This window comes from Streptomyces sp. Ag82_O1-12 (assembly GCF_900182715.1).
Classification (GTDB): Bacteria; Actinomycetota; Actinomycetes; order Streptomycetales; family Streptomycetaceae; genus Streptomyces; species Streptomyces massasporeus.
In genome coordinates, this window is the sequence record NZ_FXUW01000001.1 from 7,377,364 (window position 1) to 7,434,478 (window position 57,115).

General features: G+C 71.4%; 48 protein-coding genes (1 of these 48 cut by a window edge). 21 read left to right on the forward strand and 27 right to left on the reverse strand.

What is annotated here, in order from left to right:
• The 3 genes from QOL88_RS33585 to QOL88_RS33595 form a co-directional block, all read right to left on the reverse strand.
• On the reverse strand, positions 1-610 hold the 5' portion of the coding sequence (locus QOL88_RS33585) for a carbohydrate ABC transporter permease (protein WP_097221996.1). The gene continues 350 nt to the left of window position 1, outside the view; 610 of the gene's 960 nt are visible here — the first part of the coding sequence; its start codon is at positions 608-610; its stop codon lies beyond the left edge, outside the window.
• A 10-nt stretch (positions 611-620) separates the two neighbouring features.
• The gene (locus tag QOL88_RS33590) at positions 621-1,874 is read right to left on the reverse strand and encodes a sugar ABC transporter substrate-binding protein (RefSeq protein ID WP_097221997.1); all 1,254 of its coding nucleotides are present in this window, start codon (positions 1,872-1,874) and stop codon (positions 621-623) included.
• An 89-nt stretch (positions 1,875-1,963) separates the two neighbouring features.
• Positions 1,964-3,025 (reverse strand): LacI family DNA-binding transcriptional regulator, encoded by a 1,062-nt coding sequence (locus QOL88_RS33595; RefSeq protein WP_097221998.1) that lies wholly within the window; start codon positions 3,023-3,025, stop codon positions 1,964-1,966.
• Positions 3,026-3,256: 231 nt separating this feature from the next.
• Between QOL88_RS33595 and QOL88_RS33600 the strand changes: the two genes are divergently transcribed.
• Both QOL88_RS33600 and QOL88_RS33605 read left to right on the forward strand, forming a co-directional pair.
• Complete coding sequence (locus QOL88_RS33600) at positions 3,257-4,090, forward strand: SAM-dependent methyltransferase (RefSeq protein ID WP_097221999.1); 834 nt, start codon at positions 3,257-3,259, stop codon at positions 4,088-4,090.
• Positions 4,087-4,545: a hypothetical protein gene (locus tag QOL88_RS33605; protein ID WP_143668909.1), complete on the forward strand. Its 459-nt coding sequence runs from the start codon at positions 4,087-4,089 to the stop codon at positions 4,543-4,545. The genes QOL88_RS33600 and QOL88_RS33605 overlap by 4 nt, the downstream gene beginning before the upstream one ends.
• Positions 4,546-4,593: 48 nt before the next feature.
• On the opposite strand, the gene QOL88_RS33610 is transcribed toward QOL88_RS33605, so the two are convergent.
• Positions 4,594-5,658, reverse strand: a complete 1,065-nt coding sequence (locus tag QOL88_RS33610; RefSeq protein WP_097222001.1) for an ATP-dependent DNA ligase — start codon at positions 5,656-5,658, stop codon at positions 4,594-4,596.
• 74 nt (positions 5,659-5,732) lie between these two features.
• On the opposite strand from QOL88_RS33610, the gene ligD reads away from it, so the two are divergent.
• Entirely contained in the window at positions 5,733-6,764 is a 1,032-nt protein-coding gene (gene ligD / locus QOL88_RS33615; RefSeq protein WP_097222002.1) for a non-homologous end-joining DNA ligase, read from the forward strand.
• Here the strand turns inward: ligD and QOL88_RS33620 are convergent.
• On the reverse strand, positions 6,751-8,895 hold the full coding sequence (locus tag QOL88_RS33620; protein WP_097223300.1) for an OmpL47-type beta-barrel domain-containing protein: 2,145 nt from the start codon (positions 8,893-8,895) through the stop codon (positions 6,751-6,753). The two genes, ligD and QOL88_RS33620, sit on opposite strands and share 14 nt — an antisense overlap.
• A gap of 44 nt (positions 8,896-8,939) precedes the next feature.
• Positions 8,940-11,420, reverse strand: coding sequence for a ThuA domain-containing protein (locus QOL88_RS33625; protein ID WP_179879027.1), 2,481 nt, complete (start codon positions 11,418-11,420; stop codon positions 8,940-8,942).
• Positions 11,421-11,609: 189 nt separating this feature from the next.
• Here QOL88_RS33625 and QOL88_RS33630 point away from each other — a divergent pair, with 189 nt between their 5' ends.
• Positions 11,610-12,620, forward strand: a complete 1,011-nt coding sequence (locus QOL88_RS33630) for a multicopper oxidase domain-containing protein (protein WP_097222004.1) — start codon at positions 11,610-11,612, stop codon at positions 12,618-12,620.
• 107 nt (positions 12,621-12,727) lie between these two features.
• Positions 12,728-13,765: a LacI family DNA-binding transcriptional regulator gene (locus QOL88_RS33635; protein WP_097222005.1), complete on the forward strand. Its 1,038-nt coding sequence runs from the start codon at positions 12,728-12,730 to the stop codon at positions 13,763-13,765.
• 263 nt (positions 13,766-14,028) lie between these two features.
• Here QOL88_RS33635 and QOL88_RS33640 read toward each other — a convergent pair whose 3' ends face one another.
• Positions 14,029-14,814 (reverse strand): VOC family protein, encoded by a 786-nt coding sequence (locus tag QOL88_RS33640; protein WP_097222006.1) that lies wholly within the window; start codon positions 14,812-14,814, stop codon positions 14,029-14,031.
• A gap of 226 nt (positions 14,815-15,040) precedes the next feature.
• Here QOL88_RS33640 and QOL88_RS33645 point away from each other — a divergent pair, with 226 nt between their 5' ends.
• Positions 15,041-15,286: a WhiB family transcriptional regulator gene (locus QOL88_RS33645; protein ID WP_179879028.1), complete on the forward strand. Its 246-nt coding sequence runs from the start codon at positions 15,041-15,043 to the stop codon at positions 15,284-15,286.
• A gap of 191 nt (positions 15,287-15,477) precedes the next feature.
• Here QOL88_RS33645 and QOL88_RS33650 read toward each other — a convergent pair whose 3' ends face one another.
• From QOL88_RS33650 to QOL88_RS33670, 5 genes are all read right to left on the reverse strand, one after another.
• Positions 15,478-16,455: an acyl-ACP desaturase gene (locus QOL88_RS33650; RefSeq protein ID WP_097222007.1), complete on the reverse strand. Its 978-nt coding sequence runs from the start codon at positions 16,453-16,455 to the stop codon at positions 15,478-15,480.
• Positions 16,456-16,647: 192 nt separating this feature from the next.
• On the reverse strand, positions 16,648-17,424 hold the full coding sequence (ddaH, locus tag QOL88_RS33655; protein WP_097222008.1) for a dimethylargininase: 777 nt from the start codon (positions 17,422-17,424) through the stop codon (positions 16,648-16,650).
• A 579-nt stretch (positions 17,425-18,003) separates the two neighbouring features.
• Positions 18,004-20,385: an Orn/Lys/Arg family decarboxylase gene (locus QOL88_RS33660; protein WP_097223302.1), complete on the reverse strand. Its 2,382-nt coding sequence runs from the start codon at positions 20,383-20,385 to the stop codon at positions 18,004-18,006.
• Positions 20,386-20,519: 134 nt separating this feature from the next.
• The gene (locus QOL88_RS33665; protein WP_097222009.1) at positions 20,520-22,796 is read right to left on the reverse strand and encodes an ATP-binding cassette domain-containing protein; all 2,277 of its coding nucleotides are present in this window, start codon (positions 22,794-22,796) and stop codon (positions 20,520-20,522) included.
• Positions 22,797-22,806: 10 nt separating this feature from the next.
• On the reverse strand, positions 22,807-24,432 hold the full coding sequence (locus tag QOL88_RS33670; RefSeq protein ID WP_097222010.1) for an ABC-F family ATP-binding cassette domain-containing protein: 1,626 nt from the start codon (positions 24,430-24,432) through the stop codon (positions 22,807-22,809).
• Positions 24,433-24,742: 310 nt separating this feature from the next.
• On the opposite strand from QOL88_RS33670, the gene QOL88_RS33675 reads away from it, so the two are divergent.
• Entirely contained in the window at positions 24,743-25,387 is a 645-nt protein-coding gene (locus tag QOL88_RS33675) for a GOLPH3/VPS74 family protein (RefSeq protein WP_097222011.1), read from the forward strand.
• 97 nt (positions 25,388-25,484) lie between these two features.
• Here the strand turns inward: QOL88_RS33675 and ssgD are convergent, their stop codons facing one another.
• Positions 25,485-25,901, reverse strand: coding sequence for a spore wall synthesis regulator SsgD (gene ssgD, locus QOL88_RS33680; protein ID WP_097222012.1), 417 nt, complete (start codon positions 25,899-25,901; stop codon positions 25,485-25,487).
• Positions 25,902-26,158: 257 nt separating this feature from the next.
• Between ssgD and QOL88_RS33685 the strand changes: the two genes are divergently transcribed.
• Entirely contained in the window at positions 26,159-27,253 is a 1,095-nt protein-coding gene (locus QOL88_RS33685; protein ID WP_097222013.1) for a WD40/YVTN/BNR-like repeat-containing protein, read from the forward strand.
• Positions 27,254-27,323: 70 nt separating this feature from the next.
• A complete protein-coding gene (locus tag QOL88_RS33690; RefSeq protein WP_097222014.1) occupies positions 27,324-27,647 on the forward strand; it encodes a plasmid stabilization protein in 324 nt (107 codons plus the stop codon).
• Positions 27,648-27,657: 10 nt separating this feature from the next.
• Here QOL88_RS33690 and QOL88_RS33695 read toward each other — a convergent pair whose 3' ends face one another.
• Entirely contained in the window at positions 27,658-27,951 is a 294-nt protein-coding gene (locus QOL88_RS33695; RefSeq protein ID WP_097222015.1) for a YciI family protein, read from the reverse strand.
• Positions 27,952-28,014: 63 nt separating this feature from the next.
• Between QOL88_RS33695 and QOL88_RS33700 the strand changes: the two genes are divergently transcribed.
• Entirely contained in the window at positions 28,015-28,707 is a 693-nt protein-coding gene (locus QOL88_RS33700) for an endonuclease V (protein WP_097222016.1), read from the forward strand.
• Here QOL88_RS33700 and QOL88_RS33705 read toward each other — a convergent pair.
• Entirely contained in the window at positions 28,695-28,889 is a 195-nt protein-coding gene (locus QOL88_RS33705) for a hypothetical protein (protein WP_097222017.1), read from the reverse strand. The genes QOL88_RS33700 and QOL88_RS33705 overlap by 13 nt on opposite strands.
• Before the next feature lie 179 nt (positions 28,890-29,068).
• On the opposite strand from QOL88_RS33705, the gene mmpA reads away from it, so the two are divergent.
• Positions 29,069-29,215 (forward strand): morphogenic membrane protein MmpA, encoded by a 147-nt coding sequence (gene mmpA, locus QOL88_RS33710; RefSeq protein ID WP_097223303.1) that lies wholly within the window; start codon positions 29,069-29,071, stop codon positions 29,213-29,215.
• Between the two features lie 5 nt (positions 29,216-29,220).
• Here mmpA and QOL88_RS33715 read toward each other — a convergent pair whose 3' ends face one another.
• Positions 29,221-30,399 carry a saccharopine dehydrogenase family protein gene (locus QOL88_RS33715; RefSeq protein WP_097222018.1) on the reverse strand — a complete coding sequence of 393 codons (1,179 nt, stop codon included), beginning with the start codon at positions 30,397-30,399 and terminating at the stop codon, positions 29,221-29,223.
• A 91-nt stretch (positions 30,400-30,490) separates the two neighbouring features.
• Here QOL88_RS33715 and QOL88_RS33720 point away from each other — a divergent pair, with 91 nt between their 5' ends.
• From QOL88_RS33720 to QOL88_RS33735, 4 genes are all read left to right on the forward strand, one after another.
• A complete protein-coding gene (locus QOL88_RS33720) occupies positions 30,491-30,871 on the forward strand; it encodes an MmcQ/YjbR family DNA-binding protein (RefSeq protein ID WP_097222019.1) in 381 nt (126 codons plus the stop codon).
• Positions 30,872-30,980: 109 nt separating this feature from the next.
• A complete protein-coding gene (locus QOL88_RS33725) occupies positions 30,981-32,126 on the forward strand; it encodes a CaiB/BaiF CoA transferase family protein (RefSeq protein ID WP_097222020.1) in 1,146 nt (381 codons plus the stop codon).
• Positions 32,127-32,137: 11 nt separating this feature from the next.
• On the forward strand, positions 32,138-33,352 hold the full coding sequence (locus tag QOL88_RS33730; RefSeq protein ID WP_097222021.1) for an acetyl-CoA C-acetyltransferase: 1,215 nt from the start codon (positions 32,138-32,140) through the stop codon (positions 33,350-33,352).
• 34 nt (positions 33,353-33,386) lie between these two features.
• Positions 33,387-35,573: a 3-hydroxyacyl-CoA dehydrogenase NAD-binding domain-containing protein gene (locus tag QOL88_RS33735; protein ID WP_097222022.1), complete on the forward strand. Its 2,187-nt coding sequence runs from the start codon at positions 33,387-33,389 to the stop codon at positions 35,571-35,573.
• On the opposite strand, the gene QOL88_RS33740 is transcribed toward QOL88_RS33735, so the two are convergent.
• On the reverse strand, positions 35,559-36,281 hold the full coding sequence (locus QOL88_RS33740) for a MerR family transcriptional regulator (RefSeq protein WP_179879029.1): 723 nt from the start codon (positions 36,279-36,281) through the stop codon (positions 35,559-35,561). The genes QOL88_RS33735 and QOL88_RS33740 overlap by 15 nt on opposite strands.
• A gap of 219 nt (positions 36,282-36,500) precedes the next feature.
• Between QOL88_RS33740 and QOL88_RS33745 the strand changes: the two genes are divergently transcribed.
• A complete protein-coding gene (locus QOL88_RS33745) occupies positions 36,501-37,967 on the forward strand; it encodes an amino acid permease (RefSeq protein ID WP_097222024.1) in 1,467 nt (488 codons plus the stop codon).
• Between the two features lie 58 nt (positions 37,968-38,025).
• Here the strand turns inward: QOL88_RS33745 and QOL88_RS33750 are convergent, their stop codons facing one another.
• Both QOL88_RS33750 and QOL88_RS33755 read right to left on the reverse strand, forming a co-directional pair.
• Positions 38,026-38,916 (reverse strand): arginase family protein, encoded by an 891-nt coding sequence (locus QOL88_RS33750; RefSeq protein WP_097222025.1) that lies wholly within the window; start codon positions 38,914-38,916, stop codon positions 38,026-38,028.
• 335 nt (positions 38,917-39,251) lie between these two features.
• The gene (locus tag QOL88_RS33755; RefSeq protein WP_179879030.1) at positions 39,252-40,754 is read right to left on the reverse strand and encodes a M1 family metallopeptidase; all 1,503 of its coding nucleotides are present in this window, start codon (positions 40,752-40,754) and stop codon (positions 39,252-39,254) included.
• A gap of 211 nt (positions 40,755-40,965) precedes the next feature.
• Here QOL88_RS33755 and QOL88_RS33760 point away from each other — a divergent pair, with 211 nt between their 5' ends.
• From QOL88_RS33760 to QOL88_RS33770, 3 genes are all read left to right on the forward strand, one after another.
• Positions 40,966-42,921 carry a Xaa-Pro dipeptidyl-peptidase gene (locus tag QOL88_RS33760; protein ID WP_097222027.1) on the forward strand — a complete coding sequence of 652 codons (1,956 nt, stop codon included), beginning with the start codon at positions 40,966-40,968 and terminating at the stop codon, positions 42,919-42,921.
• Complete coding sequence (locus tag QOL88_RS33765) at positions 42,918-44,192, forward strand: M14 family metallopeptidase (protein WP_097222028.1); 1,275 nt, start codon at positions 42,918-42,920, stop codon at positions 44,190-44,192. Before QOL88_RS33760 ends, QOL88_RS33765 begins: the two co-directional genes overlap by 4 nt.
• 85 nt (positions 44,193-44,277) lie before the next feature.
• Positions 44,278-46,002, forward strand: a complete 1,725-nt coding sequence (locus QOL88_RS33770) for a BCCT family transporter (protein ID WP_097222029.1) — start codon at positions 44,278-44,280, stop codon at positions 46,000-46,002.
• A gap of 330 nt (positions 46,003-46,332) precedes the next feature.
• On the opposite strand, the gene QOL88_RS33775 is transcribed toward QOL88_RS33770, so the two are convergent.
• On the reverse strand, positions 46,333-47,283 hold the full coding sequence (locus QOL88_RS33775) for an NAD(P)/FAD-dependent oxidoreductase (RefSeq protein WP_097222030.1): 951 nt from the start codon (positions 47,281-47,283) through the stop codon (positions 46,333-46,335).
• 66 nt (positions 47,284-47,349) lie between these two features.
• Here QOL88_RS33775 and QOL88_RS33780 point away from each other — a divergent pair, with 66 nt between their 5' ends.
• Positions 47,350-48,372, forward strand: a complete 1,023-nt coding sequence (locus QOL88_RS33780; RefSeq protein ID WP_097222031.1) for an oxidoreductase — start codon at positions 47,350-47,352, stop codon at positions 48,370-48,372.
• A 29-nt stretch (positions 48,373-48,401) separates the two neighbouring features.
• Positions 48,402-50,042 carry an ABC-F family ATP-binding cassette domain-containing protein gene (locus tag QOL88_RS33785; protein ID WP_097222032.1) on the forward strand — a complete coding sequence of 547 codons (1,641 nt, stop codon included), beginning with the start codon at positions 48,402-48,404 and terminating at the stop codon, positions 50,040-50,042.
• On the opposite strand, the gene QOL88_RS33790 is transcribed toward QOL88_RS33785, so the two are convergent.
• The 7 genes from QOL88_RS33790 to namA all read right to left on the reverse strand — a co-directional run bounded on the left by QOL88_RS33790 (position 50,039) and on the right by namA (position 56,807).
• Positions 50,039-50,587, reverse strand: coding sequence for a putative glycolipid-binding domain-containing protein (locus QOL88_RS33790; protein ID WP_097222033.1), 549 nt, complete (start codon positions 50,585-50,587; stop codon positions 50,039-50,041). The genes QOL88_RS33785 and QOL88_RS33790 overlap by 4 nt on opposite strands.
• Before the next feature lie 113 nt (positions 50,588-50,700).
• Complete coding sequence (locus QOL88_RS33795) at positions 50,701-53,112, reverse strand: Tex family protein (protein WP_097222034.1); 2,412 nt, start codon at positions 53,110-53,112, stop codon at positions 50,701-50,703.
• 99 nt (positions 53,113-53,211) lie between these two features.
• On the reverse strand, positions 53,212-53,343 hold the full coding sequence (locus QOL88_RS33800) for an LPFR motif small protein (RefSeq protein ID WP_257027966.1): 132 nt from the start codon (positions 53,341-53,343) through the stop codon (positions 53,212-53,214).
• A 67-nt stretch (positions 53,344-53,410) separates the two neighbouring features.
• Complete coding sequence (locus tag QOL88_RS33805) at positions 53,411-54,286, reverse strand: SCO6745 family protein (protein WP_097222035.1); 876 nt, start codon at positions 54,284-54,286, stop codon at positions 53,411-53,413.
• Positions 54,287-54,296: 10 nt separating this feature from the next.
• Entirely contained in the window at positions 54,297-54,797 is a 501-nt protein-coding gene (locus tag QOL88_RS39020) for an MDR/zinc-dependent alcohol dehydrogenase-like family protein (protein ID WP_373559326.1), read from the reverse strand.
• 344 nt (positions 54,798-55,141) lie between these two features.
• Entirely contained in the window at positions 55,142-55,507 is a 366-nt protein-coding gene (locus tag QOL88_RS33815; protein ID WP_097222036.1) for a winged helix-turn-helix transcriptional regulator, read from the reverse strand.
• Positions 55,508-55,730: 223 nt separating this feature from the next.
• On the reverse strand, positions 55,731-56,807 hold the full coding sequence (namA, locus tag QOL88_RS33820; protein WP_097222037.1) for an NADPH dehydrogenase NamA: 1,077 nt from the start codon (positions 56,805-56,807) through the stop codon (positions 55,731-55,733).
• Positions 56,808-57,115 lie beyond the last annotated feature (308 nt).

The window sequence follows — 57,115 nt, forward strand, 5'->3', positions numbered from 1 at the left end:
CGCCGTAGAGGATGACCATGTTGAACGGGATGCCGATCCAGATGTTGACCAGGACCGCCGACAGCAGTGCCACGCCGGGGCTGCTCAGCCACGGCACGCCGTCCTGAGGAACCAGGCCGACCGCGTGGAGGGCGGTGTTCAGCATGCCGTGGTCCTGGTCGAGGATGCGCCGCCAGACGACGGCGGAGACGACCATGGGCACGAGCCACGGCAGCAGCAGGACGGCGCGCACGAAGCCGGAGAGCCGGAAGCGCCGGGAGAAGAAGACCGCGAGGGCCAGGCCGACAGTGAACTGGCCGAGCAGCGAGCCGACGGTGAACAGGGCCGTGTGCCACAGGGCGTCGGTGAACAGCTCGTCGGCGAAGACGGCCCGCCAGTTGTCGAGGCCGTTGAACGGGGCTTCGCCGGTGAAGTACGTCTTCGGCGTGTAGTGCTGGAAGCTCATCACGACGTTGCGGATGAGCGGGTAGCCGAAGAAGAGCGCCATGTAGGCGAGCGCGGGAGCGACGAAGAGCCAGCGCAGCAGCCCGCGGCGCAGCGGAGCGCGGCCGGCGGCGGACTTCGTTGCGGCGGTGCCCGTGGCGGGAGCCGGAGAGCTGATGGTCGTCATGGCCGGTTCCTCACTTCCCCGCCGAAGCCTGCTGCTGGGCCCGGTGCAGAGCCTGTTTCGGACTGGTCCGGCCCGTCAGCACGGACTGGAACGCGCCCGCGAGGGCGTCGCCGACGGCCGGCCAGCCGGTGCCGACCTTCGCGGTACGGGATCGGGCGGTGGTGACGAGCTCGGCGAAGGCGGCGAGCTTCGGGTTGTGCTTCGCGTACGCCTGGGCGGCCTGGGCGCGGGTGGGCACGTTGTTGACCGACTCACCCCACTGGAGCTGGTTCTTCTCGGAGTTGAGGCAGTTCAGGACCTTGCCTGCGTTCTTCTCGCGGGCCGGGTCCTCGTCGTTCTTCGGTACCGCCATGACGGTGCCGCCGATGGGCGGCACCGCCGGCTTGCCCGCCTCGGGCACCGGAATGCTCGCGACCGCCCAGTCCACGTTCTTCTGGGCGCTGAGGACCGGCACCTGCCACGGCCCGTTGACCATCATGGCGGCGCGGCCCGCGACGAACTGGTCGTTGACGTCCTGCTGGTTCCAGGTGACGACGGACCTGGAGGCGGAGCCGTCCGCGACCAGGTCCTTCCAGAGCCGGAGCGCGGCCTCGCCCTTGCCGTTGTCGATCTCGGTCTCGTCGCCGCCCGCGGACCAGAAGAACGGAAGGAACTGGTAGACGCCGTCCGCGTTCGGGCTCGCGCTGAAGGCCATCCCGTACGTGTCGCCCGCGGTCAGCTTCTTCGCGGCGGCCCGTAACTCCGCCCAGGTGGTGGGCGGGGCGATGCCCGCGTCCTTGAGGAGCTCGGTGTTGTAGATCAGCGCGAGGGAGTTGACGGAACGGGCGATGCCGTACTGGGTGGCGTCGTACGAGCCGAGGGACTTCGCGCTCGCGGAGAGGCCGGAGGTGTCGACCCCGACCTCGTCGAGCGGCCGCAGCCCCTCGGTCTGAGCGAACTGGGGCAGCTCCGAGCCGTCGAGCTCCAGGATGTCGGTGAGCGAGTCGGACGACGCCATCCGCAGCGCCTTGGAGGCGATCTGGTCGGCGGGCACGCTGATCTGCTCGACCTTCAAACCGAGCGGCCTGCCACAACGGTCGAAGAACCGCTGGTTGGCGGTGTGCTCGGCGGTGTCGGTCGCCGAGTTCAGCACGGTGACGGTGCCCGGGTCGGGCTGCGCGGCACAGCCGGTCAGCCCTGGCGCGACGAGGGCACAGGCAAGAGTGGCGGCGAGCCCGGGAACGCGTCCGCGTCTTGTTCTGATAGGTCCTGCTGACAAAGGCAAGGCGGTCCTCCGTTACATGTGCGGCTCTGGACATGCAGGTGACCGGCGACGGGGAGTCGCCGGCCGTGCCGTACGGGCGGTCCGAGTGGTCAGCCGGGCGACGGCGGGGCGACGGCGGGCCCGGCCATCCGCGGCTGGATCACGTGGTGCGGCGTTCCAGGAGGCATGCGCGAGGCACCTGCCGCGAGGGGCTTCCGCGCAGTCGGTGACCGGTCGTCGAGGCCGGGGCCGATCGCGTCGATGGCGAGCCGGGCCACGGCCGTGGACATCTCCGCGACGGGCAGGTCGATCCGCGGCAGATGCCGGACGCCCAGTTCGTCCGGGAGGCTGCCGACGAGCACGACGGTCAGGTCGTGGGGAACCCGCAACCCGGCCGCCGCCACCACGTCCAGCAGCCGGGGGAGGAGGATCAGGTGCTGGACGACCAGCGCGGTCGGGCCGGGCCGCGCGGCCAGCGCCTCGCCCAGCCGCCGCGCGAGGACGTCCGGGTCGTGGTGGGACGGGATCACGCGGACATCGGCCCCGGTCTCGACGGCCGTTCGCCGGGCGCCGGCGAGGCCGTGCAGGGCATAGCCACGACGTGCGGCGACCTCGTGGTCGGCCGACGCGAGGAAGAGGATCCGCCGGTGGCCGGCCGCCGCCGTCTCGCGCACGGCGAGGGCGACGGCGGCCTCCCAGTCCAGGTCGGTCCAGGGCAGTGCCGCGTGATCGTCGTGACCGAGCAGCGCCCCGGGAAAGCCCAGTTCACACAGGACCTCGACACGGGGGTCTCGGTCCTCGACCGCCATCAGCACCGCGGCGTCCGCGAGCCTGCTGCGGGCCACCCGGCGCAGTCCCCCGACGCCGTCGCTGTCCGTCATCAGCAGCACGTCGTATCCGTGCACACGGGCTGCGTCGGTGACGTCGATCGCGAACCGCCCGTCGATAGCCCGGTATGCCCCGGGCACGCGCGGCGTGGCCAGTGCGAGCACCCGGGTCCGTGCGCTGCGCAGCGTACGAGCACTCGCACGCGGGTGGTATCCGAGCTCGTCGATCGCGACCTGCACCGTGCGCCGGGTCTCCTCGGAGATCTTGCGCGACCCGCTCAGTACGTACGAGACGGTGCTCGGCGCGACGCCTGCCCGCTCGGCGACGTCCTTGATCGTGGTCATCCCCACCTCCACCCGGCCCGTCCCGGGATCCATCGGGCCCCTCACACCGATCGAATCGATTCGACAGGCGGGATGACTCTAAGTACGGGCCGTGGGGAAGGGCAATACCTCGAGCGGTACCCGGCTTGGAGGTGGCCGTTGGGGGGGGAGTGCCGGGGCAGCGGTGGTGGTGGCCGCCCGGCCGGCCGGAGGATTCAAAAACGGGGCGCGCAGGCGGTGTCGCCGGGAAGAATGACCGCCATGACGTACGAAGGCTCCTCCATCGACCCGGCCAAGCCCAGCATCGCCCGCGTCTACGACTACCTGCTCGGCGGCAAGGACAACTACGCCGTGGACCGTGAGGTCGGCGACGTGTTCAAACGCGACCTGCCCGGTTCGGTGGCCATCGCCTTCGCCAACCGCGCGGCCCTGACCCGGGCGGTCAGGGAGATCGCCATGACCACCGGCATTCGGCAGTTCATCGACTTGGGCAGTGGCCTGCCGACCGCGGACAACGTGCACCAGGTCGCGCAACGGCACGCTCCCGAGTCCCGGGTCGTCTATGTCGACATCGACGACCAAGTGCTGGTCCACGGCCGCGCGCTGCTGGAGAACAACGACCGGACCCGCGTCATCGCGGTCGACGTGCGCAACCCCGAAGGCATTCGCTCTCACCCCGCCACGCTCGAGATGATCGACTTCGACCGTCCCGTCGCCGTCATCCTCAGCGCCATCCTCCACCACGTCAACGATGACGAGGACCCGGCCGGCATCGTCCGCTACTGGCGCGACCAAGTCCCCTCGGGAAGCCACTTCTTCATCAGCCACTTCCGCTCCGGCAACAATCCGGAGACCGCGGAGGCCGAGAAGGTCCTCCAGCAGACGTTCGGCCGCGGCCGGTGGCGCACGGACGCGGAAATCGCCTCCCTGCTGGAGGGCCTGGAGATCCTCGACCCCGGGATCGTCCCCGCGTCCCTGTGGCGTCCCGACGAGACCGACACCCCGTGGAGCGGTGGCGCAAGACGAGAGCTCACGGTCTGGGAACACCTCATCGCCGCCGGACTGGCCCGGAAAGCCCAGACGTGATTCCCGGATGGCGAAGGCCGCGCGGTCTGCGCCTCTGGCCGCCGAACGCCGGGGTGGCGGAGCGCCTCGGCACCGACGGGAAGTCCATGGCCGCCGTACGGGGGAGCGACGTTCTTGAGACGTCGCAGGTGCGGATCTACTCGTCTGCCGGTCGGGTGATCGGCGCCGGGTTCCTCGTCGCCGCTGCTGTGGTGTGTACCTGTGCCCATGCCGTCGCGCGGGCGCTCGGGGAATCGGATGTTGCGGAGCAGGCGCCACGCAGACCGGTGGACCTCGACTTTCCGCTGCTGGTCGGACGTCCCAGGGAACGGGCGACGGTGGTGTCCCGGCGGGGCGGCGGGGCCGACGTCGTGCTGCTGCGGCTCGATGCGGCGGCCGAGTGCGGTGTGGCAGCGGTGGGGGTCGTCGGGTCCGACCCGGACGGGGCCCGGCAGGTCACCGCAGTCGGCCGCTGAAGAGGCAAACGGCCCGCCACTCATCCGATGCGTGGGCACGAAGCACTCCTAGCCGCCGAGGATCTCCGCCAGGTCGTAGCGGACCGGCTCCTCCAGTTGTGCGTACGTGCAGCTCTCGGGGGTCCGGTCCGGGCGCCAGCGGCGGAAACGGGCAGTGTGCCGGAAGCGCTGCCCGTTCTCCATGTGGTCGTACGCCACCTCGGCCACCCGATCCGGCCTGAGCGGCACCCACGACAGGTCCTTGCGACCCGACCAGCGGCTCGGCGCCCCCGGCAGCCGGGCCTTCTCGTGCGCGGCCTCCTCGGACCAGGCCGCCCACGGATGCCCCGTCACGTCGTCCAGGCGCAGCGGCTCCAGCTCCTGAACCAGCTCCGCACGCCGCTTCATCGTGAAGGCGGCGGAGACACCCACGTGCTGGAGGGTCCCGCGGTCGTCGTACAGGCCGAGCAGCAGCGAACCGACGATCGGGCCGCTCTTGTGCAGCCGGTACCCGGCGACCACGACGTCCGCCGTCCGCTCGTGCTTGATCTTGAACATGGCGCGCTCGTCCGGCCGGTAGCGCACCGTCAGCGGCTTGGCGATGACTCCGTCCAGTCCCGCCCCCTCGTACTCCTCGAACCACTGCCGCGCCACCTCGATGTCGGTGGTCGCGGGCGCCAGATGCACCGGCGCCCGTACCCCGGACAGCGCCCCGGCCAGCCGCTCCCGGCGCTCGGTCAGCGGCGCGTCCGTCAGTGACTCGTCCCCCAGCGCCAGCACATCGAACACGACGAGCGACGCCGGAGTCCGCTCCGCCAGCATCCGCACCCGCGAGTCCGCCGGATGGATCCGTTCCGTCAGCGCGTCGAAGTCCAGATGCCCCTCGCGCGCGATCACGATCTCCCCGTCCACCACGCACCGCTCGGGCAGCCGCTCCCGCACGGCCGTCACGAGCTCGGGAAAGTACCTGGTCAGAGGCTTCCCGGTGCGGCTGCCCAGCTCGACCTCGTCCCCGTCGCGGAACACGATCGCCCGGAACCCGTCCCACTTCGCCTCGTACTGCATACCCGCGGGGATCGCCGCCACGGACTTGGCGAGCATCGGCAGGACAGGGGGCATCACCGGCAGATCCATGGATCGATTCTGCTCCGATGTGCCCCGAGGTGCCCGATATGCGAGGTGGGCGGGCTACGCCTACCGTGGCGGGCATGGGTGACGCGGTGGAACTGGAGGTGGCCGGCCGGACCGTACGGCTGTCCAGCCCGGACAAGATGTTCTTCCCGGAGCGCGGCTTCACCAAGCTGGACCTGGCCCGCTACTACATCGCCGTCGGCCCCGGCATCCTGCGCGCCCTGCGCGACCGGCCGACCACCCTGGAGCGCTACCCGGAAGGCGTGAACGGCGAGAACTTCTTCCAGAAGCGGGCGCCGAAGAACATGCCCGACTGGATCCCGACCGCGCACATCACCTTCCCCAGCGGCCGCAGCGCCGACGAGATGTGCCCCACCGAGGCCGGGGCGGTGGTGTGGGCCGCCCAGTTCGGCACCCTCACCTTCCACCCCTGGCCGGTACGCCGCGACGACGTCGACCACCCGGACGAACTGCGCATCGACCTCGACCCGCAGCCCGGCACCGACTACGACGACGCCGCCCGCGCCGCCCACGAACTACGGTCGGTGCTCGACGAGTTCGGCGGACTGCGCGGCTTCCCCAAGACGTCGGGCGGCCGGGGCCTGCACGTGTTCGTGCCCATCGAACCGCGCTGGACCTTCACCCAGGTCCGCCGTGCGGCCATCGCAGTCGGCCGGGAGATGGAACGGCGGATGCCCGAGCACGTGACCATCAAGTGGTGGAAGGAGGAGCGGGGCGAGCGCATCTTCATCGATTACAACCAGACGGCCCGCGACCGCACGATCGCCTCCGCCTACTCCGTACGCCCCCGCCCGCACGCCCCGGTCTCCGCACCCCTGCGCTGGGACGAGGTCGGGGTCGCCCACCCCCAGGACTTCGACCTCGCGACCATGCCCGCGCGCTTCGCCGAACTCGGCGACGTGCACGCGGACATGGACGACAAGCGCTACTCCCTGGAAGCCCTGCTCGACCTCGCCCGCCGCGACGAACACGACCACGGACTGGGCGACCTGCCGTACCCGCCCGAGTATCCGAAGATGCCGGGGGAGCCCAGACGGGTACAGCCGAGCAGAGCCCGTAAGGAAAAGGAACCTCCTACAGCTCCTTGATCCGGATGTCCCGGTACGAGACCACATCCGTCGTGCTGTGCACCTGGAGCCCGATGTAGCCGGAGGCGAACCGCCGCCCGTCCGTGCCCGGGTCGTCCGAGCGCGGCGGGCTGAACTCCTGGCCGCCGGTGTTGTCGAACTCGTTGATCAGCACGCCGTTGCGGAACACCGAGTAGTGCTGGCCCTCCACCCGGATCTCGTAGTCGTTCCAGGAGCCCTTCTGCGTCACGCCCGCGCCGGCCAGGCCCACCCGGTCGAAGCCGTAGACCGAACCCGTCTTGTACATGTCGCCGTCGGGCAGGTCGAGCACCTGCACCTCGTGCCCGTACTTGATGGCGACCCACTCGGGGCGGGACTCCTCCGGATGGTCGTGGACCCACGGGAAGCGCACGAACACACCGGAGTTGGCGTTGCCCGTGCCCGGGGCGTCGTCACGCCACTGGAGCTTCAGCGAGAAGTCGCCGTACTTGCGCTGCGGGAACCACAGCATGCCCATCCCGGGCGTCGTGGTGCCGGAGGTGATCGTCCCGTCCGGGTTCAGCCCGAACGAACCGCCGCCCACCTGCTGCCACTTGGCCAGGGACTCCGCGGTGCCGTCGAAGAGCGCCCGGTAGCCCTCGGTCTGCCCCGGCTTGCCGATCCCGGACTGCCGGGCCGCCTTCCGGATCGCCGTGGACTCCCGCTGGTCGATCACGCCTTCCTTCAGCAGCGCGCCCAGGACGGAGTCCACGTGCTTGAGGAACAGCGCCTGGGACGTCCACTCCTTCTCGTCCTCGATCAGCTCGCCGATCCGGCAGCGGTTGTCGGTGACCCGGTTGCGCACGCCCGAGTCGACCGTGCCGACGATCACCGTCAACCGCTCGTCGTACTCCGGGCAGTCGGGCGCCGGGACCTGCCCGGAGACGACCGTGAAGGTCACCGTGCGGGCCGCGGCGGTGTTGCCCGCCTTGTCCGTCGCCCGGTACGCCACGGTGCGGGCGCCCGCCCGGTCGACCACCACCGGCGCCGAGTACGCCAGGTACGGGCCGCCGTCCAGCGAGTACTCGATCCGCTCGACGCCCGAGCCGTGCTCGTCGGTCGCGGTGACCGCCACCCGGGCACTGTTGACGTAGGCCCCGGTCGCGTTCTTCGTGCCCTCCACGGTCACGCCCGTCACCGGCGGGGTGGTGTCCGCGGGCGGCGCCGCGACGACCGTGAACCGCACGTCCTTCTCCGCCGCCACGTTGCCCGCCTTGTCGGTGGCGCGGTAGCGGACGGTGTGCGTCCCCACCTGGTGCACCATGACGGGCGCGGTGTACGCCTGCCAGGCGCCGGAGCCGATCGCGTACTCGATCGTGTTGACCCCGGTCCCGGTGTCGGAGGCCGAGACGGTGACCGTCGCCATGTCGATGTACGCCCCGTCGGCGTCGCGCTCGCCACTCACCGTCGCCGAGGTCTCCGGCGCGGTGGTGTCGTCCGACTGGGGAGCGACGACCGTGAACGCGGCGCTCTTCTCGGCGGACACGTTCCCCGCCTTGTCGAACGCGCGGTAGCGGACCGTGTGGCTGCCGACCTGGTCGACGACGACCGGCGCGGTGTACGGCTGCCAGGCACCGGCCTCGCCGATCGCGTACTCGATCCGCTCCACGCCGGAGCCGCCCTCGTCGGTGGCGTGCAGCGCCACGCTCGCCGAGCCGACGTACTCGCCCTGCGCGTTCTGCGTGCCGCTCACGTGGGCGGACGCCTCGGGCGCCGTGGTGTCCTCGCCGGTGCCCTCGGTCACCGTCAGGATGCCCTGCATCTGGCCGTGGCCGGGGATCGTGCAGTGGTAAAAGTACCGGCCGGGCGTGAGCGTGACCTGGGCGGTGTGCTTGCCGCCCTGGGCGTCGTTGGGGTTGGCCAGGATGTTGAGCTGCACGTCGCTGTTGAACTCGGGGTCGCTGGTCACGAACGTCAGCGTGTGCGGCATGCCCGTGGTGTTGCCGGTGGCCGCGCTGTTCTCGAAGACGATCGTGGCCGCACCGGCGACAGCCGTCTTCGGCGCCGAGAGGTACTTGTCGATGTCGTTGCCGGCCGTCCAGGTGAGCACCTGGTCGGCGGCCGCCTTCCCGGGCTGCCCGGCGGCGGGCAGCGCCTGCACGCCGAGCATCATCAGCAGGGCGGCCAGCAGGGCGGCCCAGACTCTTCGGTGCCGGATCACTCGGTCCCCCTCGCCAGCTGGCCGGCGGCCGGGGTGGGCCCGCCGCCGTTGTAGGTGACCCGCCACAGGGCCGACTTGGAGTCCGAGGTGAAGAAACCGCGCCCGTAGTCGAGGACGTAGAGCGCGCCGTCCGGACCGAACTTCCAGTCCATGAGGTTCTTGATGCCGTCGTTGCCGATCGGCACGATCTTCTTCAACGACTCCGAGTGCACCGGCAGACCGCCGTCCCCTTGCGTCTTCGGGTCCATGAGCACCGCGTTGCGCGGCTGGTCGGCGTCGTAGAAGTCACCGACGAACCACTTGCCGTCCCAGTACGCCGGCCACTTGACGGTGCTGTCGGCCGCGACCGTGCCGTAGCGGTAGACCGGCCCGTTCATCGCGGCCTGCCCGCCGCCCTTCAGCCAGGGCAGCCGGTAGGTGGCCTCCGCCGGCTTGTACGACGGGACGCCGCTCGCGTCCCGCGGGTAGTCCGGGCCGCCGCCCGAGGGCGAGTACCAGATGTTGTTGCCGGTCACCGGCGGCAGGTCGACCAGGCCGTCGTTGTTCGGCGACTCGTTCTTCGGGTGGTCGCAGTCGTACCAGCCCAGCGGCTTGGACGGGTCCGGCAGATTCCGGTCCCGGTACGGCTGCTTGTTGCCCATGCAGTACGGCCAACCGCGGTTGCTCGCCTCGGTGATGACGGCGAAGGTGTCGTACTTCGCCGGGCCCCAGGTCGTCGAGGGCGCACTCGCGTCCGGGCCGACCCAGCCCGCGTAGAGCACGTCGGTCGACTTGTCGACGGAGATGCGCGCCGGGTTGCGGACGCCCATCACATAGATCTCGCCGCGCGTCTTGCCGCCGCCCTCGTCGGGCTCCTTCCCGGTGAAGAGATTGCCCGCGGGGAGCGTGTACGTCCCGTCCGGCTCCGGGTGGATGCGCAGGATCTTGCCGTTGAGGTTGTTGGTGTTGCCCGCCGTGCGGCGTGCGTCCGCGAAGGAGACGCCCTTGTAGTTCGGCTGCGGGTTGTTGCCCGAGTAACCGTCGCTGAACCCGCTGGAGTTGTTGTCGCCGGTGGCGATGTACAGGTTGCCCTTGGAGTCCCAGGCCATCCCGCCGCCCGCGTGGCAGCAACTGTGGATCTGCACCGGCCACTTCAGCAGGACCTTCTCACTGGTGAGGTCCAGCTTGTTCGTGGCCCGGTCGAGCGTGAAGCGGGAGACCCGCCGCTCCGCCATCCGCGTCTCGCGGTTGATCCGCTCGTGCGGCGTGTAGTGCAGATACACCCAGCCGTTCTGCGCGAACCCCGGGTCCAGCTCGATACCGAGCAGCCCCTCCTCGACCTTGACCAGCTCGTCGCCGCCGCCCTTGTTGCCGAAGACGGTGAGCGCGCCGGCCAGGGTGACCTGCTTGGTCTTCGGGTCGTAGACGTGGATCTCGCCCTTGCCCTTGCCGATGTCGGGGTTGTTCCAGTCCGTGATCACGGGCTGCGAGGAGTCGGCGCCGCCCCGGCCGATGTAGAACACCCGGCCGTCCGGAGCGGTGACCATCCCGTGCGGCTCGCCGATCTGGTCGTTCTGCCCCGGCTGGTTCGGCTTGGTCAGCCGCTCCGCCGCGTAGTTGGCGTTGATGGTCGCCTTGCAGTCGGCCTGCTCCAGCCGCGTCGTCCACATCAGCGCGCCGCGCAGATGATCGCGGAAGTCGGTCTCGTCGTACGACGACACCGTCCCGCCCATGCCCGTGTAGAAGGACCGTCCGCCGTCGTAGTCCCGGCACCAGCTGACCGGATGGTCCCAGCCGTTGGAGCCCGAGCCCGGCTGGTAGGTCGACTCGCGGACCCGGGCCACCGTGTGCACCTCGCCCGAGGGGTTCTTCACCCAGTTCAGCCACTGGTCCGGGCGCTTCCACTGCACCGGCAGGTCCTTGGTGGCGGGGTGCCGGCGGTCGCCGACCTCGACGGTCGCGCGCTGCACGGCCGTCGGGCTCGAGGCGGCCGGGCGGGCCCCCACCAGGCCGGTGAACCAGTCCGAATACGGCTCCGCGCGCGCCGCGTCATGAATGCCGACGAACCCGCCACCGGCCTCCATGTACGCCTCCAGGCCCGCCTCCTGCTCCGCGTCGAGGACATCGCCCCCGCCGGTCAGGAAGACGATCGCGTTGAAGCGGCCGAGCCTCGTGGAGTCGGTGAACACCGAGGCGTCACCGGTGGCCCGCACCGTGAAGCGGCGGTTCGCCGGGCCCGTCAGACCGATGTCCTCGATGGCCTCGATCCCGGCGTTCACCACCGGCGACTCCTCCCCGGCCGCCGCGGAACCGTGGAAGATCAGCACCCGTACGTTCGCGCCGCCCGGCGGCGACTTGATCGACATCGTTGTCAGCGGGGGTTCGGGGAAAGGGCGCGCGTTCGCGGCGGAACCCGACAGCAGCCCGGCGGTCACGACCCCGGCGGCGACGGACGCCGCCCAGACGCGTCTTGACTTGCTCAACCCTCGTAAGCGCATGGGCACCTCCTCGGTCACAGCAACACCGCCAAGGAAGCTAAACCCCTTTGCGCATCCCGCCAATACCTATGACCGGGATGGCACCAACTTTGTCTTGAGTGTGGATAAACGGGAGCGCGGCCGGTACCGTCGCACAGGTTCATCACAGGTACGCCTCCGTAAATGCCTTATCAGGGTGGGGAGTTCCGCATGGACAGACGCAGCTTCAACCGGCGGGTCCTGCTGGGCGGCGCGGCCGTCGCGACATCGTTGTCCGTGGCGCCGGAGGCCGTGAGCGCCGCCGGACCGGCGAAGACGGCACCCGCCGGGGGCGAGGTGAAGCGCATCAAGCTCTACGCCGAGAAGCTCCCCGACGGGCAGATGGGCTACGGGCTGGAGAAGGGCAAGGCGAGCATCCCCGGCCCGCTGATCGAGCTCAACGAAGGCGACACGCTGCACGTCGAGTTCGAGAACACCATGGACGTGGAGGTCAGCCTGCACGTCCACGGCCTGGACTACGAGATCACCAGCGACGGCACGAAACTGAACCGCAGTCATGTCGAGCCGGGCGGCACCCGCACCTACACCTGGCGCACCCACGCCCCCGGACGCCGGGGGGACGGCACCTGGCGCTCGGGCAGCGCGGGCTACTGGCACTACCACGACCACGTCGTCGGCACGGAACACGGCACCGTGGGGCTGCAAAAGGGCCTCTTCGGCCCGGTCGTCGTCCGCCGCAAGGGCGACGTCCTGCCCGACCGGACCCACACGGTCGTCTTCAACGACATGCGCATCAACAACAAGCCGCCGCACTCCGGGCCGAACTTCGAGGCCACGGTGGGGGATCGCGTGGAGTTCGTCGTGATCACGCACGGCGAGTTCTACCACACGTTCCACATGCACGGTCACCGCTGGGCGGACAACCGCACCGGCATGCTGACCGGCCCCGAGGACCCCAGCCAGGTCATCGACAACAAGATCACGGGCCCGGCGGACTCCTTCGGCTTCCAGGTGATCGCGGGGGAGGGGGTCGGTGCCGGCGCCTGGATGTACCACTGCCACGTCCAGAGCCACTCCGACATGGGGATGGTCGGACTGTTCCTGGTGAAGAAGCCGGACGGCACCATTCCGGGGTACGACCCGCACGAGCACGGCGACGAGCCGACGGGCGGCGGGCACGAGCACGGGGAGGAGCCTGCGGGCGGCGGTCACGAGCACTGACGGGCGGCTGCTCTCCCCGTCCGCGCCGACCGGCAGGCGAGAGCGCTCTCACCACGCTGTGTGTCCGGGGCTATCCTGATCCGCAGCCGCAGGTGAGGAGCCCCGAAGTGACCGACGCAGCGCCGCGTCCCACCCTGGAGGCCGTGGCCGCCCGGGCCGGTGTCTCGCGGGCCACGGTGTCCCGCGTGGTCAACGGCGGGGACGGGGTGCGGGACGTCCTCGTGGAGCGGGTCCGCAAGGCCGTCGACGAGCTCGGGTACGTGCCCAACCAGGCCGCCCGCTCCCTGGTGACCCGGCGGCACGACGCGATCGCGGTCGTCGTCGCCGAACCGGAGACCCGGGTCTTCTCCGACCCGTTCTTCGCGCTCCAGCTGCGCGGCATCAGCAAGGAGCTCACCGCCCACGACAACCAGCTCGTGCTGCTGCTCACGGAAGGCCGGGACGACCACGCCCGGGTCGGCCGCTACCTCGCCGGCGGACATGTCGACGGGGCCCTCGTCTTCTCCCTGCACCTCCACGACCCGCTGCCGGAGCTGATCCAGCGGGCCGGCATCCCCACCGTCTTCGGCGGGCGGCCCGGCTGGAGCGGTGACCGGCGCGAGGTGGTCTACGTCGACAGCGACAACCGCGGCGGTGCCCGCGACGCCGTCCGCCACCTGGCCGGTCTCGGCCGCACCCGGATCGCGCACATCACCGGCGCCCTCGACCAGACCTCCGCCGCGGACCGCCTCGACGGCTACCGGGACGTCATGGTGGACGCCGACCCGCGGCTGATCGCCGAGGCCGACTTCACCCCGGCCGGCGGCGAGCGGGCGATGCGCGAGCTCCTGGAGCGCTGCCCGGACGTGGACGCGGTGTTCGCCGCCAACGACCTCATGGCCTCCGGGGCGCTGCGCGTCCTGCGCGGCTCGGGCCGCCGGGTCCCCGACGACGTGGCCGTGATCGGCTTCGACGACATGCGGCCCGTCGCGGAACAGACCGACCCACCCCTCACGACGGTCCGTCAGGACATAGAGGAGATGGGCCGCCTGATGGCCCGCCTGCTCCTGCGCGGCCTCGACCGGGCCGCCCCGCGGGAGGGAGTCGGGGCTTCCCCGTCGAGCGTGGTGCTGCCGACGACGCTGGTGCGGCGGGGGTCGGCGTAGGGGCTGCTCCGGCAGAGCGCGTCGTCGCCGGAGGCGGCTCATCGTCCGGTGGGCTTCCCGGGCCGCCGAGCGGCTCGGCGTGAGGTGGGGGCGTCCCGGTCCGCCGCCCGGGAGCCGGCCGTCCGGGAGCCTCGGCCGGCCGGGCCGTTCGGTGGTACGGCGAAGCGCCGAGCCCGAACCGGCCGGACGGCGAGAGCCCGTACGCGTGACGCCCGGCATTCGCGCGGGGCGGATGTCGCGCTTCGTGACAGGCTCGGCCGGTCTCAGCCCTGTTGCGGCTCGCTGCGGATCACCGCGAAGCGGGCGCCGTACGGGTCGGCGAGTTTGGCGAGGCGGCCGACGGACGGGAGGTCCGTCGCGGGGAGGCGGACCGTGCCGCCCAGTTCGCCGGCCCTGGCCACGATGGCGTCCGGGTCGGCGACCTCGAAGTACGGCAGCCAGTACGCCTCCTCCTCGCCCGGGGCGTCGGCGAGCGGGACGACACCGCCGAACATGGCGTCCTCGCTCTCCCCGGCGGGGTTGAACGTGGTGTACGTGCCGCCGGCGAAGTCCGCGCCGAAGGTCTCCAGACCGAGCACGGAGTGGTAGAAGGCCGCCGTGGCCGGGACGTCCGCCGTGTACAGCTCGACCCAGCACAGCGAGCCGTGCTCCTGGACGACCTCCAGCCCCCTGGTGCGGCCCGGTTGCCACACCCCGAAGGGCACCCCGGCCTGGTCCGCGAGGATCGCCATCCGGCCCAGGTCCTGGACGTCCATCGGCTGCACCGTCACCGCGCCGTGCGCCTGCTCGGCCGCCCGGGCCGTGGCGTCCGCGTCCGGCGACTGGAAGTACACCGTCCAGGACGGCGGGCCCTGCTCCGGCGTGGTCTGCATGCCTCCGGCGGCCGCCCTGTCGCCGAGCCGGAACAGGCCGTACCCGCCGACCTCCGGGCCGCCCGGCTGGAACCGCCAGCCGAACAGCCCGCCGTAGAAGGCGGCGGCGCCGTCGATGTCGGGGGTGCCGAGGTCGATCCAGTTCGGAGCGCCGGTGACGTAACGGGTGGTGAGCATCGTCGCCCTCCTCGCACAGGGGCCCGTCGTCTGCACTGCCGAGTCTTCCACCGCGCGGTGCCGGCCGCCGCCGGAGCGCGGCCGCGGCGGGGTTTCGGATGTTTCCGCGCGCCGCCGTGCGCCGGCCCCGTCCGGCGGGCCACCATCAAGGTGGCCGGGGGCCCGTGAACACCGTGTTGATCCCGTGTTGATCGAACGTTTTTCGCCGTCCGCGACGCTACCGGGCATGCACATCGACACGATCACCTCGCCCGAACTCGAATGGCAGCAAGAGGCGTTGTGCGCGCAGACGGGGGCGGACTTCTTCTTCCCCGAGCCGGGTAGTTCGGTGCGGGAGGCGAAGCGGATCTGCGGTATGTGCCCGATCCGCGCGGCCTGCCTGGAGTACGCGCTGGACCACGACGAGCGCTTCGGCGTCTGGGGCGGCCTTTCGGAGAAGGAGCGGCTGGAGCTGCGACGCGCGTCGCGGTAGTCGCCAGGGCAGTGGGAGCCGCCACGGGGTGGGCCCGCCAGGGGGTGGGCCGCCAGGGGAGTGGGTCCCGCCACGGAGGGGGGCCCATCGCGGGAGCGGGGCCCGGTCCCGCGGCTGTCCGCTGCCGGAACGCACGGAGCCCCGGCCGCTCGTGGCGGCCGGGGCTCTGTCCGCGTGTGTGCGGGTCGGCGTCAGGCGCCGGCCCGGGCCGCCATGCGGGCCTTGCGGGCGGCCAGCTTCTCGTCGAACTTCGACGCCTCGGAGTCCAGACCGCCCATGAACAGGCCGAGCTCCTCCTGGGCCTTGCGGCCCTCGGGGCCCAGGCCGTCGATCTCCATGATCTTCAAAAAGCGCAGCACGGGCTGGAGCACGTCGTCGTGGTGGATGCGCATGTTGTAGATCTCGCCGATCGCCATCTGCGCGGCGGCCCGCTCGAAGCCGGGCATGCCGTGACCGGGCATCCGGAAGTTCACGATGACGTCGCGCACCGCCATCATCGTCAGGTCGGGCGCCAGGTCGAACGCCGCCTTCAGCAGGTTCCGGTAGAAGACCATGTGCAGGTTCTCGTCGGTGGCGATGCGCGCCAGCATGCGGTCGCAGACCGGGTCCCCGGACTGGTGGCCGGTGTTGCGGTGCGAGACGCGGGTCGCGAGCTCCTGGAAGGCCACGTAGGCGACCGAGTGCAGCATCGAGTGCCGGTTGTCCGACTCGAAGCCCTCGCTCATGTGGGACATCCGGAATTCCTCCAGCTTGTCCGGGTCCACCGCGCGCGAGGTGAGCAGGTAGTCGCGCATCACGATGCCGTGCCGGCCCTCCTCCGCGGTCCAGCGGTGCACCCAGGTGCCCCAGGCGCCGTCGCGGCCGAACAGCGAGGCGATCTCGTGGTGGTAGCTGGGCAGGTTGTCCTCGGTGAGAAGGTTGACGATGAGCGCGATGCGCCCGATCTCGGTGACCTTGGACTGCTCCTTCTCCCAGGCCTCGCCGTCTTCGAAGAGACCGGGGAAGTTGCGCCCGTCGCTCCAGGGCACGTACTCGTGCGGCATCCAGTCCTTGGCAACCTTCAGATGCCGGTTGAGTTCCGTCTCGACCACTTCCTCCAGGGCATACAGCAGCTGGGCGTCGGTCCAGGCGCCGGCCGGGCTGCCGAGGTGGGGAGTGGTGATCGTCATGGACTCTCCAGGGGGACAAGCGTGTGAGCGGTGAACGGTGAACCTACGGCATCGTAGGCTACGTTGCCGTAGGTTACGAGGCCGTAGGTTAAGGGTGCCGTAAAGGCCGCTGATCAGCGGGGTCGCCCAGCCGTGTGTCGGGCTCCCCTGACGCGCAGGTCGGGAGCCCGGACGGGGAATGCGCGCGTCCGGTCAGACGTACAGCTCCCGCAGCCGCACCGAGAGGCACGTCACACATCCCTCGAGCTTCTCGAACTCGCTGATGTCCACGACGACCGGTTCGTACCCGAGGTCGGCGAACAGCTCGGCGGTCTTCGGCGCGCTCGCCGCCATCAGCAGCTTGTCGCCGCCGAGCAGGACGACGTGCGAGCCGGCCTCCTCGGGGACCGGCAGGAAGCGCGCGAACAGCGAGGGTGTGTCCATCTTGGGGATGTGCCCGATGACCGTGCCGTCCGGCAGCGCCGTGACCGCCGACTTCAGGTGCAGCACCTTGCTCACCGGCGCGGAGACGACCCGCGCGCCGAGCGGCTCGAACGCGGCGCGCAGCTGCCGGACGCCGTCGGCGTTGGTGCGACCGCCCCGGCCCACGTAGACGGTGTCGCCGATCTTCAGGACGTCCCCGCCCTCCAGGGTGCCCGGGTCCCAGATCCAGTTCACCGAGCAGCCCAGACCGGCGACGGCCTCCTCGACCCCGGCGGTCTCCTCGCGCCGGGAGTCCGCGCCCGGGCGCGCGATCAGGGCCACGTTCTTGTACATCACGACCGTGTCCTCGACGAACACCGAGTCCGGGCAGTCGTCGGCGGGGTCCACCTCGATGGTCTCCCAGCCGTGCGTGCGCAGGGCCTCCACGTACGTCTGCCACTGCTCGGCGGCGAGGTCGACGTCGACCTTCTCCCGCTCGATGTGTGTCACCAGCCCCTCCGCGAGGCGCGGGCTGGGGCGGCGGACGAGGGCCTTCTTGCTGGGCACGAGCGTGACTCCGTATCGGATGGGACGTGTCGGGACCGCACCGGCGGAGCTTTCCGGGATCGACCGGAACCCGTCGGGCGTCGGCCGCCATCATGCAGGGCGAACGCGGGAGAGGACAGCCCCGGGGAGGGCTTGAGGGAGGGAGGGGGGTGGGGATGCCTCGGACGCGTCGGGCGGACGGCGGGGCGGGGCGGACGGGATCCGCGGGGGAACACCGCCTGGAACGCCTCCAGGCCCAGGTGGCGCGGGAGAGGCGGGCAGCGGGTGAGCCCCCCTGCCTGGAGGGGACGCCGGCCGCCCGGCGGTGACCGCCCGGGAGCGGACGGTGACCACCCGGCCCTCCGTCGGCAGGCGCCGGTGAGCGGCTGCCTCCGGCCGGAGCGCACGCCTCGTGTCGAGGGAGGCTACCTCCGGCCGTGGCACACGCCTCGTGTCGAGCCGGAGCTGTCCGGCCTCGGCGGTCATGATGGTCCCGCCTGTGCAGGCCGGTTCGTCCCTGGTGCCGGCAGTGGCGTCCCCCTGTCCGGGGCCCCTGGGAATGGCCGGTCGCCGTGTCCCCCTGTCCGGCCCCCCTCGCACTCACCCCACCGACCCAGCGCCCTCCAACCCCCGCCGCTGTGCCGGTGTCAGCGCGCCGGCGGTGGTCTCCTCCTGCTCGTCCGAGCGCAGGCACTCGATCAGGTAGTCGCCCGTGTCGGGGTCGCGGGTCACCCCGTGCGTCTCGCTGCCGAAGCCGGGGAAATGACGGTCGAAGGACTCCAGGGCGCCGAGGTAGCGCAGGAGGGGGCTGCCTGCCGCTCCGGTGCTCTCGCCCGGCATGAGGACCGGGATGCCGGGCGGCGTCACCGTGACCATCGCCGCGGCCACCCGGCCCGGCGCGTCCGTCAGGCGGACGCGTTCCGTACCGCCGCGGACCAGGCGCTGGTAGCACAGCTGGGGCGGGGAGACGGGCTCGGGCAGGTGCTGGAAGGCGGCGTCGAGGAGCTCGACCAGGCGGGCCTCCCGCAGATGGTCGTGCATCTCCTGGCACAGCTCGCGCAGCGTCAGCCCGGCGTAGCGCCGCGGATGCTCCGCGACCAGCGCGGGCAGCACACGGTCCAGCGGGGTGTCACCGTCGTAGAGGTCCTTGAAGTCCATGAGAGCGTCCAGCAGCGTGCCCCACTTGCCCTTGGTGATGCCCATGGAGAACAGCACCAGGGTGGTGTAGCTGTCGGTCTTCTCGACGACGATGCCGCGCGTGGTCAGATACGCGGTGAGCACCCGGGCCGGGATGCCCTGATCGGACATCACCCCGGTCGCGCCCAGCCCCGGGCAGGTCAGGGTGACCTTGATCGGGTCGAGCATGCAGTACCCGCCGGTCAGTCCGGGGAAGCCGTGCCAGTCCGCGTCGGGTGCGAGGTGCCAGCAGGACGGCTCGGTCCGCAGCAGGTCCGCCGGTGCCTCGTCGAAGGGCAGGCGCTGCCCGCTCACGGGGTCGGTGACCTCTCCCGGCTGCCACACTCCGAAGAACCACGGCGGTCGGTCGCCCGCCGCCTCGATGCGCCGCCCGATCCGCACCATCTCCTGGCGGAACCTGATCGCCTCGGTCACCGCCTCGTCGACCAGCCACTGCCCCTGCGGGCCGTCCATCATCGCCGTGGCCACGTCCAGCGAGGCGATCATCGGGTACAGCGGTGACGTGGTGCCGTGCATCATCAGCGCCTCGTTGAACCGGTCGTGCTCCACCGGTGCCCGCGGTGCGGGCCTGACGTGCACCATGGCGCCCTGCGAGAGCGCAGCCAACAGCTTGTGGGTGGACTGCGTCGCGAAGACCGTCGGCCGGTCGGGGCCGGGGAATGACTCCTCGTCCACCGACATGCCGTAGCGCCCGGCGTACAGCGGATGGAAGCGGGCGTACGCGAACCACGCTTCGTCGAAGTGCAGCCGGGGCGTGCACGGGGCGAACGCCCGGGCCGCCGCCGACGCGTCGTAACACAGCCCGTCGTACGTGGAGTTGGTGAACACCGCGTACTGGGCGCGCGAGGAGACCGCGCCCGCCGTCAGCGGGCTCGCGGCGATCCGGGCCGCCACCGACTCCGCCGCGATCTCGGCCGGCGGCAGGGGCCCGGCGAGGCCGTAACCGTTACGGGTGGGGACCAGGTACACCGGCCGCGCGCCGGAGACGACCAGGCCGTGCAGGACGGACTTGTGGCAGTTGCGGTCCACCAGGGCGATCTCGTCACGGGTCACGCTGAAGTGGCCGACCAGACGGTTGCAGGTGGAGTCGCCGTGCAGCACGAAGTACGTGTGGTCGGAGCCGAAGACCCGGGCGGCGTTGCGTTCCGCCTCGCCGATCGGGCCGGTGTGCTCGAACAGCGAGCCGAGCTCCTCCACCGAGATCGACAGGTCGCTGCGCAGCAGTCGCTCCCCGAAGTACTCGTGGAACGCCCGGCCCACGGGAGACTTGAGGAAGGCGACACCCCCGGAGTGCGCGGGCGTGTGCCACGAGTACTCGTGCGCGTCGTCGAAGCGCCGCAGCGCCTTGAAGAACGGCGGGAGCAGCGCGTCCTGGTAGGCGCGCGCGGCCGTGCTGATCCGCCCGGCGATGAACGCCGGCGTGTCCTCCAACGGCCACACATAGCCGACCACCGACTGCGACACCCACAGCGGCAGCTCACGCAACCCCTCGTCCGCCATGACCAGGAACACCGGCAGGTTCTGGAACCGCCGCCCGATCCGGCGCAGTACCGTCGCACCGCCCGGCCCGTCCCCGGTTTCGGGCGGGAGATCCCAGGCGACCAGTGCGGCGGCCAGCCCGGCCTCGGTCCGGAGCACCGCCTCGGCGTCGGCGACGCTCACCGCCCACCGCACGTGCAGGCCGCGCGCCCGGATCCCGTCGGCGATGCGTGTCAACTGCCCTGCGGTGACGCCTCCGTCGTCCGGATGCTCCGCCACCGCCACCACAACCGTGCCGTCGGCCATGTCGTTCCCCTCACCGGTGGCCCGCACCACCCCCGTCCAGTGTTCGCGAGCCCCGCACGCCCGACCGTCCGGCGCCGGGCAAACCACCCCATCGGTTCAACGGGCGCACAGCGCCTTGACGTCGTCGGCCCGGCTCACGGACGGTGCCCCACGGCCCGCCGCAGATGCTCCCCGGTGACCGAACCCGCCGCCGCCAGGAGGTGCCGGGGCGTCCCCTCGAAGACGATTTGGCCGCCGTCCCGGCCGCCGTCCGGGCCCAGGTCGATCACCCAGTCGGCCCGGGCAACCACGGCCAGGTTGTGCTCGACCACCACGACCGTGTTGCCCGCGTCGACCAGCCGGTCCAGCAGGGCGACGAGGCCCTCCACGTCCGCCATGTGCAGGCCGGTCGTCGGTTCGTCGAGCACGTAGACCGCGCCCGTCCGGTGCAGTCGCGTGGCCAGCTTGATGCGCTGCCGCTCGCCGCCGGAGAGGGTGGAGAGCGGCTGCCCGAGCGTCAGGTACGTGAGCCCGACGTCCCGCAGGGCGCTCAGCCGGCGCCGTACGCCCGGGTCGTCGAAGAAGCCGAGGGCCTGCTCGGCCGTCATCTCCAGGACGTCCGCGACGGAACTGCCCCGCACGGTCAGCCGCAGCACCTCCTCCTTGAAACGCCGCCCCTCGCAGTTGTGGCAGGTCGTCGTCACCGGGTCCATGAAGGCCAGGTCGGTGTGGATGACGCCCCGGCCCTCACAGGTGCCGCAGGCGCCCTGGGAGTTGAAGCTGAACAGGCCCGCCTCGGCCCCCGTCCCGCGGGCGAAGACCTTCCGGACGGTGTCCATGATCCCCAGGTAGGTCGCCGGGGTGGAGCGGCCCGAGATGCCGATCGACGACTGGTCGACGACCACGGCCTCCTCGTGCGCGGCGGTGAACTCCCCTGCCAGGGTGCTCTTCCCCGACCCGGCGACCCCGGTCACGACGGTGAGCACACCGGCCGGGAACCGGACGGTCACGTCCCGCAGGTTGTGCCGGTCGGCGCCCTTGACCCACAGCTCCCCGGCGGGCTCCCGCACCTCGTCCTTGACCGTCGTACGGGTGCGCAGGCAGCGCCCGGTGAGCGTGTCGGAGGAGGCCAGTTCTCGCGGGGTCCCCTCGAAGACCACGGTGCCGCCGCCGGCCCCGGCGCCCGGCCCCATGTCGACGACGTGGTCGGCGAGCGCGATGACATCCGGGTCGTGCTCGACGACCAGCACGGTGTTCCCCTTGTCGCGCAGCCGCAGCAGCAGGTCGCCGAGGCGGCCCACGTCCCGCGGGTGCAGACCGACGCTCGGCTCGTCGAAGATGTACGTCATGCCGGTGAGGCTGGAGCCGAGGTGCCGCACCGTCTTCAGCCGCTGCCCCTCCCCGCCGCTGAGCGTGGCGGTCTCCCGGTCGAGGCTCAGATAGCCGAGGCCGATCGCCTCGATGCGCTCCAGAGCCGACACGGCGGCCGAGGCGATCGGCCCGGCCACCGGGTCGTCGATCTCCTTCAGTACGGCGACCAGGTCCGTGACCTGCATGCGGGCGCAGTCGGCGATCGACCGGCCGTTGATCCGGGTCGCGAGCGCCGCCGCGTTCAGCCGTGCTCCGCGGCAGCCCGGGCAGGTGCCCTCCACCAGGAACGCACGGACCAGGTCCCGGGTCTTCTGGCTCATGGCCGACAGGTCCCGCTTGAGGTACAGCCGCTCGAAGCGGACGGCCAGCCCCTCGTACTCGGTGGTCCAGGTGCCGCCGCTGCCGTTGACGGTGACCTTGCTGCCCGGCCGTCCGCGCATCAGGAACTCCCGCTCGGCGGCCGTGAACCGCCCCACCGGCTTGTGCGGGTCGAGGTCGTCGCTGTTCGTGTACGCCTGGCCCTGCCAGGTCCCGGCGGCGAACGGCGGGAAGCGGACCGCCCCGTCGGCGAGGGAGCGGTCCGGATCCAGGATGCGGTCCCAGTCGGGCCGCACCGTCCGGCCGAGGCCGTCGCACTCGGGGCACATGCCCGACGGGTCGTTGAACGAGTAGGCAGTCGCCGGTCCGGCGCTCGGGGTGCCGTGCCGGGAGAACAGCACCCGGATCACCGAGTAGACATCCGTCATGGTGCCGACGGTCGACCGGGAGTGGCCGCCGACCTGCCGCTGGTCGACGACGATCGCCGGGGTGAGGTCCTCCAGGCCGTCCGCGTGCGGCCGCTCGAACTTGGGCAGCCGGTTGCGGACGAACCACGGGTAGGTCTCGTTCAGCTGGCGCTGCGACTCCACCGCGATCGTGTCGAAGACGACGGACGACTTCCCCGATCCCGAAACGCCGGTGAACACGGTCAGCCGGCCTTTCGGGATGCGGAGGGTGACGTCCTTGAGGTTGTTCTCGCGTGCTCCGGTCAGGGTGATGGCATCGTGTGCGAAGTCGGTCATGCCACCGACGCTAGGAGGAAATCCCGACAGCCTCTGGCGTGATTTCCCGCAGTTCTCCTTCCTCCAGCAGCAGCCAGCGCGTGATGCCGATCGACTCCAGGAACGGCAGGTCGTGGCTGGCCACGACCAGCGCTCCCTCGTACGACTCCAGGGCCGTGGTGAGCTGCCGGACGCTCGCCATGTCGAGGTTGTTGGTCGGCTCGTCCAGCAGGAGCAGCTGCGGTGCGGGCTCGGCCAGCATCAGCGCGGCCAGCGCGGCCCGGAAGCGTTCGCCGCCGGACAGCGTCGCCGCCTTCTGGTCGGCGCGGGCGCCCCGGAACAGGAAGCGCGCCAGCCGCGCCCGGATCCGGTTGTTGGTGGCGTCCGGCGCGTACCGTGCCACGTTCTCGGCCACGGACAGTTCCCCGTCGAGGACGTCGAGCCGCTGCGGCAGGAACCGCAGCGGGACGTGCGTCACCACCTCGCCCGCCTCCGGGGCGAGCTCGCCGGTGATCGTGCGCAGCAGCGTGGTCTTGCCCGCGCCGTTGCGCCCGATCAGCGCGACCCGCTCAGGCCCGCGCAGGTCGAGGCCACCTTTCACCCGGGCGCCGTACCGGAGCCCGAGATCCCGGAGGGTGAGAACGGTCCGCCCCGGCGGCACCGCCGTGTACGGCAGGTCGACGCGGATCTCGTCGTCGTCCCGTACGGCCTCCACCGCCTCGTCGAGCCGCTCCCTGGCCTCGGCGAGCTTCTCCTCGTGCATGATGCGGTGCTTGCCCGCGGACTCCTGCGCCGCGCGCTTGCGCGCCCCCATGACGATCTTCGGCTCGCGCTTCTGGTCCCACATCTTCTGCCCGTACCGCTTGCGGCGGGCCAGTTTGACCTGGGCGTCGGCCAGTTCGCGCTTCTGCTTGCGGAAGTCGGACTCGGCGACGCGCACCATGCGCTCGGCCGCCTCCTGCTCGATCTCCAGTGCCTCCTCGTAGTCGGAGTAGTTGCCGCCGTACCAGGTGATCTCACCGGAGCGCAGATCGGCGATCTGGTCGACGAGGTCCAGCAGTTCACGGTCGTGGCTGACGACGACCATGACGCCCGGCCAGGACTGCACGGCCGCGTACAGCCGCCGACGGGCGTACAGGTCGAGGTTGTTGGTCGGCTCGTCCAGCAGCAGCACCTCGGGCCGGCGCAGCAGCAGCGCGGCCAGCCGCAGCAGGACCGACTCGCCGCCGGACACCTCGCCGATGGTGCGGTCCAACTCGACGTGCCCGAGCCCGAGTTCGCCGAGCGTGGCGAGGGCGCGCTCCTCGGCGTCCCAGTCGTCGCCGACGGCCTCGAAATGCGTCTCGGAGACGTCGCCCGACTCGATGGCGTGCAGGGCGGCGCGCTGTGCGGCGATGCCGAGGACCTCGTCGACGCGCAGGGCGGTGTCGAGCGTGACGTTCTGCGGCAGGTAGCCGACCTCGCCGGCCGCGCGGACGGTGCCGTCGGTGGGTGCGAGTTCACCGGCGACCAGCTTCAACAGGGTCGACTTTCCGGACCCGTTGACGCCGACCAGGCCGGTCCGGCCGGGGCCGAACGAGACGTCCAGGCCCTCGAAGACGGGGGTGCCGTCGGGCCAGGTGAACGCAAGGGACGTGACGGTGATGGAGGTGGACATGGTGGCCTCATTCGCGGTTGCTCGAAGCGGTCAGGGGCAAACGCGTGTCGAGACACCTGCGACCAGGGGGTGAGGCTCCATGGGCACATCACGGACATGAGAGATGCCCTGCACCGGAGGGACGGCTCGGACGCCGAGGTCGCACGCAGCGCACACCACAGAGGGGGTGTGACGCGGTGTCTCAGGACCTCAGACGAGCAACGTCCTTCTCCAATCGGCGGCAACAGGGACGCTTTACACCGTAGGAGGGCGCTCTGAGCCTGTCAACGAATTAACGTGCGACTCGATCGTTCCGCCCCGAGGAGGCCCCGTGTCCAACGGTCCGCTCACCCTGTCGGCCCGGCTCTGCCTGCTGGCCTGGGACGCCGCGGGACCGGCCGCCGGCGCCACCGCCCACCGGCCCGCTCCGGTGCGGGCCGGAGCCCTCGTCGAGCTGGCCCGGCGCGGCCTGCTCACCGACGAGGACGGCATCGCCACGCCGGTCGACCTGGACGCGAGCGCGGGTGACGCGGTCCTCGACGGGCTGCTCGAACTCGTCCGCGAGTCGCGCCCGCACCCCTGGCGGACGTGGGTGACGCTGCGAGCACGGGTGACCTTCGACGCCGTGCGGGAGCAGCTGGTGGCCGACGGGTTTCTGCGGGCGGAGAAGCGACGGGTCCTGGGTGTGTTCCCGACCGTGGAGTACGCGCTGGAGCGGGTGGCCGTCGTGGAGGCGCTGCGGGAGGAGACACGGCAGATCCTCCACGGGGCGCTGCCGGTCGCCCGGATCTCCGAGCGGGACGCGGCACTCGCCGTCCTCACCGCGGCGGCGGACCTCCTCGACGAGGACACCCCTGACCGGCGCATCGAGCAGCTGACGGAACGGGCGGGCGCGTCGATGCCCCCGCTCGCTTCGATCGTGCGCGAGGTGAGCACGGCGGTGACGGCGAGGCGTGCGGTGGCGGCGTCGCCCTGATGCCTGTCCGGTCCGGCTGAGCCAAGGGCGGACCGCCCCGGCTCGGCGCGGCCCTCAGGGACCGCCCCGGCTCGGCGCGGCCCCTCGGTCCGTCAGCTCAGCACGCGTCCCGCATCAGCTCGGCGAGACCGTGGTCCAGATCCAGCTGGAGGTGCTCCAGACCGACGGGCACGAGTTCGCTCGTGGCCTGGAGGAACCGGCGGATCTCGCTCGAGCGGACGTGGACCACGGCGGTGCCCTCCGGGGCGTGGAACTCCAGCACCGTGCGGTCGTAGCCGTAGGGCCGCACGCGCACGTCGCCCTGTCCCTCGGCGCTCTTCTGGCCGGCGGCGAGCAGCTCGCGGGAGAAGGTCCAGCAGACCTCGACGCCCTCCAGCGTGGCCGGCGCGGGGAACGTCATACGGACGGCGAAAGGATCACGCCGGTCGTAGTGAAGCGTGGCGGGAATGCTCGGCATACGCGGCGCGGCGGCGACGAGGCGGGCCTCCACGGGCTGCTCGATGACGATGGACAACGCCTTGCTCCCTTGTGACGGCTGGACGGACACTTCCGGGCGGATGAGGCCGGGCACTGGAAGAGACGACGGAATCAGCCAATCCGTGCACACGCATTGCTAGTGACCTCTGTCACCGCGTTCATGCGCCAGAGTGACGTGACTCTCCTCGTGCGTCTCCACGGGCACGTGTGGCGCCCGCCGCACCACGCGGAGCACCCGCGAGGCCCTCTGGACGGCGCCCGGGCGGTGGGCTAGCTTCCCCGGCCATGAGGCGCATGGGGAGCACGCGACGGACGGGACGAACACGCAGCAGGGCGACCGCTCTGGCGGCCTGCACGGCGGCACTGGCAGCCCTGACCGCCGTACCGGCACAGGCGCACGGATCCCAGGGCCGGGCGCCGCACTGGGAACTCAAGGACACCGGCGCTCCCGAGGCACGGTTCCGGGGTCTTGCCGCCGTCAGCCGGACCACCGCCTGGGTCGCCGGCACCGGCGGCACCGTCCTGCGCACCACCGACGCAGGGGAGGCCTGGCGCGACGTCTCGCCGCCGGGCGCGGGGGAGTTGCAGTTCCGGGACATCGAGGCGTTCGACGCGCGCCGGGCCGTGGTCCTGGCCATCGGCGAGGGCGAGGCGTCCCGCGTCTACCGCACCGACGACGGCGGAGCCACCTGGACGGAGTCCTTCCGCAACACCGACCCCAAGGCGTTCTACGACTGCCTCACCTTCTTCGACCACCGCCACGGTCTCGCGATGAGCGACCCGGTGGACGGGAGGTTCCGCATCCTGTCGACCGGCGACGGCGGCCGGAGCTGGAAGGTGCTGCCGGACCGGGGCATGCCGGCCGCGCAGGAGGGCGAGGCCGGATTCGCCGCGAGCGGCCAGTGCCTGGTGACGTCCGGGCCGAAGGACGTCTGGCTGGCCACCGGCGGGGCCCCGCGCGCGCGTGTGCTGCACTCCGCCGACCGGGGACGCACCTGGACGGCCACCGACACCCCCCTCCCGGCGGGCGACCCCGCCCGGGGCGTCTTCGCGCTGGCCTTCCGCGACCGCGCCCACGGCCTCGCCGTCGGCGGCGACTTCCGCCCCGACCAGCCCTCACCGGACGCCGCCGCCCGCACCCTTGACGGCGGCCACACCTGGCGCCCGGCCGCCACCGCCCCGCCCGCCTACCGCTCCGGCGTCGCCTGGCTCCCGCACAGCCGCACCGCCGCCCTCGCCGTCGGACCCACCGGCACCGACCTCACCACGGACGCCGGCCGCACCTGGCGGACCGTCGACACGGGCTCCTACGACACCGTCGACTGCACCCCGGACCACGGGTGCTGGGCCGCCGGCGAGAAGGGCCGGGTTGCGCGCCTGGAGCACTGAGCATGCGGGGTGCCCTGATCGTTGGCAGTGTGGGTACTCGTTCACTGATCGGGAAAGGAAGTGAGCGGGAATGCCACGCGGTTCGAGCTCCAAGCGGGAGCGCCAGTACGAGCACATCAAGGAGAGCGCGAAGGACCGGGGCGAGAGCACCGGCCGCGCCGAGGAGATCGCCGCGCGGACGGTGAACAAGGAACGCGCCCGCTCCGGCGAGTCGAAGACCGCCAGCCGCACCTCCACCCAGGACATGTCCTCCGGCAAGCGGGGCGGCCGGCGCTCCGGGCGGGGTTCCCAGGGACCCACCTACGACCAGCTCTACCAGGAGGCCAAGCGCAAGGGTGTCGAGGGCCGTTCCAGCATGAACAAGAGCCAGTTGCAGCGCGCACTGGGCAAGTGAGGCGCACGCCTCAGAGGGTCTCCCGGTAGGCCTCCAGCGCGGGCGCCGTCTTCGTCGCCGTGAACTCGGTGACGCGGTACGCGCACACGCCCGCGGTGACGAACGGGTCCTCCGCGGTGATCTCCTCGATCCGCGCACGGTCCCCCGCGACGGCGATGATCACCCCGCCGTCGCGGGGGTTCTTGCGCCCGGAAGCGAGGAAGACCCCCTGCCGGTACTGCTCGTCGAGCCACGCCACATGCTCTTGCAGCACGGCGTCGACGGCTTCCAGCGGGGCGGTGTACGTCAGCTCCAGCACGAACATGGCGGGAGCCTACCCCGGGCGTTTCCGTGCGGTCACCGGGGAGCCCGTAGGCTCGGGGCCACCATGACGACCGTACGCATCCCCGAGGACTGGCCCGCCACCGAGGAGCAGGCCCGCGCCGTCCAGGACGAACTGCGCGCACGCGTGATCCTCGGCGAACCCGGACCGCCGCCCCGGACGGGCCACGTGACGGGGGTCGACGTCGCGTACGACGACGAGCGGGACGTCGTCGCGGCGGCGGCGGTCGTGCTGGACGCGTCGAGTCTCGAGGTCGTCGCCGAGGCCACGGCCGTGGGACGGGTCTCCTTCCCCTATGTGCCCGGGCTGCTCGCCTTCCGCGAGATCCCGACGGTCCTCGCCGCCCTCGACGCCCTGCCCTGCCCGCCCGGCCTGGTCGTCTGCGACGGCTACGGTCTCGCCCACCCCCGCCGCTTCGGCCTCGCCAGCCACCTCGGCGTCCTGACCGGCCTGCCCACGATCGGCGTGGCGAAGAACCCGTTCACCTTCACCCACGACGACCCGGGCACCCCGCGCGGCAGCACCTCCGCGCTGCTCGCCGGCTCCGAGGAGGTCGGCCGCGCCCTGCGCACCCGGGACGCCGTCAAGCCGGTCTTCGTCTCCGTCGGCCACCGGACGACGCTGGACAACGCCTGTGCGCACACTCTCGCGCTGACCCCCGACTACCGCCTCCCGGAGACCACGCGCAGAGCGGACGCGCTGTGCCGCGAGGCACTCCGGGAGACCTACTCGGCCTGACCGTCCACCCGCCAGCGGCCCACCTCCCGGTACTCCGAGTCGTAGATCGCCGACTCGTCCCCGGGGGCGAGCGCGTAGTGGCGCAGATTGCCGGCCCAGTACCTGAGGATCCGGCCCAGTTCGCCCGCCGGGTCCTTCGCCAACGCCGCGTCGTCCAGGGAAACGTCCAGAAGGAATCTCATGCCTTCAAGGGTTTCATTGAACTCCTTGTTGGCACTTTTCGAGCGGTCACCAGGGGGGCGAACGCCGAAAGTCTCAAGCCGCGAGAAGAGGCGGGCGGGGCGGGCGGCCGGATCTGAGTACCGGCTCTGAGTACCTGTACGGATGCCCCGCCGGCGTCCCCGTGGGCAGGCTGGGGCGCATGACAACGCACCGTGCCCCCAAGCCCGTTGCCGGCCCGGCCCAGACCGTCGAGCGGGCCGTCACCCTAGGGCTGATCCTCGCCGTGACGGCCGGGCTCGGCTGGATCGCCGGGATGATCTACACCATCGCCGAGTGGCCGCTGTAGGACCCTCAGCGCGCCGACGCGACGCGGAAGCGGATACCCGCCGCACGCAGCCGGTCGATCAGCGCGTTGCCCATCGCCACCGCCGTGGTGACCTGACCCGCCGTCTCCGGAAGGTCGTCGAAGGCGAGGCACAGCGCCGACTCGGCGAACATCTTGGCCGTCTCGTCGTAGCCGGGATCGCCGCCGGAGACCTCCGTGTACACCCGCTGACCGCCGCCCTCGCCCACGAAGCGCACGGAGAACCAGCTCTTCGCCCGCTTCTCCGGGCTCGGCCCGTCGCCGGGCTTGAGCCGGTCCGACAACCAGCGCCGCGCGGGCGGCACCTGAGCCGCCGCGACCAGCGCGCCGACCGCGGCGACGCCGCCGACCGCGACCGGCAGATGCCGGACGGCCGCGTACTGCCGGTAGCGGAAGTCGGGCCCGTACCGGTCGAGGGCCGACGCCGAGCGCCGCACGATCTGCGGGTCGATGGTCGGCATCGGCAACGCCCACGCACCGACCTCCTTGGCGAACCGCGGCCCGCCCAACGGCGCCGACGCCCGCCGGCCCACCAGTCGCGGCTCGTGTCGCCGCCGGTCCCGGGCGGCCGCCGCCATCTGACGCTGCCGCGCGAACTGGCCGAGCGCGGAGGCGAAGGTTCCGCCCGAGAACGCCGCGTCCGCGGTGACGAAGCCCTCCACGGCCAGCGGCACGTCCTCGGGCAGCTGCTGCACGGTGAAGTACACGCCCAGGTCGTGCGGGATCGAGTCGAACCCGGCGGCGTGCACCAGCCGCGCCCCGGTCTCCCGTGCGCGGGCGTCGTGCCGGACGTACATCAGGTCCACGAACTCCGGCTCGCCGCACAGGTCGAGGTAGTCGGTCCCGGTGTCCGCGCAGGCGGCGACGAGCTCCTCGCCGTACGTCACGTACGGGCCGACCGTCGTGGCCAGCACGCGCGCCTTGCCGGCGAGATCGCGCAACGAGGCGGGGTCGCAGACGTCCGCCCGCTCCACCCCGACCTTCGCGTCGGCGGGCAGCCGCTCCCGCAGCCGCTCCAGCTTCCCGGCGCTGCGGCCCGCGATGGCCCAGCGCAGCCCCTCGGGCGCATGGGCGGCCAGGTACTCCGCGGTGAGCGCCCCGGCGAAACTGGTCGCTCCGAAGAGCACGATGTCGTACGGACGGTCCGTCCTGCTTTGCCTGCTCATGACACCCCTCGGTCGTGCAGCCCGTGCCGCTGTCGGTGGCCGAGGCTAGCGTGAGGGGTGCGGAGCCCGACGACGAGCCCGGAGGACGACGATGGCCGTGCCCAGGAATGCCCTGAAGAAGTGGGAGAAAGTGCGCGCGTTCGCACTGGGGCTGCCGGACGCCGGCGAGGAGTTCCCCTGGGGCGAGTCCGTCGCGAAGGTCAACAAGAAGGTGTTCGTCTTCCTCGGCGTCCAGGACGGCAGTTACCCCTTGGGGGTGACGGTGAAGCTCAAGGACGAGACGGCGCACGCCCACGCGCTGGCCTGCCCCGGCGCCGAGCCCGCCGGATACGGCCTGGGCAAAGCGGGCTGGGTGAGCATCCCCCTGGAGCAGCAGGGCGCCCCCGCCGCCGAGGTGCTCTGCGACTGGGTGGAGGAGAGCTACCGGGTGATCGCGCCGAAGCGGCTGATAGTCGTGCTGGACGGAAGCTGATCCCGTCCGGCAGATTGCTAAGCGCTTGCTCGTTCAGGTCTTGTGCCGAGTGGAACACGTTCTTAGCATCACTGGTGTTACATCAGTTGTGTCACAGCATGGGGGCTGGATGACCACGGCAAGGACGCCAGGACACGGTCCGCTCACCGGCGTGCGCGTCGTGGAGCTGGCCGGCATCGGGCCCGGCCCGTTCGCCGCCATGCTGCTGGCCGACCTCGGGGCCGACGTCGTGCGTGTGGACCGGCCCGGCGGCCCCGGGCTCGCGATCGACCCGGCGTACGACGTCACCAACCGCAACAAGCGCTCGGTGGTCGTCGACCTGAAGGCCCCGGACGGCCCGGACCGGGTGCTCGACCTCGTGGCCCGCGCCGACGTCCTCGTCGAGGGCTACCGCCCCGGCGTCGCGGAGCGCCTCGGTGTCGGCCCCGGGGACTGCCACGCCCGCAACCCGCGTCTCGTCTACGGCCGGATGACCGGCTGGGGCCAGGACGGCCCGCTCGCCCAGCGCGCCGGGCACGACATCGCCTACATCGCCCCCACCGGCGCCCTCGGCATGATCGGCCGCCCGGACGAACCGCCCGCGGTCCCGGCGAACCTGCTCGGCGACTACGCGGGCGGCTCCCTCTATCTCGTCGTCGGCGTCCTCGCCGCCCTGCACCACGCGCGCGCGAACGGCACCGGCCAGGTCGTCGACGCCGCCATCGTCGACGGCACCGCCCATCTCGCCACGATGATCCACGGCATGCTCGCCGCCGGCGGCTGGCAGGACCGCCGCGGCGCCAACCTCCTGGACGGCGGCTGCCCCTACTACGGCACGTACGAGACGGCCGACGGCCGGTACATGGCCGTCGGCGCCCTGGAGCCCCGGTTCTACGCGGAGTTCCTCGCCCTCCTCGGCGTCGAGGGCCAGGAGGGGGCCCGCAAGGACGTCGCCCGCTGGAGTGAACTGCGCGAGCAGGTCGCCACCCGCTTCAAGAGCCGTACCCGGGACGAGTGGACGGCCGTCTTCGACGGCTCCGACGCCTGCGTGGCGCCCGTGCTGTCGCTGCGCGAGGCCCCGCACCACCCGCACCTGGCCGCCCGCGGCACCTTCACCGACCACGGCGGCATCACCCAGCCCGCCCCGGCCCCCCGCTTCTCCGCGACCCCGACCTCCGTCCGCACCGGCCCGGCGCGGCCGGGCGCCGACACGGCGGACGTCGCCCGGGACTGGGACGTCCCCGGGCTCCTCCCGTCGTCCCGAAACCCTCAGTGAAAGGCCCCCTCGTGAGCACCGAAGCGTACGTCTACGACGCGATCCGCACCCCGCGCGGCCGCGGCAAGGCCACCGGCGCCCTGCACGGCACCAAGCCCATCGACCTGGTCGTCGGACTGATCCACGAGATCCGCGCCAGGTTCCCGGACCTCGACCCGGCCGCCGTCGACGACATCGTCCTCGGCGTCGTCGGCCCGGTCGGCGACCAGGGCTCCGACATCGCCCGGATCGCCGCCATCGCCGCGGGCCTGCCCGACACGGTCGCCGGTGTGCAGGAGAACCGCTTCTGTGCCTCGGGCCTGGAGGCCGTCAACCTGGCCGCCGCCAAGGTGCGTTCCGGCTGGGAGGACCTCGTCCTCGCGGGCGGCGTCGAGTCGATGTCCCGGGTGCCGATGGCCTCCGACGGCGGTGCCTGGTTCAACGACCCGATGACCAACCTCGAGGTCAACTTCGTGCCGCAGGGCATCGGCGCCGACCTCATCGCCACCATCGAGGGCTTCTCCCGGCGCGACGTCGACGAGTACGCGGCCCTTTCCCAGGAGCGGGCCGCCACCGCGATGAAGGACGGCCGCTTCGAGCGGTCCGTCGTCCCGGTCAAGGACCGCAGCGGCCTCGTCGTCCTCGACCACGACGAGTTCCCGCGTCCCGGCACCACCGCCGATTCCCTCGCCAAGCTCAAGCCGTCCTTCGCGGACATCGGCGAACTCGGCGGCTTCGACGCCGTGGCCCTCCAGCAGTACCACTGGGTGGAGAAGATCGACCACGTTCACCACGCGGGCAACTCCAGCGGCATCGTCGACGGCGCCTCGCTCGTCGCGATCGGCTCCAAGGAGGTCGGCGAGCGCTACGGCCTCACCCCCCGCGCCCGGATCGTCTCCGCCGCGGTCTCCGGCTCCGAGCCGACCATCATGCTCACCGGCCCCGCCCCCGCCACCCGCAAGGCCCTCGCCAAGGCCGGACTGACCATCGACGACATCGACCTCGTCGAGATCAACGAGGCGTTCGCGGCGGTCGTGCTGCGCTTCGTGAAGGACATGGGCCTGTCCCTCGACAAGGTCAACGTCAACGGCGGCGCGATCGCGCTCGGCCACCCCCTCGGCGCGACCGGCGCGATGATCCTCGGCACCCTCGTGGACGAACTGGAGCGCCAGGACAAGCGCTACGGCCTCGCCACGCTGTGCGTCGGCGGCGGCATGGGCGTCGCCACCATCGTCGAGCGCATCTGACCCCCTCCCGACGGATCACACGGAGCACCTCCACATGAGCACTGAATCCACCACCATCCGCTGGGAACAGGACCGCACCGGCCTCGTCACCCTCGTCATCGACGACCCCAACCAGTCCGCGAACACCATGAACCAGGCGTTCCGCGACTCGCTGGCCGCCGTCACCGACCGCCTGGAGGCCGAGAAGGACTCCATCCGGGGCGTCATCATCACCTCCGCGAAGAAGACCTTCTTCGCCGGCGGCGACCTGCGCGACCTCATCCGCGTCACGCCCGAGACCGCCCAGGAGCTCTTCGACGGCGGCATGGCCATCAAGCGGAACCTGCGCCGCATCGAGACCCTCGGCAAGCCCGTCGTCGCCGCCCTCAACGGCGCGGCCCTCGGCGGCGGCTACGAGATCGCCCTCGCCTGCCACCACCGCGTCGCGCTCGACGCGCCCGGCTCCAAGATCGGCTGCCCCGAGGTCACCCTCGGTCTGCTCCCCGGAGGCGGCGGCGTCGTCCGCACCGTCCGCCTGCTCGGCATCGCCGACGCCCTGCTGAAGGTCCTCCTCCAGGGCACCCAGTACAGCCCGCGCCGCGCCCAGGAGAACGGCCTCGTGGATGAGGTGGCCGAGAGCCAGGAGGACATGCTCGCCAAGGCGCGCGCCTTCATCGACGCCAACCCCGAGTCCCAGCAGCCCTGGGACAAGCCGGGCTACCGCATCCCGGGCGGCACGCCGGCCAACCCCAAGTTCGCCGCTAACCTGCCCGCCTTCCCGGCCAGCCTGCGCAAGCAGACGAACGGCGCCCCCTACCCGGCCCCGCGCAACATCCTGGCCGCAGCCGTCGAGGGCTCTCAGGTCGACTTCGAGACCGCCCAGGTCATCGAGGCCCGCTACTTCGTGGACCTCGCGGCCGGCCAGACCTCGAAGAACATGATCCAGGCCTTCTTCTTCGACCTCCAGGCCGTCAACTCCGGCGCCAACCGCCCCCAGGGCATCGAGCCCCGCAAGGTCCGCAAGGTCGCCGTCCTCGGCGCCGGGATGATGGGCGCCGGCATCGCCTACTCCTGCGCCCGCGCCGGCATCGACGTCGTCCTCAAGGACGTCTCCCTGGAGGCGGCCCTCAAGGGCAAGGGCTACTCCGAGAAGCTGTGCGCCAAGGCCGTCTCCAAGGGCCGTACGTCCCAGGAGAAGGCCGACGCGCTGCTCGCCCGCATCACCCCGACCGCCGAGGCGCAGGACCTGGCCGGCTGCGACGCCGTCATCGAGGCCGTCTTCGAGGACACCTCCCTCAAGCACAAGGTGTTCCAGGAGATCCAACACGTCGTGGAGCCCGACGCGCTGCTCTGCTCCAACACCTCCACCCTGCCCATCACCGCCCTCGCCGAAGGCGTCGAGCGCCAGGGCGACTTCATCGGCCTGCACTTCTTCTCGCCCGTCGACAAGATGCCGCTCGTCGAGATCATCAAGGGCGAGCGCACCGGCGAGGAGGCTCTGGCCCGCGCCTTCGACCTGGTCCGGCAGATCAACAAGACGCCGATCGTCGTCAACGACTCGCGCGGCTTCTTCACCTCCCGCGTCATCGGCCACTTCATCAACGAGGGCGTCGCGATGGTCGGCGAGGGCATCGAGCCCGCCTCGGTCGAGCAGGCCGCCGCCCAGGCCGGCTATCCGGCCAAGGTGCTGTCCCTGATGGACGAACTGACGCTGACCCTGCCCCGCAAGATCCGGGCCGAGACCCGGCGCGCGGTCGAGGAGGCGGGCGGCACCTGGACGGCCCACCCCGCCGAGGCCGTCATCGACCGCATGGTCGACGAGTTCGGCCGCACCGGCCGCAGCGGGGGCGCCGGCTTCTACGACTACGGCGACGACGGCAAGCGCACCGGCCTGTGGCCCGGGCTGCGCGAGCACTACACCAAGCCGGGGTATCGGATCCCGTTCCGGGACATGCAGGAGCGCATGCTGTTCTCCGAGGCGCTGGACACCGTCCGGCTGCTGGAGGAGGGCGTGCTGACCTCCGTCGCCGACGCCAACATCGGCTCCATCTTCGGCATCGGCTTCCCGGGCTGGACCGGCGGCGTGCTCCAGTACATCAACGGCTACGAAGGGGGCCTGCCCGGCTTCGTGGCACGCGCGCGCGAACTCGCCGAGCAGTACGGGGAGCGCTTCGCCCCGCCCGCGCTGCTGGTGGAGAAGGCGGAGAAGGGGGAGCGGTTCAGCGACTCAGCCCGCGGCTGACCCGCCGGAGCCCGACGGCCCGGTGAGCCACTCGCCCAGCTCTTCCTTCAGCGACCGCTGAAACGCGGTGAGGAGCGCCTGCACCACCAGAGGGTGCATGTGCGCGGACAAGGAGCGCACGTCCCGCGCGTCGCGCTCCGCCACCTCGCCGCGGAAGAGCTGGGACAGCTCCCGGGCCGCGGCACGCGTGTGGTCGACGAGGACCTCGCGCGCCGCGAAGATCGCCTCCTGGGACAGCGGCACGTCCAGCAGCCCGGCGCCGAGCCGGAGCAGACCGAGGTCGGCCTCGTACCCGCCGTCCGCGGGCCGGATCACACCCATCGCGACGAGCCGCTCGACGTCCTCGTCGCCGAGCATCCGCCCGGCCCGCCGCTCCAGCTCCGCCCGCGTGACCGTCTCGACGGTCTCCGGCGCCCAGGAGGCCACCACGGCCCGGTGGATGGCCAGGTCGTGCGCGCTCAGGTCCGACGGCAGCTGCCGCAGGTAGCGCTCGATGCCGGCCAGCGTCATGCCCTGCTGCTGCAACTCCTCGATCAGCGCCAGCCGGGCCAGATGCTCACTCCCGTAGTGCCCCACGCGCCGCGGACCGAGCATCGGCGGTGGCAACAGCCCTTTGGTGCCGTAGAAGCGGACCGTGCGCACCGTGACGCCCGTCCGGGCGGCCAGCTCGTCGATCGTGAGGGTCGGCTCCTCGGCGTCGGTCGTCATGTGCAGCAGTATCGCTGTCTCACCAGTGCTGTGAAACCTCCGGCGCCGAACGTGAAGGCCGTGTGAGAAGTAGCGCTCTGTGACGTGTGCCATCGCGTGAGCCCCGCAGGGCGGGGGAAGGTGGCCCCTTGGTCTGTGCCCTGACAGAGGGCCCAGACCTTATGTACGTCCGGAAGCCGAGCGTGACCCGCTCGGGCGCACCAGAGAAGTGGATCCACCGTGAGCAAGGACGCCGTGAACACGGCTGCGGCCACGCCGCGTACCGATGCGGCCGCAGTGCCCGCGGACGCGGGCGACGCCGGCTACAGCAAGGACCTCAAGCCCCGCCACGTCAACATGATCGCCATCGGAGGCGCCATCGGCACCGGGCTCTTCCTGGGCGCGGGCGGCCGCCTGCACAACGCGGGCCCGGCGCTGGCGATCGCCTACCTGGTCTGCGGCATCTTCGCCTTCTTCGTGGTCCGGGCCCTCGGCGAGCTCGTGCTCTACCGCCCCTCCTCGGGTTCCTTCGTGTCGTACGCGCGCGAGTTCCTCGGCGAGAAGGGCGCCTACATCGCCGGCTGGATGTACTTCCTGAACTGGTCGACCACCGGCATCGCCGACATCACCGCGATCGCGCTCTACACGCACTACTGGAGCATGTTCACGGACATCCCGCAGTGGGTGCTCGCGCTGGTCGCCCTCGCGGTCGTCCTGGCGGTGAACCTGATCTCGGTGAAGTACTTCGGCGAGATGGAGTTCTGGTTCGCGATCATCAAGGTCGCCACGCTCGTCGGGTTCATGTTGATCGGCATCTTCCTGCTCGCCACGCAGCACGAGGTGGGCGGCCAGACCCCGGGCCTGGGCGTCATCACCGACAACGGCGGCGTCTTCCCGCACGGCATGATGCCCGTCGTCCTGGTCATGCAGGGCGTGATCTTCGCGTACGCCGCACTGGAGCTGGTCGGTGTCGCCGCGGGCGAGACCGCCGAGCCGGAGAAGGTCGTCCCGCGCGCGGTGAACTCGATCATGTGGCGGGTGGGCCTCTTCTACGTGGGCTCGGTCGTCCTGCTGGCCCTGCTCCTGCCGGGTTCGGTCTACTCGGCCGACCAGAGCCCCTTCGTCACGGTGCTGTCGAAGATCGGCGTCCCGGCCGCGGGCGACGTGATGAACCTGGTCGTCCTGACGGCCGCCATGTCCTCCCTCAACTCCGGCCTGTACTCCACGGGCCGCATCCTGCGCTCCATGGCGATGGCGGGCTCCGCGCCGAAGTTCACCGCGCGCATGAACCGCAGCCAGGTCCCCTACGGCGGCATCCTGCTGACCTGCGGGGTGTGCGTGCTCGGCGTCGGCCTGAACTTCCTCGTGCCGGCCCAGGCCTTCGAGATCGTGCTGAACGTCGCCTCCCTCGGCATCATCAGCACCTGGGTGATCATCATGGTCTGCCACCTGGTCTTCGTCCGCCGCGCCAAGGACGGCCAGGTCACCCGCCCCTCCTTCCGGCTTCCCTTCAGCCCGGTCACCGAGATCACCACGATCGCCTTCCTGCTGGCCTGTCTCGGCATGATGTGGAACGACCCCGAGGTCGGCCGCAAGACCCTCCTCCTCATCCCCCTGATCGCGGTCATGCTGGTCGCGGGCTGGTTCGGCATCCGCCGCCGCGTCACCCGGACGACGGACCAGGAGCTGTCGCAGCTGACGAAGTAGCAGGTCGCGGCCCGTCGGGCGCCCGGCGCTGTCGGGCCCCGGCGCGGAACGGGCCGGCTCAGCCCTGGCTGTCGAAGGCCCGTACCAGGCAGTCGACGAGGCGCCGGGCGAGGGCGCCGTCGGGGTCCAAGCGGGGGTTGAAGACCGCGACGGTGAGGCCCGCCGCCCCGCCGCCCGTCAGCGCCGTGCGCAGGACGGTCTCCAGCTCCTGCCAGGTCAGCCCGTCCGGCTGCCGGTAGTCGACGGCCGGCATGACCGCGTCGTTCAGGACGTCGACGTCGAGATGGATCCAGTACCCGGCGCCCGTGCCGTCACCGGTCAGCACCCGGACGGCGCGCCGGGCCGCCTCGGCCGCCCCCAGGGCGCGCACGGTGTCCAGCTCCAGCGCGTGCAGCGCCGACGGCAGCGGCTGCATCCCGTACCCCGCGGACTCTTCCGCGTCCCGGAACCCCAGGGCGACGACGTCCGCGTCGCGCACGAGCGGGCCCCGGCCCTCCAGGTCGGCCAGCACCCGCGGTCCGCGCCCGGTGGCCAGGGCGAGCTCCATGGAGGCCACCTCGCCCGCGGGCTCCGCCGAAGGCTGGTAGAAGTCGGTGTGCCCGTCCAGGAAGAGCAGGCCGTGCCGGTCGTCGCGGCGGCGCAGTGCCAGCAGAGTGCCGAGCAGCACGCTGCAGTCGCCGCCGAGCACGACGGGGAAGCGGCCGTGGCCGAGGACGTCGCCCACGTCGTCGGCCAGCGCGACGGAGTACGCGGCGATGCCGCCCGGATTCAGGAGCCCCGTCGCCGGATCCCGCGCCGGGTCGTACGGGGGCGGTTCCACCCGGCCCGAGTGCCGCGCACCGAGCCCTTCGGCCAGTCCGGCCCCGAGGAGCGCCGCGGGCAGGTCCTCGACCCCGGTGGGGCGCAGCCCGAGCACGGACGGCGCCTCGACGATCGCCAGCTTCCGCACGTCCGGCTCCCTCGTCAGCAGCCTCGCCCTCACACGTCACGGTGTACGGGCGTCACCCTGACGGGGCAGCACATCGACACCCCCGTGCGGGAGGCCCGCCGCCGGGTCGAGCGGGGCGGCGGGCCGTGCGGCGGGTCGGCCCGCAGCCGGGTCGCGCCGGACGCCTCTGCGGCGGGCCTTCCGTCGCCGGGTCGCGCCGGACGTCTCCGGCGGCGGGCTTCACGTCGCCGGGTCGCGCCGGGCGCCCCCCCCCACGACACCCGGGTGTCAGTGCCCACGCACCTTCGCCGATACAGGGTGCCAGTGCCCCCGCATCCCCGCCCGACCCGCGGATATCAGTGCCCGTGCACCCCGTTCGTCGCGGCGATCCGCTTCCACGACCTGGGCTGGGACACGCCCTTCGCTCCCTCGGCGCCCTTGGCCACCGCCGCGGCCCGAGCCGCCGGCACCCCCGGCTTCGACGGCTGGAACAGCCACGTGTCGAAGAGCGCGGTCAGCGGCTTGCCCGAGACCTCCTCCGCGTACCGCCGGAAGTCCGCCACCGAGGCGTTGCCATGGGCGTACTTCGCGGGCCAGCCCTTGAGGATCGCGAAGAACGACTCGTCACCGACCTTGTTGCGCAGCGCCTGGACGGCCAGTGCGCCACGGTCGTAGACCGCGATGTCGAACTGGTTCTCCGGGCCCGGGTCCCCGGGCTTCACCGTCCAGAACGGGTCGTCGCCCGGATGCGAGGCGTACACGTAGTCGGCGAGTTCCTGCGCCGTGCCCTCGCCCTCGTGCTCCGACCACAGCCACTGCGCGTACCGCGCGAACCCCTCGTTGATCCAGATGTCCTTCCAGCCCTTGAGCGACACCTCGTCGCCGTACCACTGGTGGGCCAGCTCATGGACGACGACCGACACGTTCGACCCGTTCGCGAACTGCCGAGGGCTGTAGAACGGCCGCGTCTGGGTCTCCAGCGCGTACCCGGTGTCCGTGTTCGGCACGTACCCGCCGAGCGCGCTGTAGGGATACGGCCCGAAGTACCCGGCCAGCCAGTCCGCGATCTCCCCGGTCCGTTCGATGCTCGCCCGCGCCGCCCCGGCGTTCGCGCCGAGGTCCTTGCTGTAGGCGTTGAGGACCGGGATGCCGCCCTCGGTCGTGCCGGTCGTGATGTCGAACTTCCCGACCGCGAGCGTGGCGAGGTACGTGGCCTGCGGCTTGTCGGACCGCCAGTTCCAGCGGGTCCAGCCGAGCTTCGAACTCGTCGACTGGAGCGTGCCGTTGGAGATGGCCTGCGTACCGTCCGGGACCAGCACGGAGACGTCGTAGGTCGCCTTGTCCAGGGGATGGTCGTTGGCCGGGAACCACCACGCGGCAGCCTCGGGCTCGTTCGCCGCGACACCGCCGTCCGGGGTGCGGTGCCAGCTGGTGAAACCGAAGGCCTGCTTCGACGACGGCACCCCGCGGTAGCGCACCACGACCGTGACGGGCGCGCCCTTGGCCAGCGGGGTCTTCGGCGTGATCTCCAGCTCCTGCTCGCCCGAGGTCCGCAGCGACGCCTTGACGCCGTTGACGCGCACCTCGTCGACGTCCAGCAGGAAGTCCAGGTTGAAACTCGTCAGGTCCTGCGTGGCGCGGGCCACGAGGGTCGCCGTGCCCTCCAGTTCGTCCGTGGCGGGCTGGTACTTCAGCCGGAGGTCGTAGTGGGAGACGTCGTATCCGCCGTTGCCGTAGGCCGGGTAGTAGGGGTCGCCGATACCCGGCGCGCCGGGGGAGTGGGGGGCGGCCGATGCCGGGATCGCCAGCAGGAGAACGGCCGCTGCCAGGGCTCCCGGCGCGATGATTCTGCGGTGCACGCAAGGCTCCAAGTCGTAGGGTCCCGAGGTCTTCCGGGGTCTGTCCGGAGCCTATTGACTCCCTGTGCCACTGATCATGTCCATGGCCCCTGCTGTCACACGATCGCCATTCGGCCGACATGAGACACCCGCCCCGCGGGCGCGTCGCGGACACGCCGGTCCGTCAGCTGCCCCCTTCTGAACAGGAGTTCACCGATGTACCGTCCGGCGCATGCCGAAACGCACGCGCTTCACGACCTGGAGACCGCTCGCGACGGCGGCCACGGCCGCCCTCTTGGCCACCCTGCTGACCCCGGCGGCCGCACAGGCCGCCCCGCGCGGGAGTGAACCCGTCCACTCCTACGAGGACGCCATCCGCGAGGCCGTCTGGGTGGACACCGGTCTCGACGGTGACCGGGACGGAAAGCCCGACCGGGTCGCCGTCGACATCGTCCGCCCCCGCGAAACCGCCCGGCAGGGCCGCAAGGTCCCCGTCATCATGGACGCCAGCCCGTACTACTCCTGTTGCGGGCGCGGCAACGAGAGCCAGAAGAAGACCTACGACGCGCAGGGCCGTGTCGCACAGATGCCGCTCTACTACGACAACTACTTCGTGCCGCGCGGCTACGCCGTCGTCGGCGTGGACCTGGCCGGAACCAACCGCTCCGACGGCTGCGTCGACGTCGGCGGCCGCTCCGACATCCAGTCCGCGAAGGCCGTCGTCGACTGGCTGAACGGCCGTGCGAAGGCCTACACGACCCGCACCGGCGCCACTCGCGCCCAGGCCGGCTGGACCAACGGCCGCACCGGCATGATCGGCAAGAGCTGGGACGGCACCATCGCAAATGGCGTCGCCGCCACCGGCGTCAAGGGCCTCAAGACCATCGTCCCGATCAGCGCCATCTCCTCCTGGTACGACTACTACTTCCAACAGGGCGCCCCCCTCTACGACTCCGGTCCCGAGTGGCTGTCGGACTACGTCGACAGCCCCGACGCCCGCGCCAAGTGCGCGGCCGTCCAGCGCAAGCTCGTCGACGGCGCGCCGCGCACCGGCGACTGGACCCCGCTGTGGAGCGAGCGCGACTACGTGAAGGCCGCGCGCAAGGTCAAGGCCAGCGTCTTCCTGGTCCACGGCATGCAGGACCTCAACGTCCGCATGAAGCACGTCGGCCCGTGGTGGAACGCCCTCGCGAAGAACGGCGTCGAGCGCAAGATCTGGCTGTCCCAGACCGGCCACGTCGACCCCTTCGACTTCCGGCGCGGCGCATGGGTCGAGACGCTGCACCGCTGGTTCGACCACGAACTCAAGGGCATCGACAACGGCATCGACCGCGAGCCCATGGCCGACATCGAGCGCGCCCCCGGCCAGTGGGACACCTCCCGGGTCTGGCCGCCGAGCGGCACGCGCACCGCCACCCTGCGCCCCGACCGGGGCACCCAGGCCGGCGTCGGCACCCTCGGCCCGCACCGCGGCCACGGCACCGAGACCTTCACCGACGACCCGAAGCGGAGCGAGACCGACTGGGCCGCGCAGATCGACAAACCCACACCGGAGAAGGCCGGTTTCACCACCCGGACGCTCACCCGGGACCTGCGCCTGTCCGGCTCCTCCGAGGTCACCGTCACCGCGACGCCCTCCACCCCGACGGCCCACCTCTCCGCCGTCCTCGTGGACCTCGGCCCCGCCACGATCCGCGACTACGCCGACGCGGGCGAAGGGATCACCACCCTCACCGACCGCACCTGCTGGGGCGCGAGCACCACCGCGGACAGCTCCTGCTTCAAGGAGACGAAGGCGAAGACCGCCGACGTCGACTACACGGTCGTCAGCCGCGGCTGGGCCGACCTCGGCAACCACGCCTCCGACCACGAGGGCTCCACGCTCACCCCGGGCGAGCGATACACGATCACCCTCGACCTCGCGGCGACCGACCATGTCATCCCGAAGGGCCACCGCCTGGCGCTGATCGTCGCGGGCACCGACCAGGGCCTCATCGACCCTCCCGCCGACAAGCCGAAGCTCACCCTCGACCTCTCCCGCACCTCCGCGCGTGTCCCGTTCACCGGCGGAGCCACCGCCTTCGCCCGCGCCACCACGGGCGCCGCCACCGCCACCCCCGACGCCACGTTCCTGGACGGCGTTCGGGAGCCGCGCACCACCCACCGTGTCCCGGAGGCGAGCCAGTGATCCGTGCAGGCGCCCTGATAGCGACCACCGCGGCCCTCACGGCCTCCCTGGTCGCCGCACCGGCCCAAGCGGCCACCGACACCCCGCCCCGCACCGGCTTCGAGCAGTCGAACGGCGCCCGCTGGACCACCCAGCCCGAGGAGCAGGACTTCCTCGAGGCCGTCGACCGGGCCGGCGCCCGCGTCTCCATGACCCGCTTCGGCACGACGAAGCAGGACCGCCCGCTCCAGCTCGTGCGGATCGGCAACCGCGCGAGCCACAACAAGGTGCTGCTCGTGTGCAGCCAGCACGGCGACGAACCCTCCGGCCGCGAGGCCTGCCTGACCACCGTCCGCGACCTCGCGTACGCCCGCGACAGCCGCACCCGGCGCTTCCTGGACCGCACCACGGTCCTGGTCGTGCCCACCGCCAACCCGGACGGCCGGGCCGCGAACACCCGCGGCAACAGCGACGGCGTCGACATCAACCGCGACCACCTCGCCCTGAAGACCGCCGAGGGGCGCGCCCTGGCCGCCGTCATCCGCGACCAGCGCCCCGACATCGTCTACGACCTGCACGAGTACGGCGTCACACCCCGGTACTACGACAAGGACCTCTTCGACCTGTGGCCGCGCAACCTCAACACCCACGAGGCGGTCCACGACGAGGCGCGGACCCTGTCCGGGGCGTACGTACGCCCCGCCGCCGAGCGGGCCGGCCACTCGACCGGCACCTACGGCATCTGGACTGACCCGGAGACCGGTGAGCCGGTCAAGCAGGTAGCCGGAGACGGACAGGAGCGCATTCTGCGCAACATGTCCGGTGTGAAGCACTCCGTCGGGCTGCTCATCGAGAGCCGGGTGGACCCGCTCACCGACGAGGAGAAGGCGGACCCGGCCCTGAACAACCGGCGCCGGGTCACCTCCCAACTCGACGCACTCAAGGGCCTGTTCGGCTACACCGACCAGCGCCGCGCCCGGATCGAGACGGCGACGGCCCGGGCCCGCCTCGCGGGCTACGCCGACACGGGCCCCGTCTACGTCGGCGGCGCCGACAACGAGGCTCCCGAACCGGATGAAATCATCTCGAACCCACCCTGCGGCTACCGTCTCACCGCCGCCCAGTACGCCGAGGTGGGCGATGAACTCGCGCTGCACGGAGTACGCGTGCGCAAGGACGGCGAGGGTGTGCTCGTGCCCCTGCGCCAGCCCCTGCGGGCGCTCGTGCCGCTGCTGCTCGACGACCGGGCCGAGTACCACCTGACAGGAGGTTCATACGAAACCGCTTGTTGAGAGGGGTGAAATTCCGCCACCCGTGGTAGCAGCGTTTACGGAGGACCTACATCCTCCTCCGATGTCCCGATGAAAGGTTCCGCCTGTGACGCAAGAACGACCAAGCGACAAGGACTCCCCGGAGGGAGCCACGCTGCCCGGGTCGGAAGCGGGTCTGGCCGGTCAGGACCGACCGCAGACCGACCGCATCGTCTTCGGCGTCACGGCGGTGCTCACCCTCGCCTTCGTGGTCTGGGGCGCCACCGCGACCGACTCGCTCGAAGACGTCTCCACCAGCATGCTCGGCGGGCTGATGCACAACGGCGGCTGGGCGTTCATGCTCGCGGCCTCCGGCTTCGTCGTCTTCGCCCTCTGGCTCGCCATCAGCCGCTACGGCCGTATCCACCTCGGTGCGGAGGGTGAGGAGCCCGAGTTCCGCACGGTGTCCTGGGTCGCGATGATGTTCAGCGCCGGCATGGGCATCGGCCTGATGTTCTACGGCGTGAGCGAGCCGCTCTCGCACTACGGCACGCCCCCGCCGGGCACCGACCCGGCCGACTCCGGCGAACGCATGGAGACGGCCATGGCCACCACCCTGTTCCACTGGACGCTCCACCCCTGGGCGATCTACGCGGTGGTCGGCCTCGCCATCGCCTACAGCACCTTCCGCAGGCGGCGCCGGCAGACCATCAGCGCCGTCTTCACCCCGCTCATCGGCAGGAAGCACGCCAACGGCGGCATCGGCCGGGCCATCGACGTCCTGGCGATCATCGCGACCGTCTTCGGCTCCGCCGCCTCCCTGGGGCTCGGCGCACTCCAGATCGGCTCCGGTGTCCAGGAGCTGAAGTGGATGGACGAGGTGAGCACCGGGCTGCTCGTCACGATCATCGCGGTGCTGACCCTGGCCTTCGTCGCGTCCGCCATCTCCGGTGTGGAGAAGGGCATTCAGTGGCTGTCCAACACCAACATGGTGCTGGCACTGATCCTCGCCCTGTTCGTGTTCGTGGCGGGCCCGACCATCATCGTCCTCGACCTGCTGCCCACCTCCGTCTTCGCCTACCTCGGCGACCTGCCCCAGCTGGCCGGCCGGACCGAGGCGAGCGGTGGCAAGGGCGTGGCCGACTGGCTGGGCAGCTGGACGGTCTTCTACTGGGCGTGGTGGATCTCCTGGACGCCGTTCGTCGGCATGTTCATCGCCCGCATCAGCCGGGGCCGCACGATCCGCCAGTTCGTCGGCGGTGTCATCCTCGTGCCCAGCACGGTCAGCCTGATCTGGTTCGCGATCTTCGGCGGTTCGGCCATGAAGATGCAGGAGGAGGGGCAGCTCGGCAAGGAGGCGACTCCGGAGGGGCAGCTCTTCGACGTGCTCCAGCAGTTCCCCGTCGCCACCGTCACGAGCCTGCTCGTGATGGTCCTCGTCGGCATCTTCTTCGTCTCGGGCGCCGACGCGGCCTCGATCGTCATGGGCACCCTGTCGCAGAAGGGCGCGCTCGAACCGGGCCGGTTCGTGGTGGTGTTCTGGGGCGTGGTCACCGGTGCGGTGGCCGCGATCATGCTCATGGTCGGCAGCGGCCAGGGCGACGCGCTGACCGGTCTGCAGAACCTCACGATCCTCGCGGCGGCACCGTTCGTCATCGTGATGATCTTCATGTGCGTCGCCCTCATGCGCGACCTGCGCCGTGACCCGGTGATCGTGCGCGAGCAGATGGGCTCCGAGGCCGTCGAGATGGCCGTGATGGAAGGCCACAAGAAGTACGACGGCGAGTTCGAGTTCCGTGTCGGTCCGGGCCGCGGCCCGGACGTGGAGGGAGACCCGATCGGCAAGCACTGATTCGAACGGCGTGGGGCGGCCCGGGTTCCAGGAACCCGGGCCGCCCTCGCGTTTGGGTTTGCGGCTCGTGTCTGGGTCTGCGGCTCGTGTCTCGGTTTGTGGCTAGTGCCTGGGTCTGTGGCTCGTGTCTCGGTCTGCGGCTCGCGTTTGGGTCTGCGGTTTGCACCTGGGTCTGTGGCTCGTGCCTGGGTCTGCGGCCCGCGCCTCAGCCAGCGCCCTCTGTCTCAGCCTGTGCCCGGTGTCTCGGCGTGTGCCCCAGCGCCTCGGCCTGTGCCCCCGACCCTCGGTCTATGCCCCCAGCGCCTCGGCCTGTGCCCCGCGCCGACCGCCTCAGCCCGAGACCAGCCGTGCGGCCTCCTCCGCGCACCCCCAGGCCACGGTGACACCCGCGCCGCCGTGGCCGTAGTTGTGCACCAGCAGACGCCCGTCCGGCAGGGCGTCGCGCTCCAGCCGGACCGCCGGCCGGGTGGGCCGCAGCCCCACCCGGTGCCCCAGCACCCGGGCCCCGGTGATCTCCGGCCTGAGTGCCGCACAGCGGCGGATGATCGCCTCGGCCGTCGCGGGGTCGGGCTCCAGCGACCACGCGTCCTCCTCGGACGTACCGCCGAGGACGAGTCCGCCCGGCTGCGGGAACAGGTACGCGTGCTCCCCGGCCGCGTCGGTGGTGACCAGCCAGGTGTCGATCCCGGGGTTCTCCACGACGACCAACTGGCCGCGCACGGGCCGTACGGAGGGGTCGGGCACGAGTTCCCGCGCCGCGAGCCCCGCGCAGTTGACCACGACCGGCGCGTCCACCTCGGCGAAGGAGGACACCGTGCGCGTCTCGACCACGCCGCCCGCGGCGACGAACCGCTCCCGCAGCCACGGCAGATGGGCCGGCATGTCGATGAGCGGCAGCCGTGCCCGGACGCCCGTACCCGCGTACTCGTCGGCCGTGGACGCCCGCAGCCCCGGCACCCGGCCCGCCAGCCACCCGTCGGCCTCGTCGAGATCGGTCTCGCCCAGTACCCCTTCGGCCATGCGTACGCCTGCCGGTGCGGCCCGTGCCGCCAGGTCCTCGTACACCTCCAGGGACCGCAGCGCCCACGCGCGTGCCGCCGCGACCGGTTCGATCCGGTACGGCCACCACAGCGCGCCCGCGACGGCGGAGGTGGTCGCCTCGACGCCGTCCCGCGTCCACACCCGCACCGACGCCCCCCGCTCCGCGAGAACCAGGGCGGTCGTCAGCCCGACCACCCCACCGCCGACCACCACGATCTCGCCACTCGACTCACTCGTCATGCCCGGACCGTAGCGGAATGTGTCATGCCGTGCTCGCATCACCCTCAGTGTGGGAATACTCACCGTATGTGTGCCGAGTACGCGACCTTCGGCCTGGCTCCCGCGATGCGAGCCGGGGGAGTCCTCAACGACGGCGGTTACCAGGTCCACCGGGACTTCGTGGACTTCATCGTCGACGGACGCCCGCTGCTGTTCCAGCTCTCCGACCTCGACGCGGTCTCCCCGCTCGCGTCCGACGTCCCGCCCGCGATCTTCACCGCGCAGGTCCGCAGCCTGCTCCTGGAGAGCCCGGCCCCGTTACCGGGCGGCCGGTACGTCGTCTACGGCTGCCCCGAGTGCGAGGACCTGGCCTGCGGCGCCGTCACGGCCGTCATCCAGGGCGACGGCGAGGACGTCATCTGGCGGGACTTCGCCTGGCAGACCGACGACCGGGCCGACCTGGAGCTCAACGGCTACCACGGCATCGGCCCGTTCCGCTTCCGCGGCGCCGAGTACCGCACGGCACTGAGTGCCCTGCTGAACGGCTCCGCGCCCGACCCACGGCGCCGCGTCCTGCTGATCGGCGCCCGCGTCGCCGTCCTGGCCAAGCTCGCCGCGGCCCTGCGCACCATCGGCGTCGGCGCGGACATCGCCCATGACGCCGACGGCGTACCCGCCGACGAACTCCGCGGCTACGGCGCCGTCGCCTTCGGCCACGCGGTCGGCGAGCAGGAACGTGCCGCCGTCCGCCGGGCCTTCGAGCGCGCCGGGGTCCCGGTCGCCCATGTCGACGGACTCGCCCCGATCGTCCCGCTCCTCGTCGCCCAGATCGAACACGCCCTGGACCGCAGCCCCGCCGACCGGCGCCGCCTCACCGGCCTGACCGCGACCGACGCCGGCGCGGACGTCGAGGTCACCTCCACCTGCCGCGTCACCCTCACCGCGTACCGCCTGGGCCGGCTCTCCCGCACCCACACCCACGAGATCTTCGACGGCGTCCTCGAAGCCGGCCGTCACCGCGTCGTCCTCGACGCGAAGGCCGTCAGGGGCCGGTCGTACGTCGTGGCGCGCACGTCCGGAAGCGTCCTGGTGACGGCCGTGAACCACTGAGCGGCCCGGCCGTTAGGATCGGCGCTCTGATGACTGCCACCCTCGTCGCCAAGAACCTCGCCGCCGGCCACGGCGACCGCTCCCTGTTCACCGGACTCGACCTCGTCGTCGCGCCCGGCGACGTGATCGGCCTGGTCGGGGCCAACGGCGCGGGCAAGTCCACCCTGCTCAGGATGCTCGCCGGACTCACCGCGCCCGAGCAGGGCGATCTGCGTCTGTCCCCGCCGACCGCCACCGTCGGCCACCTCCCGCAGGAGCCGGACCGCCGCCCCGATGAGACCGTCCGGGCGTTCCTGGCCCGCCGCACCGGCGTCGCCGAGGCCCAGCGGGCCATGGACGAGGCCACCCAGGCCCTGGTCGACGGGGCACCCGGCGCGGACGACGCCTACGCCACCAGCCTGGAGCGCTGGCTCGGCCTCGGCGGCGCCGACCTCGACGAACGCGCCGAGGAGGTCGCCGACGGCCTCGGCCTCGCCGTCGGCCTGGACCAGCCGATGACGTCCCTGTCCGGCGGCCAGGCGGCCCGCGCGGGTCTCGCCTCCCTGCTCCTGTCCCGCTACGACGTCTTCCTCCTCGACGAGCCGACCAACGACCTCGACCTGGACGGCCTGGAGCGCCTCGAACGCTTCGTGAGCGGCCTGCGCGCCGGCACGGTGGTCGTCAGCCACGACCGCGAGTTCCTCACCCGCACCGTCACCAAGGTTCTCGAACTCGACCTGGCCCAGCGGCAGATCAACCTCTTCGGCGGTGGCTACGAGGCCTATCTGGAGGAGCGGGACGTCGCCCGCCGGCACGCCCGCGACGAGTTCGAGGAGTACGCCGACAAGAAGGCGGCCCTCCAGGACCGCGCGCAGATGCAGCGCTCCTGGATGGACAAGGGCGTGAAGAACGCGCGCCGCAAGGCGAGCAACGACAACGACAAGATCGGCCGCAAGTTCCGCAGCGAGGCCAGCGAGAAGCAGGCGGCGAAGGCCCGCCAGACCCAGCGCATGATCGAGCGCCTCGACGCCGTCGAGGAGCCCCGCAAGGAGTGGGAGCTGCGTATGGAGATCGCGTCGGCTCCGCGCTCGGGCGCCGTCGTCGCGACCCTGCGGGACGCCGAGGTGCGCCGCGGCGGCTTCGTCCTCGGCCCCGTCTCCCTGCAGATCGACTGGGCGGACCGGGTGGCGGTGACCGGCGCGAACGGCGCCGGCAAGTCCACGCTGCTCGCCGCCCTCCTCGGCCGCGTCCCACTGGACGCCGGGCACGCGGCGCTCGGCTCGGGCGTCCTGCTCGGCGAGGTGGACCAGGCCCGCAAGCTGTTCCACGGCGAGGAGTCCCTGCTCGACGCCTTCCGCGCGGCGGTCCCGGACACCGAACCGGTCGAGGTCCGCACCCTCCTGGCCAAGTTCGGCCTCAAGACGGACCACGTCCTGCGCCCCGCGGCGAGCCTCTCCCCGGGCGAGCGCACCCGCGCCGCCCTCGCGCTGCTCCAGGGCCGGGGCGTCAACCTCCTGGTCCTCGACGAGCCGACCAACCACCTCGACCTGCCCGCCATCGAGCAACTGGAGTCCGCCCTCGACGCCTACGAGGGCACGCTCCTGCTGGTCACCCACGACCGGCGCATGCTGGACGCCGTCCATGTGACGCGCCGCCTGGAAGTCGCGGACGGCAAGGTGACCGAGCGCTAACGAGCCGTCAGGCGCGTGGCGAGGGAGGGGTAGTCCACGACGTACCCCTCCTCGTCGAACTCCAGGTCGCTGCGGAAGTCACCGGAGGCGTAACGGACCCGCCCGGGCCCGAGATGTGTGTACGTCTGCCGCGACGGCCGTACCGTCAGATCCGGCACCGACACCCAGGCCATCAGGAACTCCCGCTCACCGGGCTCCCGGTGGAGCCCCTGCCGCAGCACCGGCATGGTGTTGGTGAGCGGGCACAGCCCGAGATCGCAGTCGAGCGCCCCGTCGACAGCGGGGAGCGGCTCGCCGTTCGCGGTCCAGCGACCCCGACCGTCGTGGAGCAGATCGAGCGCGCGGGTCCCGGCCTCGGCCTCCGCCGTGACAGTCAACCGCCTGGTCACGAATCCCTCTGCGGTCTCCAGCTCGTAGGAGATCCAGTACGGCTCCGGAACGGTACCGACGGCCCGCCCGCGCGCCCGCAGCACGCCTTCTCCGAGCCGGACCCAGGCGGTCTCGAACCCATGGCTTGCGGACACTTCCCAGGTGATGGCACGCATTCGGCAACCCTAGAACGGAAAGGGCGCGAAGCGCCTCTTTCCCAGGGGCGTGGGGAACTGCGCGACCAGCCACAACGGCCCCGCCGTTCCCCACGGCCCCCACGGCGGAGCCGTCAGCGCTTGCCGCCCTTGGGATCCGCCAGCCCCGCGCGGCGCAGGGCGTCGGCCATCGCGCTGTTGGCCGGCGGAGGCGCCTGACGCGAGCCGCCACCACGGCCGCCGCCACCGCCACCGCCACCGCCACGCCCGCCCTGCCGCTGCTGCGGCGGACGCCCACCCCGCTGCCGACGCTCACCGGAGCCGCCGCCCTGGCCCTGCGAGGCCGCCGCCTCGTCCTCCAGGCGCAGCGTCAGCGAGATCCGCTTGCGGGGGATGTCGACGTCGAGCACCTTCACCTTGACGATGTCGCCGGGCTTCACCACGTCCCGCGGGTCCTTCACGAACGTCTTGGACATCGCGGAGACATGGACCAGGCCGTCCTGGTGGACGCCGATGTCGATGAACGCCCCGAACGCGGCGACGTTCGTCACGACGCCCTCCAGGACCATCCCGGACGACAGGTCGGAGATCTTCTCCACGCCCTCCTTGAAGGCGGCCGTCTTGAAGGCCGGGCGCGGGTCGCGGCCGGGCTTCTCCAGCTCCTTCAGGATGTCGGTGACGGTGGGCAGACCGAACGTCTCGTCCACGAAGTCCTGCGGCTTCAGCGAGCGCAGCACCCCGGTGTTGCCGACGAGCGAGGCGACCTCCTGCCCGGCGGTCTTCACCATGCGCCGGACCACCGGGTACGCCTCGGGGTGCACGCTCGACGCGTCCAGCGGGTCGTCGCCGCCGCGGATCCGCAGGAAGCCCGCGCACTGCTCGTACGCCTTCGGGCCGAGCCGCGCAACCTTCTTCAGCTCACCGCGGGCCTTGAACGGCCCGTTCTGGTCCCGGTGCGCCACGATGTTCTCGGCGAGCCCGGAGGTGATGCCGGAGACCCGGGCGAGCAGCGGGGCCGACGCCGTGTTGACGTCCACCCCGACGCCGTTCACACAGTCCTCGACCACCGCGTCGAGCGAGCGCGACAGCTTCACCTCGGACAGGTCGTGCTGGTACTGGCCGACGCCGATGGACTTCGGGTCGATCTTCACCAGCTCGGCCAGCGGGTCCTGGAGCCGGCGGGCGATCGACACGGCGCCGCGCAGCGACACGTCCATGTCGGGCAGCTCCTGGGAGGCGAACGCGGACGCCGAGTACACGGACGCCCCGGCCTCGGACACCATCACCTTCGTGAGCTTCAACTCGGGGTGCTTGGTGATCAGTTCCCCGGCGAGCTTGTCGGTCTCGCGGGACGCCGTGCCGTTGCCGATGGCGACCAGCTCGACCGCGTGCTCCTTCGCGAGCCGGGCCAGCTTGGCGATGGCCTCGTCCCACCGGTTGGCCGGCACGTGCGGGTGGATGACGTCGGTGGCGACGACCTTGCCGGTGGCGTCGACCACGGCGACCTTCACACCCGTGCGGAAGCCGGGGTCCAGGCCGAGCGTCGCGCGTGTGCCCGCGGGGGCGGCCAGCAGCAGGTCGCGCAGGTTCGCGGCGAAGACCCGAACCGCCTCGTCCTCGGCGGCCGTGCGCAGCCGCAGCCGCAGGTCGATGCCGAGGTGGACGAGGATGCGGGTGCGCCACGCCCAGCGGACCGTGTCCTTCAGCCACTTGTCACCGGCGCGGCCCCGGTCGGCGATGCCGAACTTGTGGGCGACGATCCCCTCGTAAGAGGAGGGGCCGTCCGTCTGCTCCTCGGGCTCCAGGACGAGGTCGAGGACCTCCTCCTTCTCGCCGCGCAGCATCGCGAGGATGCGGTGCGAGGGCAGGTCGGTGAACGGCTCGGCGAAGTCGAAGTAGTCGGAGAACTTCGCGCCCGCCTCCTCCTTGCCGTCCCGCACCTTGGCGGCCAGCCGCCCGCGCACCCACATGCGCTCGCGCAGCTCGCCGATCAGGTCGGCGTCCTCCGAGAACCGCTCGGTGAGGATCGCCCGGGCACCGTCCAGGGCGGCCTGCGGATCGGCGACGCCCTTGCCGGCGTCGACGAACGCGGCGGCCGCGGCGAGGGGCTCGACCGACGGATCGCCGAGCAGCCCCTCCGCCAGCGGCTCGAGTCCGGCCTCACGGGCGATCTGCGCCTTGGTGCGCCGCTTCGGTTTGTACGGGAGGTAGATGTCCTCCAGGCGCGCCTTCGTCTCGGCGCCCCGGATGCTCGCCTCCAGTTCGTCGGTGAGCTTGCCCTGCTCGCGCACCGACTCCAGGATCGCCGCCCGCCGCTCCTCCAGCTCCCGCAGGTAGCGCAGCCGCTCCTCGACGGTGCGCAGCTGCGCGTCGTCGAGCATCTCCGTCGCTTCCTTGCGGTAGCGGGCGATGAAGGGCACCGTAGAACCGCCGTCGAGCAGTTCCACGGCGGCCCTGACCTGCCGCTCCCGTACGCCGAGCTCCTCGGCGATCCTGCCTTCGATGGACACTGCGTTGATGGACCCGATGGACCCGGGTGTCGTCACGATCCCGTACCGCCTTCTCCGCTGAGGTTGCGCGGCAATTGTGGCAGGTGGCACCGACAGTCGGGGATCAGGGCGGCTTCCGGCAGGTCGGGATCCGGATCAGGCCCTACGGCCGCGGGTGGAGGACGAGGCCCCGCCGAACAGCCGGGCCAGGGCCCGGAAAGGAAGCGTCACGACGGTGGCGATAGCGCCGCCGATCTGGCGCAGCACGTCTGCGATAGCACGGAACACGAAATTCCCCTTTCTCCACTCCCGGCCGCGGCGGCCGGTGGAGAGCGGGTACCTCGGAGACGCGTCACTATGCGTCACCCTTGCCGATCAGATCCGCCGGGTACGCCCCGGCCACGAGCGCGGCGTGCGCGAACACCCCGCCCAGCTCGGTCAGCCGGGCCACTCCTTCCGGGCCCAGGTGCTCGTAGGGGGCGCGGTCCAGGCGGTCCGTCTCCTCCTCGACCTCCCGGCGCAGGGCGACGCCCCGCTCGGTGAGGTCGCCGGAGGCGTCCAGCAGCCCGCGTTCCCGCAGCCGCTCCGTCGCCGCGTCCCAGTCCTCCCGGCTCCAGCCCCGGGTGACGCACACCCACTTCGGAGTCATGCCCTTGCCCGTCGCGGTGTGGGTCACCATCGCCTCCAGGCCGTCGAGACCCGCGGACATCAGGGCGGCCAGGTGCCCGTCGCCCCGGTGCTCGCGCAGCAGGGTCGCCGCGTGCCAGTAGGCGAGGTGTGGATTCTCGGGGACGGGCAGGTCGGCGTGGGCGGCGTACAGCGGCCGTGCCCCGCGTGAGCAGGCCTCGGCGGCGCGCAGCGCGAGTCGCGCGGCCTCGGCCATCTCCGCCGACGCCAGGGCCTCCTCGCCGAGCAGGCGGCGCAGGGTCGCGTCGACCGCACGCGCGCGTGCCGCGAGGACCTGCGCGGGTGCCGCGGTCTCCCACACCGCCGGCACGTGCCGCGCCACCAGCTCGTACTTGTAGTTGTAGAAGGCCGCCGCCACCGGGCCGGCGCCGACCGGACCGAAGGCGGCGGCCCGCACGGCGAAGTTCACGGCACGCGGATCGGTGACCCCGAGGGCGCCCAGCTCCCGCCCGAGATCGGGCGAGAAGTAGTGCGTCGAGTGCAGGGTGTTGAGCATGCTGTGGCAGCGTCGGCCGGCGCGCGGCTCCAGGGCGGCAGTCGTCATGCCCGGCAGGTTACCAACCGCTTGGTATGCCCTCCAGGGCCCCGTACCGCATGGTGACGCCGAGACTCTGCAGGCCGTCGAAGAGAACGGCGAGAACCGTGCGAGGGGCCATGCCGTCGATTCTTCGCGGGGCCCGGACATGGCCGCAAGGACGAGTCCCCCACCTTTCCTGCCATGCGGAGGCGAGTCCGGCGTTGATGAAGGCGACGGCGCGACGGAGCCGCTCGGGGTCGGGGGTGATCTCGAAGAGGGTGTAGGTGCTGGTGTTCGGCGCGGGGAAGGACTGCGCGTTGGGCAGCGGGGTGGTGCGCGGGTCGAGAGCGCCGTGGACAACCAGGTATCCGCTGGGGGCGATGCCCTGGGCGAGGGTTTCGACGCCGGGGCCTGCGATCGGGTCGAAGGCCAGGCGCACACCCTTGCCGCCGGTGAAGTCGGCGAGCACGCTGTGGTGGAAGCCGGGATCGTCCAGTTCGATGGCCAGGGCGTACGTGAAGTCGATGCGGCAGCGCACCGCCTCGGCGGCCTGTCGGTCCGACAGGCCGGGCAGGAATTGCAGACGCAGACCGTGGCCAGCTGAGCAGGCGAGAGACCGGGTCGGCCGTCACGCGGGTACCAGTCGGCGAAGTCCTCGTCGTGCCACAGGCCGTCGAGGCGGTTTCTCACCCGCATCGCCGTCGTGCCCTTCGGGTTGCTCGCCCGAGCAACCTGCACGGTCAGGAGGGACCTGCTCACCGGGACGGGGACGGACGGACAACGTGCACCTCACCAGCTGGGTCGAACTGCACCACGGCAGTGAGCCTGCCTGCTGATCATGCACCCGCACCGGGAAACCTCAAGATTCCCGACGGAGTCGAGCTAAGCCTCGGACGGTGCCGGCAGCGTGGCGGAGGAGGGTTCCTCCTGCGCGTCCTTGGGCTCCGGCAGGACGATGCCACGTCGGGCCAACCACTGCTCACCCCAGTCTTTGAGTCCGATCAGCAGCGGCTCCATCGAGCGTGCCTCCTCGGTCAAGGCGTACTCCACCTTGGGCGGGACGACCGGGTAGACAGTTCGCTGCACCAGACCGTCCTCTTCCAGCTCACGCAGTTGCTTGGTCATCAGGCGCGGAGCGATGCCGGGCATCTGGCGATGCAGCTCGTTGAACCGCATGGTCCCCTCGAGCAGATGGAAAAGGATCACACCTTTCCACTTCCCGCCGATGATCTTGACTGTTGCTTCCATCGCGCAGCCTGGCAGGTCGTCAAACGGTCGAGTCCGCGGCATGGGGGCACCTCCGAGTCGTGCTGCCTTGTCGAGTATCTCGTGCCCGGAGGGGCATCCCCTCCGGGCACAGGGTCGGTCCGCCGCCCGGTGCCGGGAGCGCTTCGGCCGCCCCCGACCCGGGGGGCCGCAACGAGTTCGGTGTTCTTGCCCCGGGGTGGTTGCGGGACCAGGGCAGAACCGGTCAGGAGACTGTGGCGTCCATCGGTGCGGCGGGCAGCGGGGGCTGCGAGCGCTGCCAGGCCGACCCGTAGCGGGTGTACTGCAACGGGACCTCGATGGCGGCGCGCAGCTCGTCCGCGGCGGTCCGGGCCCAGAAGGGGTCCTTCAGCATCTCCCGGCCGACCAGCACGATGTCGGCGCGGCCGTTTTGCAGGATCTCCTCGGCCTGGCGGCCGCTCTCGATCAGGCCGACAGCACCGGTCTTGATTCCCACCTCCCTGCGGATCAGATCCGCGGCGGGCACCTGGTAGTTCGGGTAGGACTGCACCTTCACCGGGGCGATGCCGCCGGATGAGGCGTCGATCAGGTCGACGCCCTGCTCCTTCATCCACCTGCCGTAGGTGACGAAGTCCTCCGGAACGTTCCCGCCCTCCGCATAGTCGGTGGAGGAGATGCGGACGAACAGCGGGCCGTCCCACTCGGCGCGCACCGCGTCGATGGTCTCCCGCACGATCCTGTAGCGGTTCTCCCGGCTGCCTCCGTACTCGTCCGTGCGGTGGTTGGCCAGGGGCGAGAGGAACTCGTTGAGCAGGAAGCCGTGCGCCGTGTGCACCTCGAGCACGTCGAATCCGGCGGCCTTCGCCCGTACCGCCGTATTCCGGAACGCCTCGATGATCTCCTTGATGTCCCCGACGCCAAGCTCCTGGGGAACACGTGAACCGTCACCGAAGGGAATGGGGGAGGGGGCCACCGGGGTCTCGGACTCCACGCCGAGCTGCCGCCCCGCGTGGCCGATCTGGGCGCCGGCCCTGGCGCCGAAACGATGGATCACCTCGACGATGCCCGACAGGCCTGCGACGTGGTCGTCGCTCCAGATGCCGAGGTCGCCCGGCCCGATCAGTCCGTTGGGCAGTACCGCCGCCGTCTCCAGCATCACGAGGCCGGCCCCGCCCAGTGCACGCGCGCCGTAGTGCACCGTGTGGAAGTAGGTGGCGCGCCCTTGGACGTCCGCGGAGTGCATGCACATCGGGGACATGGCGATCCGGTTCCGGAAGGTGACGTCGCGGATCGTGAGCGGGTCAAAAAGGTGTGCGGACACGAAAGATCATCCCTGTCGTTCAGTGGGGTTCTTGTCGCTTCCGACCGTAGAAGAAGCATGCTGAATGCAACAGTATGCACTTTAAAATCCCATATGGACAAAAAGGGAAGTGCGCTGGTCGGCGCGGATGAGTCGTGCCATCGGAGCCTCCTGCGGCCGTCCGGTCCCGCGCGGGGGCGCTGGGTCCGCCAGTCGACATGCAGCTTCGACGTCCGTCAAAATTTGATTATCGTCAGCATTCGGATTTTCAGGCGTCTAACCGTCTGTGACAATTCATGAAACATGATCACCGCAGGGGGAGCGCCATG

Excerpts from the sequence above, each read along its gene's own strand:
- QOL88_RS33595 (WP_097221998.1), bottom strand. The coding sequence starts at position 3,025 with ATGACCACGATCAAGGACGTCGCCGAGCGGGCAGGCGTCGCGCCGAGC.
- QOL88_RS33600 (WP_097221999.1), top strand. The coding sequence starts at position 3,257 with ATGACCGCCATGACGTACGAAGGCTCCTCCATCGACCCGGCCAAGCCC.
- QOL88_RS33610 (WP_097222001.1), bottom strand. The coding sequence starts at position 5,658 with ATGGATCTGCCGGTGATGCCCCCTGTCCTGCCGATGCTCGCCAAGTCC.
- ligD (WP_097222002.1), top strand. The coding sequence starts at position 5,733 with ATGGGTGACGCGGTGGAACTGGAGGTGGCCGGCCGGACCGTACGGCTG.
- QOL88_RS33620 (WP_097223300.1), bottom strand. The coding sequence starts at position 8,895 with ATGATGCTCGGCGTGCAGGCGCTGCCCGCCGCCGGGCAGCCCGGGAAG.
- QOL88_RS33625 (WP_179879027.1), bottom strand. The coding sequence starts at position 11,420 with ATGCGCTTACGAGGGTTGAGCAAGTCAAGACGCGTCTGGGCGGCGTCC.
- QOL88_RS33630 (WP_097222004.1), top strand. The coding sequence starts at position 11,610 with ATGGACAGACGCAGCTTCAACCGGCGGGTCCTGCTGGGCGGCGCGGCC.
- QOL88_RS33640 (WP_097222006.1), bottom strand. The coding sequence starts at position 14,814 with ATGCTCACCACCCGTTACGTCACCGGCGCTCCGAACTGGATCGACCTC.
- QOL88_RS33645 (WP_179879028.1), top strand. The coding sequence starts at position 15,041 with ATGCACATCGACACGATCACCTCGCCCGAACTCGAATGGCAGCAAGAG.
- QOL88_RS33650 (WP_097222007.1), bottom strand. The coding sequence starts at position 16,455 with ATGACGATCACCACTCCCCACCTCGGCAGCCCGGCCGGCGCCTGGACC.
- QOL88_RS33660 (WP_097223302.1), bottom strand. The coding sequence starts at position 20,385 with ATGGCCGACGGCACGGTTGTGGTGGCGGTGGCGGAGCATCCGGACGAC.
- QOL88_RS33665 (WP_097222009.1), bottom strand. The coding sequence starts at position 22,796 with ATGACCGACTTCGCACACGATGCCATCACCCTGACCGGAGCACGCGAG.
- QOL88_RS33670 (WP_097222010.1), bottom strand. The coding sequence starts at position 24,432 with ATGTCCACCTCCATCACCGTCACGTCCCTTGCGTTCACCTGGCCCGAC.
- QOL88_RS33685 (WP_097222013.1), top strand. The coding sequence starts at position 26,159 with ATGGGGAGCACGCGACGGACGGGACGAACACGCAGCAGGGCGACCGCT.
- QOL88_RS33690 (WP_097222014.1), top strand. The coding sequence starts at position 27,324 with ATGCCACGCGGTTCGAGCTCCAAGCGGGAGCGCCAGTACGAGCACATC.
- QOL88_RS33695 (WP_097222015.1), bottom strand. The coding sequence starts at position 27,951 with ATGTTCGTGCTGGAGCTGACGTACACCGCCCCGCTGGAAGCCGTCGAC.
- QOL88_RS33700 (WP_097222016.1), top strand. The coding sequence starts at position 28,015 with ATGACGACCGTACGCATCCCCGAGGACTGGCCCGCCACCGAGGAGCAG.
- QOL88_RS33705 (WP_097222017.1), bottom strand. The coding sequence starts at position 28,889 with ATGAGATTCCTTCTGGACGTTTCCCTGGACGACGCGGCGTTGGCGAAG.
- mmpA (WP_097223303.1), top strand. The coding sequence starts at position 29,069 with ATGACAACGCACCGTGCCCCCAAGCCCGTTGCCGGCCCGGCCCAGACC.
- QOL88_RS33715 (WP_097222018.1), bottom strand. The coding sequence starts at position 30,399 with ATGAGCAGGCAAAGCAGGACGGACCGTCCGTACGACATCGTGCTCTTC.
- QOL88_RS33720 (WP_097222019.1), top strand. The coding sequence starts at position 30,491 with ATGGCCGTGCCCAGGAATGCCCTGAAGAAGTGGGAGAAAGTGCGCGCG.
- QOL88_RS33725 (WP_097222020.1), top strand. The coding sequence starts at position 30,981 with ATGACCACGGCAAGGACGCCAGGACACGGTCCGCTCACCGGCGTGCGC.
- QOL88_RS33735 (WP_097222022.1), top strand. The coding sequence starts at position 33,387 with ATGAGCACTGAATCCACCACCATCCGCTGGGAACAGGACCGCACCGGC.
- QOL88_RS33740 (WP_179879029.1), bottom strand. The coding sequence starts at position 36,281 with ATGACGACCGACGCCGAGGAGCCGACCCTCACGATCGACGAGCTGGCC.
- QOL88_RS33760 (WP_097222027.1), top strand. The coding sequence starts at position 40,966 with ATGCCGAAACGCACGCGCTTCACGACCTGGAGACCGCTCGCGACGGCG.
- QOL88_RS33775 (WP_097222030.1), bottom strand. The coding sequence starts at position 47,283 with ATGACGAGTGAGTCGAGTGGCGAGATCGTGGTGGTCGGCGGTGGGGTG.
- QOL88_RS33780 (WP_097222031.1), top strand. The coding sequence starts at position 47,350 with ATGTGTGCCGAGTACGCGACCTTCGGCCTGGCTCCCGCGATGCGAGCC.
- QOL88_RS33785 (WP_097222032.1), top strand. The coding sequence starts at position 48,402 with ATGACTGCCACCCTCGTCGCCAAGAACCTCGCCGCCGGCCACGGCGAC.
- QOL88_RS33790 (WP_097222033.1), bottom strand. The coding sequence starts at position 50,587 with ATGCGTGCCATCACCTGGGAAGTGTCCGCAAGCCATGGGTTCGAGACC.
- QOL88_RS33805 (WP_097222035.1), bottom strand. The coding sequence starts at position 54,286 with ATGACGACTGCCGCCCTGGAGCCGCGCGCCGGCCGACGCTGCCACAGC.
- QOL88_RS33815 (WP_097222036.1), bottom strand. The coding sequence starts at position 55,507 with ATGGAAGCAACAGTCAAGATCATCGGCGGGAAGTGGAAAGGTGTGATC.